Genomic DNA, 57,671 nt, shown 5'->3' on the forward strand with positions numbered 1-57,671 from the left:
ACGTGTCCTTGCGCCTTGGGGATCGCCGTGCCGATGGTCCAGGTGGTCCTCGCGCGCCGCCTGTTTGACCGTGGAGTAATGGCGACCGACGGCTCCGCCTTCGAGCGCCTGGCCGGAATCGACACCGTCGTGTTCGATAAGACAGGCACACTCACGACCGGCCAACCCAGCCTTCTCAACCTCGACGAGATATCGGAGGAACACCTTGCCATTGCCGGGTCGATGGCGCGTCTGTCGCGACACCCGATATCCATGGCATTGTCGGCAGCTCACTCGAACTCCGGTCCAGGGCTGATCGCCTTTGACGAGACGCGAGAGCTCGCCGGCTACGGCCTCGAGGCCACGATCGGCGCAGATATCTATCGACTTGGTAAGGCTGAGTGGGCGGCAGGCGCGGGTTTCACTTCGGGGGACGGGGAGCCACCGCCCATCAGTCTGTCGCGGAATGGCCAGGCGTTGGCGACGTTCACGTTCGGGGAAACACTGCGTCCCGGCGCAGCTGATCTCGTCAAATCCCTTCAGGCGAAGCGGATCGGTGTTCGGATACTGTCGGGAGACTCCGAGCCCGCCGTCGCGCGGATCGCCCACTTCCTGAACATCGAAGGATTTTCAGCCGGTCTGCTGCCCGGCGAGAAGGTGACGGCCATCGCCGACCTGCAGGTACGCGGCCATAAGGTCCTGATGGTCGGCGACGGGATAAACGACGCCGCCGCGTTGCGCGCTGCGCATGTTTCGATGGCACCGTCAACGGCAAGCGACGTCGGACGTAGCGCCGCCGACTTCGTGTTTCTGGGCGACAGTTTGTCGGTGGTCGACGAGAGCCTCGAGGCGGTGAACAAGGCTATGGGACTGGTCAGGCAGAACTTCGCGCTGGCGGTGATCTACAATATTGTCAGCCTTCCGCTTGCGCTTGCCGGATTCGTAACACCTCTCATCGCGACCGTGGCTATGTCGTCATCGTCCATTCTCGTGGTAGCAAACGCGCTCAGACTATCTGTTGGCGGGAAACAGATAGAGCAGGAGCGAATGCCTCGGCCTCACCAAGTGGTGGAGGCGCGCGCATGACAGCTCTGAGCGTGTTGGTCCCCTTGACCCTCGTGATGGGAGCGGCGGGCCTGCTGGCCTTTCTGTGGTCGATGCGGTCGAAGCAATATGAAGACCTCGATGGCGCGGCCGAAAGAATATTGTTGGACGACGATGACATTACCGATTGACGCTGAGGGAAACCGAGCGGGGTTGATTGCGTTCTAGGAATGAGACAAAGGAGCGAGCATGGCTACTGAAACGGGACAGGACACGCCTGCGGAACAACCATCTGGGACCAAAGCACATCGCATTCTGATCGTTGACCCGGCCGATGCGGTAACCGGAATGAGTATCGTCTTCGGAGTGATCGGCGCGCTGGTGGGCGCTATTGCCGCCGTGGTTGTGACGCCTGGCCTCAGCCTCGCTGTGTTGGGCTATTGCGTGCTTGCCGCCCTTGCAGGCGGTTCGGCAGGTATCGTCACAGGGGGAATGGTCGGTGCAATTCTCGCCGTTGCGAAAGGAGTTACTCCGCCGCGGGACATTGGCAGTTAGATGTCCGACAATCGGCTCATGCGAGGCCTCGCCAGCTATATCCGCCAGAACGACAGACAATTCGGGCACTGTCTTCCCCAGAGCAGTACGACGCGATACTCCTCCGCGCCGAAGCGGCGTTCGAACTCGAACTAATCCACGGTTCTGGGTCACTCTTGAAACTGCGGCGCCGTTTGTCGCTTTGCCTTTAATTCCGAGATTTTTCGCGTTGTTCGTCGACAGACGCCATTTTTTGCCCTTAAATACGAGACGCCGATCAGCTTCGTTCGACAGTATTTGATGCTGAGGCGCGACGTCGGTTCTCAATCTGGCGACCGATCCGGTTGACGGTTACGAGCAAGCGGTCGTCCTTTCGATAACTCCGGAGCAAGGCGACTGTGGCGAAGTCATCGATACCAGTGGCAAACAACGCCGCTTTGAGTAGCGGACGCTTCTGGACTACTGCAATCGCGGCGAGACAGAAGAGACGGATGTCCGGATCGAAGCTCCGCAGTGCCAAAACAGGATCTCCGCGGATATTCTTTAGTGCCATCGTAAAAGTAACGCTCCGCATTGCCCGTCGGATTTGGCGGATGCTGTTCTGCATTACCGCTTGTTCAAGCAGAATCGACCCAGTCCGCGCGCGTTGAAGCAATTTTTGAGGCAGGACGGCCTTACCCAATTTGGGTAACGTCGGCGTGAGCATCGCCCCACAGATTTGACAGTCGAATGCCCAAGCTCGCCGCCAATGCTTGAGTGCGAGGCTGCGCATCGTACAGTTCGGACAGGCTTGGAATGGAAAAAGCGCGGTCAGCGCAGCTTCGGCATCATTCAATGCCGGAAAGGTCAGGGACTGGACAAGTTGAGGAGTAACCCTCGCGGCCAAGGCGATTTTTTCGGCCGTGCCTGCTTCGAGCCCAAAATCGAGAGAAACCGCATACCGATAATCTAGGCCAACGTGCGCCAGGAGATCGACGAAATCGCAGTAGTTGGAAGTCGCAAGCCGTCTAAGCCAGCCAGAAAGCAACTCGTCTTGGATAGGCATGACGGTTTTTGGCAGCGGGCGCAGTTTAGGGGCCTTGACCTCTAACTCTTCGAAGGACCCGCAATTTGCAGCGCTTATTGATCGCTTCGCAAATTCTGCAAGTGCAATGACGAGGCCGAAGAACGAGATCTGCGTGATTCAGGGCCGAAGCCGTCGCGACAGCAAAGAACCGCCCTTAAAACTCAAAGTGGTCGCCTTGAAGGGACACGAACCTGCGACCCCTTTATCTAAACTCTAACCGTCTGAAATTACTTGCCTTCTTCCTTATTCGAATGACCGAATAACGCTTGCAACGGCCTCCGGGCTAAAGTTAGGTTACTCTCTCACATGCCGGGACAGCATGGCGGACGTGACCGTTCTTGACTGAAAGCCTAGCGCCGTGGCTTTTGGTTCATTGATTCCTGCTTCTGAAATCTTGGTAGCGACAGCTTCTGGCTTGCTTGTTCGATCAGAAATTCCGCCATGCCCTCGCCATTGAACCAGTAAATGAAATCCACGGAGTTTCTGTCCGGGCTATCATCGCTAAACGCCGTGAAGCCCTCCAGCAGCAAATCCAAGGCATCGTTGTCGCCTGTAAAATCGAACCACTCTCCTGAGTACCAATAGCTTGCAAAGCCGGTATGTAGGCACCGTTCGTGATGCGACATTCCCCAGAACGGTTTTTGCCCGATTAACGTCATGTCGGGTAGCCAGGTTTTCGCCGCCTTGAGTCGATTTGTATCCCGCTTGGACTTTCCAATTTTGTACTTGCCATGGTTCTCGACGATGTAAATATATCCAGGATCCACTCGGCTGATCTGCCAAACTGGCATTATCGTGCCGGCATCTTTGAAAATCATTTTATGGCTCCCATTCGAGCAGACGGCCCGATTCTGAATATCGGCAGGAACCGACGTTCGAATTATGGATGGAGGGCGTCATAAATCCCGCCCGATGCGAAAATATTGAGCTTATCGGCACGCGTGGAAGTGTCTCATCGAGTTTCAGAGCGCTAGCTCAAGTTCCTCCAACTGATCTCGCCACCAATAGATTGCTTCCCGCAGTAGTTGATGACCATCCATATCTAGCGTGTCATGAAAAAGACCTTTCTCATCTACCTCGACACCGAATTGATAGGCCTTCAGGAGATTGTTTCGCTCATCTTCGATGAAGTCCCAAAATATCCAGTTATGCCCTCTTTCAACTTTCCATTTCGCCCACATGTCATTGATTGCGCGTTTGTGTAAGGTCGATGTCTCCACGTCGACTTTAGCTAAGACATGTCCGATTACACGAAGCAACGTGACTTGGCTCAGCCACATCATTCTCCATTCTGGGTGTTCATCATCGCACTCTTGATGGTTAAAAGAAAAATATATCCCTAAAACCTCCCAATATGGCTCCCACGCAGCAAGTGTTGTTTTCCCTGCTTTCTTTACGAAAAGATCATCCCGACCGTTCGCAATATGCCTTTTCATAATTTTATCTCCAACGATCATGTTTTGAAAATCACCAGCTTCGACAATGCGACTTGGAAGATCTTTCAAGAAAGAAATGGTGACGCCCGCGGCAAGCCGGAAAGCTGTTGCAAATCTGACGGGTTACCACGAGATCAGCGAACGGCGGGCGTTTAAAGCCATCGACTTTTGCCGGATGACGATCCGTTACGAAAAGGCGCATCGATGACCATGACCTTCGCGAGTGAATGAAGGCGCTGGCGCATGAGCGCCATCGCTTTGGATATCGACGCCTTCATGTGCTGCCCAGGCGCGAGGGTCACCTTGTGAACCACAAGCGGCTTTTCCGGTTCTACCGCGAGAAGAAGCTGACGTGGTGGCCGTAAGCGAGCGATGGGCACACGCGCGCCGATGCTGATCCATCTTTGGCGCTCAATTTCCGGCCACCACGTGTCTACGAATGTGCCGAGCTCTCCACAAAATTCTTCTACTGCCGCTCGACTCTGCGTTGCAGTTAATCCGAGCGACCGTTAATAGGGATAGTGGAAGAGGGCCAGAGTGTTAGCTAAGATACGGTTGCTGCAGATAGGTGACATACATCTCGTCTCAAACGCGAGTAGCGAAGCTTTTCTTGACGACAAGGATACGACATTCCCTTTCAACTTGAAGAATATTATCTCCCGTAACCCCCTCAAGACGGTCTTTCGCAGGATTTATGAAATCATCGAACACGGTGATGTCGATTGCGTCTTGATCATGGGAGACCTGACGGACTACGGCAAGCTGGACGGGTATGCTGCTTGCGCGAAATATCTCGCAAGCGCCCTGCAGATCGGAAGCAAGGGGATCCACCACGACCTTCCTGTCGGTATCGTTCCGGGAAATCACGACATCGATCGCGGTCTTGCAAAGGATCCTGGTAGCAACACCAAATTTGCTCCCCTTCTCCAGGCTCTCGCTGAAGCTGGATTACCTCCCTTACCGGTCGTCAAACCCATCCCGGTCACAGTTCCCAAAGGACCGTCCCGCGCGGAAATTTTTTTGCTGAACAGCTGCTGGGGATGCGGCGAAGAAGCGTTTATACCGCCAGAATTCCGAACCCAGATTGCAGCAGCTATCGAGGCCGTCATCACCGGCCCTGACGCCGACGGTGCCATCAAGGCTTACTATGACCGCCAATTGGATACACCCGCGATTGCCGAAGACAGTATCGCAGCTGTCGTTCAAGCGCTCGAAGGGACCCCTGGATCGGCCATCGCGGTACTCGTGGCGCATCACAACCTCCTGCCGCAGCGAAGGACCCGGCTTGCGCCCTACACAGAACTGGTCAATGGTGGCGCCTTGCGCGGAGCACTCGGTGAACTCGGGCGACCGGTGGTTTATCTCCATGGACATATCCATGAAGATCCCGTGGAAGTCGTGCAACTCCCGAACGGTGCTCCTCTGGTATCCATCAGCGCCCCAGACATCCCCAAGGGATTCAATCTGGTCGACATTCTCTTTGGCGAAAACTCATTGCCGCTTGCCTGCCACGTGACGCCGTTTCGGATGGATAAATCCGGTCTCCTGAAGCGCGAAACGACGATTTCGATCTCGTTGAACAATGGTCGTCGTCGCAGCTCGGACCGCAGTACTGGGTTTGTTTTCGCAAAGATTGTCGAGGCCGGCCAGATCTATTGGCCTGAACTGAAGGCACTGGTGGAAAATGCATCATTAGATCTGTCCGATGAGCGATTGACCACGATTGTTGAAGAGCTTTTCGCCGAAAAAAGCATTGACATCGGCAACTATGATCTCGAGCAGAAGAACTGGATTCTGAGAGGGGAAATCTGAGTGGTTGTTTTAAATCCCTTCCGTCCGACAAGGTGGGAGCATGATAGCTCCGGTTCGCCCTTGATCTGGTTTACGCCGATAGCGGCACATCTATCTGCAGACAAATCGGTATACGTTTATGGAAGTCGCGGGAGTGGCAAGACAACCCTGCTGAGGAGCATATGCTGGGAAGACCTGCTCACCAATCCCTCTCTGCAGATTCAAAAAACCATTTCAGACTTCAACCATATTGGAATCTATATACGGCTGCCAGACCATGTCTCGGGATCGATGGGATACATGGGCTGGAACGAAATCTTTCCGGGATCACCCAACCCAGATTATGAATTCTTTCGTTTCTACTCACTTGCTCTCGAGCTGATCGCTGCCGAAAAGGCGCTATCGGCGACTCATCAACTGCGTGTCGAAGGGGTGATGTCACTCTCGGCCGGCGACGAGCTTTCGCTCGTCACCAATACCTGTGACGAGTTCCCACAACTGTTGACCTTCACGGAAAGATCGCCGACAACCTTCATCGATCTGGCAAGAACGCTTCGGACCCTTGTAAGGAGGATGAACGAGGCTTGTGGCCGCGGTCAGGTACCCGGCCTTTTGCCGATGTTGCCGGCTCGCGAGCCTTACGAGTTCCTGGCATTTGTCATCGAACAGCTTTCCAGGGCGGTCGAGCACGCGAAAAGTCCAGGCGGTACAAAACTTGGGTTCAAGTTCTGCCTCGACGACTGTGAAGTAATGAGTCCTCTGCAGCGGAAATCTGTCAACACGCTGGTTCGCAAAAGCCGGTTTCCGATTTCATGGGTCGTCTGTTCGGTCGGTGAAGCGATCGAAGCCGGCGACACGTTTATTGACGAGCAACCTCTCACCGATGCGGATCGGCGCGTCCTTTCCCTAGACGATCGAAGAAGCCCGGAATTTCTTGCACTATGCGAAGCGGTTGCCAGTCTGAGGGTCTACTTCTCGATCAAGGAGGACCGGAGGCCACCAATCTCCGGATCAGAAGTCGCAAACTATTTCTCTCTCAAAAGTCGCCTCGGGACCGTCGTGGTCAATGATATGATCGACACGATGATCAAGCGCTCCACAGCCCCTCTGGCAGTACAGATCAGGAAAGCTGCCGATTACCTCGACGGTCTGGGCCTGAGCCATTATGGGCTCGGAAAGACCGCGAATTCCGCGCCTCCGTACTACCAGGCCTATGTCCTTCTCCATTGGACCGGCTCAAAGGAAAACTTCACGGCAAATCCGCCCATGGATGATTTCTCGAGGCTAGAGAAGAACGCCAGAATGCTGAAATCGAGGAGCCAGCAAGCTTGGTTGCGCCGTAAGAACGTTGGAGCGATGCTTCATCTGGCAAACCGCCTTGGCTACCGAAAGCTGCCCCTCTCGGGAGTGAGCATCGTCACCGCATTGGCAGACGGCTCGATCCGAGACTTTCTCGAGATTATGGCGGAAATTTTTGATCGCTTCGCGCGGCAGACAAAGGCCCGATCGCCCGAAGATACTCTGGAGAAATTTGTACGCTCTGGCGGCAAGATCGCAAACCAGCTCCAGACCGATGCCATCTATGCGTCAAGCGACGCGTTCTATGACGGGATCGGGATATTGACGGATTCAAATGCGGAAGCAGTCCTCAGATTTGTCAACGCGCTTGGCCGACTAACACACTATCTCCAGGCGGATTTTGAAGACACCTCCGCGCTTGCAACCTCGGAACGAGGGCTGTTCTTCGTGGAGCAGGCGCGCACATATGCGGCAAACGCTGCTCAGATCGAGGCAGTCAATCAAATTATCCACCGCGCTGAACTCGCGGGATATCTTCGTGCAACGACGTCCAAGCGCACAGTGGATGAAGACGAAGAGGAGACGCCGAAGATCACGGGCTTCCGGCTCCACCGGCGTTTTGCGCCTCGATTTATGTTCTCATACCGAGGCGCCTATGAGCCTGTCAGGCTCACGGAGGATGTCCTCTTCCAGGTATGTGTTGGAGCGCTCGACACCAAAGCCGACGAATGGGCCCGGCAATATGCACGGAAAATCGGCTCGTCTGAAGCTCGGCAGCTCTCACTTAATCTGCGTCCCGAGGTGATCAACTTCGATGATTAGTGATGTTCCAGTCGGTACGCTCAGTATTTCGGAGCAGATTCTCAAGGATCAAACCCCGCTTCGCGATCGCTACGATCTGGTGCTGGCGGCTGTGAGTTGGGAAAGTCGATGCCATGCTTGTGCAAATCTACTGGCGGGTCGAGCGGACCAGACGTTGATCATACATTTCGCTTCATCCGACGGTGAGATGGAAAAGCGCAAGAAACAACATCGCGAGACGATTGAAGCATATCTGTCCGATGCCAGGTTTCTCGACCTCCACCGCTCCTCCCAATTCACCGAAAACGCTAAGGCGCTTGAGGCGGAGATCACAAAAATCGCTCGCACCAAGGGGCGGGCCTTGCGGGTCTTGATGGACATGACCTGCATACCAAAACGGTATTTGCTGTTTCTAATGGGCCTCGGATTTCGACGCGAGATGTTCTCCTCCATCGACATCGTCTATTCAGAGGCTGAAAAATACGAAATTGAGATTGCTCCTACCGATCTGTCTGGGCAGCAAAGTGCGCTGATCTCCGAGGGTGAATGGACATCTGCACAGATCCCCTACCTGGAGGCGGACAATTATGTCCCGACAAAACGCGATCTCTATATTTCCGTTGGCGCGGAACTTACACAGGCGAGCCCGATCGTCGATCGCTTCGAACCCAACAAGCTCGTGTTGTTCCACATCACGGAAGGTCAGCGCCGGCTGCCGTCTTCTGTGATTGATCGCGAAAAGCCTGCCTTGGATCAGCTCAGCGCAGTTTCAGGCGTTCGACAGGAATATTTTGGCCTGCATGAGATTGCGGGGGTTGCGACCAGCGTACTGAAAAGCCGCACCGGAAGCACGACCTGCTTTGCAATTGGGCCAAAGACCCATGCCGTAGCATTCTGCCTAGCGGCTCTCGCAGATGACCAAATCCAGGTTGTTTGCAGGACGCCATCTGCCTATGTGGTCAACGAAGTGAAAGCATCGGGTACAACATATTTCTACCGAATTCACGATCGATTTGATCCATGCTCATTTTGGGACGAATGATGACGGCGCTTGCTAGTTTCCACGCCGCAATGCGATGTGACCTGGCGGCTGCCGAGGACGACCTTTGAATGTCAATCAGCATCCAAAATTGGGTCTGACGCATTTTTGATGACGATTTCTTTCACATTGCCCCGATCAATCGTGCCTGAAGAAGATCCAGCTTGGCACGCCCATACATTTGCCTTTTAACGAGCTTCAGCTTGTTGATCTGTCCTTCGACCTGGCCGTTCGACCAAGGTTCTGTGATGGCGGCGGACACCGCTGCCTTGTCTTTTAGTATCCCGTTGGCGAAGGGGGCGAACAGACTGTCGCGCGCATCAGCGATCCATGGGTCGAGTTCTGTCCTGGCCTTCCTTCGGATCATTGTCTGGAACCGATCAATTAGATTGCGGGCTTGGATCAAGGCGGGAACGCCGGCTTCTATGGCCGCAATGGTGATGGTGTCAGCTTTACTCAGTTGATCGCGAGCAGTTGTCATCAATCGGGCAATCGTTCTGGCGGATGGCACTTTTTGAAGTTGCTGGTCGCAGATCCGCTCAGACCGCCGTCGCCTTGCGGCCCACTCGCCGACGACACGAGAACAACCACGGAAGCCTTTGCACTTTAGCTGTCGCCAGAGTTCAGCGCCGTTGTGCTGCCCAGATCTCCAGAGTTGATCTAACAGCGGCAGATGGGCCTCAAGGGAACTTTGTCTGACACGGAACACATCAGTTCTGTGACCGCGGACGATCTGGCGAACTGTGCCGCGGCTATAGCCGGTTTGTCGCACGATTTCCTTTATTGGAACGCCATCGGAGGACAGCTTGGTGATCGTCGAATTCTCGTCCTCACGCCGCAGATAGCTGTCATATTGCAGTCGTTCAGCGCAGGTGAGTAGCGCAGGATTGATCGTCGTAGCACCAATTGCGGTACGGATCGCTCGCATGGATTTGCGCACGACGTCGAGGAACGCCGCGCTGGCGTTCTCCATCAAATGCCAACGATCTGCGACCTGCATGGCATGGGGTAAAGCCTTGGCGGCAGCTTCACGATAGCCACCGCCTCGGTCGCGGGAAACAATCGCAATTTCGGGGTGCTGAGCAAGGAAGGTGGAAACTGTCGCGATCTCTCGATCGGGCAGAAGCTTTATAATCCTTCGCTTCTCAAGATCACATACGACGGTGCCATAGCGGTGATTGCGGCGGAAAGCCCAATCGTCGACGCCGACGACGCTTAGCGCGTCATCCGACGCCGCGGATCTTCTTCTCACCGCGCGGATCAGGGTGTCATTGCTGACTGGGATCATCAAGCGTTTGGCAAAGGCTGCTGCGGGCCGCCCTCCCAGAGCCAACCCGAGATGATGTACGACGGTATCAAGCCGAGCGGTCCGACGGCTGCGCTCCGGAACGACAAGCTCTCCAAACCTTTCGACGAAGATCCGGCGACGGCAGAATGTCATCTCACAGATAAAGCGCCTTGCCGATAATCGCAGTTGGACCCTGGTGCCAGCACAAGGCAAATCAGCAATTTTCCGAACGTAGCGGCTATGAACACGATCTGACATTCGGTTGCATAAAGGGCAGGAACGTCGATCGGCGGCAGCCCGCGCTGAAACAATGATAACCCCGTTGCTCTCGTCGGAACGCTCAACAATCAATCCGGCCGGGATCAGGGACGACAGACGAAACTTGGTCGCCATGGTGCTGATTCCTTTCTGATAACCGCGCCAGTTTCGACCGCGAAATCATCAAATATGAGTCAGACCCAAATTTGCACGCCGAAACACACTTTGAATGCTCGAGAAAGCAAATGGACATGGCTGAACTCTCACAAGAGCATGTGATCATAAAGAGACTTGGATCTGAACTGGCGCCGGCCTTGCAGGGCGCGAAGACTATTTTCGTTTAAACCGCCGATAAATTCTCAACGAACTTCGCTGAATGAAATCCGCTCCGCCTGCAGTGTATGTCAGGCGGGTACCTCTGTTTCAGAATCCGCCGTTTCGGCATAAGGCTCGTCGTTGAAAACATAAGGCAGGACTGCGGCCAGAAGCTTCGGCAGCTTGTTTTTTGGAAACGAGACAATTCGCTCCAGGTCGATCGTCGCCAATGTCATCTGACGAGTCGCTAATGCCACGAGAAACTCCAGGACGGCCTCCCCCTGGTTCTCGGCATGACGCTCCATCATTTTCAATACTAAGTGCCCGATCTTGGCGCTGTGATTTGCCGTCGTTGTGTGGGCGTAATTTAACTCATGCGGAAACGCTGCCCGGAGAAGTGATGCCTGAATGATGCCGTCATTGAACCGCGTAAAGTTTTCGCTCGACAACACCGTCAAGTGAAACGGCGATTGCGCAAGCTCGGGCGAACCTTTTGCTTTCGATGGCTTCCGGCGACTTTCAAGGATGCTCGCAATCGTCGCGAAAACGTCTCCTTGCTTAATGACGTCGGTTTGATAGGTGCCGTCCCAAAACGCAAAGCTCGGCCTCAGCTTAAGCGGATGTCCTGCTGTATTCGTAAGGAAGAAGTCATCTTCCATGAGATTTCGCAAAAGGATGCGAATTCTGCGTTCGATGACGCTAGTAACTTTTTTCGTGTCATAGATTTTTGGCAGGTCCGCCTTAACCTTCCTCCAGAACTTCAGCTCTTTGTCCCAAGATGAAAATTGATTCTCATGAGGTAAAGTTAATGCGTCGACGACGCAGAAAATGTGCTTGTGCTCCCTGTTATTATGCTCGAGATCCTTCAGCAAAGTTCCCTGATACTCAGCGAGGCTGTGTTTATTGACCCCTGCAAAATAAGTACGGGGCAGGTTTCTGAAAGGTGTTCGAAGATCGCGAGACGCATCCTGGAAAGACTGTCCTGAACCAAGGGTAGCCGCAACGATGACAACGCCTTTCCGCTCTCTTGTCGCAGTGCCAGCTGACTTGCTCGAAAGGATCTCCGGCCTCGGAAGTCCGAGCGCGCTGATTTCATCAGCAACAATCTCTGCAAGTCGCTCGCTGTCCTGACTTTCCGTCGGCAGTATATGGGACGTCGACGCAGGAATATTTCGCTGTACCATTTTGCTGATGGCAGCACGGTTGCCGTTAGCAAGCAAGGTATGTTGCAGGTCGACAAATAGGCCGTGCCCCGCTTGCTCTGGATGCCGCCGAAGACCGAATGCATTATTGCCGCGATATTTCTGCATTATCGCTCTGAGAGCAGGCGAGGCGGCGGCCTCGACAATGGTATAGGGCAAGACCACAGCGGCATCCGCGAGAAACTGATCTCCAACAAATGTAATCAGTCGCGACCCATCCCGGCACCATGGGCATTGCGTGGCCTCGAAGGTCTCAAGCATCAGTGGCTCAAGCCCGCGGATTGTTTCGCGCGCGTCGAACACGACTGTTCCCGATGGCTTTTTTGAGGTCGAGAATAAGGTAACGATCCGGCTTTCCGGCAGTCTCGTTTTGGCGGCCACGATCTCCGGAAGGGAGCCACTCGCGGAAGCGGAAATAAGTACTAGCTCTTTCGAAGGATCTTGGATTTGGAGCCGGTCTACCCCTTCATAAGAAAGAAAGCTCTGAATCTGAATACAGCTTATTTTATTGATGAGGCGACCCTTCAAAGCATAGGCCGCGTAGACCAATGCAGCTATCGAAGAAGAATCTACCCAAACCTTTTCGTCCACCTCACCGAGGTAGGGCAGCAAAACTAAAGCTAAGAACCCTATTTCTTCGCCTTGGATGAGAGCATTTGCAGTTCGTAGGAAGGCCCGAGAATGTTTACGCCGAGGGTGCACAAAGTGATGCCCCGGAGGTGCCTCGAGAACAGCTTCGCGAGATGTAACGAGATGGAGCGTCCCAGCGCGGACGATGCTAGAGAAATCCTCACTTTCAAGTTTCAAATTGCCCTGAAGGGTGTCGGAAGCCCCGACGGCGATTTGTCCACGGTCGTCAAAAGTCGCAAGTACGATCGCCGTGTCATCCGGCAGTCTCAAGAGAGCCTGCGTGCCTATCATGGTTGTCAAAGCGTTCTTCATTTCTGAAGCCGCATCTGCAGGCACGATGACAATAAGAGCTTCGGGATATGGATTGCCACTTATTAGGTCTCGATCGACAATCTCCATGAAGTCTTGCTGCACGAAGCCCGCAAGCGTTGTCATAAGCACGAGACAATCGGCGTGCTCCTCACGTGCCCAGTGAAAGTGGTAAAAGGCGCTCATCAGTTCCCGAGCCCGATAGGTATGAGAATGGTGAAAACAGCTCCTTCAACGCGCGCATGATGTCTCGGCGGCCCACCAGTAATGTCCATAAACTGCAGGTCGTCCGAAGTAACGTGGGGTTCCTTTTTTCCCGGCGGAAACCACTTGCATAGCGACAGTCGGCCAGTTCTTAGCCGCATGAAACCACCAGCAGATTTTAAGGCGAGCATTACACGCGGTAGACCCCAGCCATGCGCTGGATTGGGTATCGAGGTGCGACTCGTCAGAAAACATTCGTGTACTAGCTCATATTCTCGCTCAATCGACATATCGGGAGGAATGAGCGAGCGAAATGACCGCGCGGCCAGACCCGGCCCGCTATCAAACACTGAAACTTCTAGGAACTCGACCCGCGGACGGGCGGCCTCGCGCTCCATGCTTTCAATGTAAGCCTTCAGCGCTGGCAATCCGGCCGCGAAGGATTCGTGCGGGATATCGACGGGTCTCAGAGCGAATACAATCCCGCGGGCAGAGCGCCTATAAAGCGCTCCTTCTAAATCCGTCCTTGCGTGAAGATGTGTATTCGAAAACAACTCTCTAAAGAGACTTGCCAGTAACCCGACGTCAATGTCCTCCACTCGAAGTCTGTTTCTCTGTATAAGACGGTCCAGCGCCTGCCTCACGAGTCCTGTAAAATCACCCAAAACCTCCTCGGTCTTCGAGTGGTAAAGAAACGGATTAGGTCCAGCTCGTTCGAGATGGTCGATGGAGACGAGTGGAAGAGATTGGCCGTGGATTATCTCGTCAAATCTACCGGTGTACAGTTCTTTTAGGCGCTTGTTTACAAGATGAAGCATAGCAACGCTAACGTCGCGAGTTCCGTCTCGGCCAATGATTTGATCAGCAAAGGACGCCGCAATCAGTCCATAGGTTCTGTCCAGCAGCGTCTTTGCCGCGAGCTCAGGCTCGACGTCGTTGTTAAGGTACAAAGTTGCCTTTGCTTCGTTCCGACGCGACCAAGTTATCGCCAGCTGCGCACCGCTGACCGAACCACCGGCCCGCGCTTCAAACGCCCATTTGTTTGGGACAGTCAAACCACTTCTGCGCTCATTGATAAGGTTGAGCGCTGACTCAACCTTATCGTACATTGCCGTTTGAGCTAGACGATCGCGAGGTTCTGCACTAGGAGCCATAGCGGAAAGACTACCGTTTCGCGAGGATTGACGTGAACTCGTCCCATTCACGTTTCGACATGGCGGTATCGCCGTGTTCGACTTTCTCTCCGGACAGCATCCGCCGCAACGCCTTGACACCCTCACCTGAGAACGTTGCTGCGTCCAGGCGGTGTTCGCGGAATGCTTCATATGTCAGCGGAACCCACTTGCGGAGTATTTCCAAAATGACGTCAGCATAAACCCTAATTTCATACTGAGCGTGGGCGTCAGCACGCAGCCTGAGGAAATTCATAAGATTGTGAAGGTCGGTCTTCCAGTACCATTGGGTGTAGAAATTCAACGAAAGGTTCATCCGCGCCAGTTCTCGTGCGAGCCCCTGTCTATCCTCGTCAATCGGAGCTCCGGTTTCGTCGTGATTCAACATATCGAGATAGTGGTCGTACGACCGCTGCGAGTCTTCTTTGAGTATGTCGAGGATACGCGAAGCTTCAGCCGGGCCAACAATGTTCCCGCGGCCCTGCCTATTCTGCACCGATTGTGCAGCTAGTTGCTCCGGGGCGGGAATGTAGAATTCTCGATCGAGTATCGAATAGCGTGCAGAGTATTCATTGACATTCGCCATCCTGTGCCGGATCCACTGTCGAGCGACAAAGATCGGCATTTTTACGTGAAGCTTGATCTCAGCCATTTCAAACGGCGTGGTGTGCCAGTGCCGCAGCAGATAATTGATGAGGCCACGGTCTTCACTGACCTGTCGGGTGCCCCTACCATATGACACACGTGCCGCTTGCACCACGGCGGAATCGTCACCCATATAGTCGACCACCCGAACAAATCCGTGATCAAGCACGGGCATGGCTTCGTAAAGTATTTCTTCCAAGCCAGGGGAAACAATCCTTCGGGTGGGGGCAGATACCTCACGCGACTGTTGGATTTGGAGCTTTTGTTCGTCTGAAAGTGCGCTCATGAATATCCTCGCGTGCTTAGATGCCGAGAAACTTTCTTGTCTCTTCACCAGGCTGAACCCTAACTGCTTTTAAAGGTTCGGTGCAAACAAATGGTTGAAGGAGCGGATATTGAAGCCGCTGCATTGTGTGTCCACGGGTCTACTGTTGGTGAGAAACACACGCGCCAGACGTTTACAAAATCCCCCATGCGCGAAACCTCCCCCTGCCCGTCATCTCGCGTAAGCCGAGCTCCGCAACGATCCGCCGCGCCGCCTGCGGCGTCACATCGATCGTCTTCGCCACCATTTTTGCCGACACCAACGGTTTGGCCATCACCAACTCAACCAGCTCCGGCAGTTTTGAAGATGTCCGGCGCCCTTCCAGCTTTCGCTCGAACAGTGTCCGGGCCAACGCCAGCCGGTCATGTTCTTTCAATCCGATCTCGGCGGCCGCGATCAGTCCGTGGGCGATGGCCAGCATCCGGGTTTCCCGGTCGCGATGCCGACGACGATCGACTGGAATGGATTTCAGGCCGGTATTGATGGCGGCGAGATGGGCACCGGTGGTAACGCCGGTCTGGCGCAATATCGACGCGGCCAGCGGCCGGCCAAGCCAGGGCGCATGCTGAAGGACGGACAGTTCGTTCCAGGCGTCGAGGGCGATGATGGCCTGCAGCACCGCCGGCAAGTCTTGCGTTTGTCGCAACACGCTTCGCCATTCTTCCAGCCGGGCGTCCTCGTCCCAGTCGAGATCATAGATCAGCGGATCTTTTTCCGCCGCGCCGCCACGGCCAGGCCGTGTTGCATTCTCGATCGCCGCTTCCGATCGGGCCAGCACCGCATCGATAGCGACATAATCGATGCCGCGGAGATGTTCGATGTCGTCGGCGTCTTCCCCCTCGCCTTCCGGATCGTTCGCGACCGCGCGCCGGATGGCATCGGCGGGCGTCGCCTCGTCAGCGTCGACCGACGTGATCTCCGAGGTTTTTCGCAGTGTCCGAAGTCCGTCGGCCGATAGGGCCCAGCCAGGCAACTGGCCAGCAATGCGCCGACGCGTGCGCAGGACGTCGCGGGCGATGGTCAGCTCGTGGGTGGGTGTGCGAATATCTCTGACATGGTCGTGGAGGACGAGGTCTTCGAGATGGACGAGTTCGCCGTCGATCCACAGCGAGGCGCAGGCATCGGTGAACTGGGCGCGCTCGAGGAAGCCCGCTCCGACCGGCGAGCGGGCGATGCGCTCGTCCAGACGCGTCAGAGCGACGCCGGCGTCGAAAGCCGGCCGTATCAGGGCAGTCATGCTGATTTTTGCGAGATCGTAAGCCATTGAAAACATGGTAAATGATTTCTTATACGAACGCTATTGTAAAGTTATGGTTCGTCACATGGTATGATTGCTGGTTGACGCTCTAACCATCGATAAGTACTGGTTATCGATGGTAGATTGATTTCGAGGCGCAAATCAGAGAGAATCGGGGCAAAACACGGCCTTGGCGGCCGTCGAAACCGTCCTTTTGGAGCGTCCGTGGCCAAACCCAAGGCATCATTGACCGCCGTCGAGCGCCGTGCCGAAGAACTCGACACCATTGCCGCCGTGCTGCCGCTCGAGCGCCGCGACGAACTCGCCGAACTGCTCACCGACCAGGATGTCGAGACGCTGCGCCATCTCGTCAACCAGGGCATGGGCGACAACACGCTGCGGGCATTAACCTCGGATCTGACCTATCTCGAAGCCTGGGGGTTGGCGGCGACCGGACGCTCCCTGCCCTGGCCCGCGCCCGAGGCGCTGCTTTTGAAATTTGTCGCCCATCACCTCTGGGACCCAGAGCGCCGCGAGACCGATGCGGATCACGGCATGCCGGCGGAGGTCGACGAAAACCTTCGGAGCCAGGGGTTTCTCAAATCCGTCGGCCCGCACGCGCCAGCAACGGTGCGGCGGCGACTGGCGAACTGGTCGACACTAACAAAGTGGCGCGGGCTTGATGGTGATTTCGCCTCCCCTGCCCTCAAATCAGCCATTCGGCTGGCGATCCGAGCCGCGCCAAGACAACGTCTTCGCAAGAGCGCCAAGGCGGTCACCGGCGATGTGCTGGCCAGACTGCTGGCGACCTGCGCGACCGACAGTCTGCGCGATCTCCGGGACCGGGCGATCCTGATGGTCGCCTTTGCCTCCGGCGGCCGGCGGCGCAGCGAGATCGCCGGGCTGCGCCGCGAACGGTTGACCGTCGAGCCGCCCATTCCGGTCGAAGGCGGGAGCCCCCTCCCCTCTCTCGCCATCCATCTCGGCCGCACCAAGACGACCTCCGGCGAGCAGGACGACGTGGTCTATCTGACCGGCCGGCCGGTGGATGCGCTGAATGCCTGGATGGTGGCCGCGAAGATCGAGAGCGGCAGCGTGTTTCGGGCGATCGGGCGATGGGGGACTGTGTCGCGACGGGCGATCGATCCGCAGTCGGTCAATGCGATCATCAAGCAGCGGGTGGAACTGGCTGGATTGGAGCCGGGGGAATTTTCCGCGCACGGGCTACGATCTGGATATCTGACGGAAGCGGCGAACCGTGGCATCCCCCTGCCCGAGGCGATGGAGCAGTCTCGCCACCGGTCGGTGCAGCAGGCATCAAGCTACTACAATAATGCTACGCGTCGAAGCGGACGGGCTGCCCGTATGCTTTAATTGCGGAAGGAGGAGGATTTTCTTAAACCCGAGCAGCTGCATTGGACTGCAACCCCACAGCGGCCGTTTTTCCGCCCTAGCTGGTGGCAATGATTCTCGTCAGTGAACTCGCTTGGATGCTAATTTGAGTCGCCAAATGGGTTATCGCCACCGCAAAATGTATCCCTTGCGCCTATTGCTTCGAAGATTCCGGTGTACGGGTGAAAACGGCATCCGGAGATACAGCCTCGATAACATCTTGTTGTTACACAATAATGTTTAGATCTCTTTGCACGAGCGACGGTCGGCATTAAGGTTTTGTTAACCCTAAATAGCTTGCCAGCCTGTTAGAATCGATGCTTATTGCAAGCAGCGGAGTGATTAGGAAATTCCGCTCAGAAGCGCTATTTCAAGAAATCAGGTCCGGGGAATGCCCAAAATCGCTGCAAAATTACCGCCAAAAGATGAAGACCTGATGGGGTTAATTGAGCGCCATTCTCGTTCCTTGTCGGCGCAACTGCAAGAGCATCAGCTCGCGACCTTTCCCCCTACGGCGGAAAAGGGCATCCGCACGTTTCAGCCAGCGGAGGCAGCAAAGCTGGTCGGCGTGAAAGAAGTATATCTGCGCCAGCTCGCAAACGAGCTCGAAGGTCTCCAAGTCAGCACCAGTCCGACCGGGCGCCGGTCGTATTCCGTTGAGGACATGCACAAGATCCGCAAGCACCTCGACCAGGTGGGCCGTGGCAATCGCCGTTATCTTCCACACCGCCGCGACGATGAAGCGTTGCAGGTTATCTCGGTCATGAATTTCAAGGGCGGGTCCGGCAAAACCACGACTGCCGCTCATCTGGCCCAGTATCTCGCGCTTCGCGGCTACCGGGTGCTCGCTATCGATCTTGACCCGCAGGCGAGTCTGTCCACACTCTTTGGCAACCAGCCAGAAACCGATGTCGGCGTAAACGAGACGCTTTATGGTGCGATTCGATACGACGGCGCTCGCCCAATGGCCGAGATTGTTCGCGCGACCTACATTCCTGATCTTCATCTGATCCCCGGCAACCTCGAACTTATGGAGTTCGAACACGATACGCCGCGGGCGCTGATGAAGCGGAAGATCGGCGATACCATGTTCTTCCACCGGATCAGCGAGGTGCTTGACCAGGTGGCACCCAATTACGACGTTGTGGTGATCGACTGCCCGCCACAACTAGGCTACCTCACCCTCTCCGCCCTGACCGCAGCCACCTCGGTTCTGATCACCGTGCATCCGCAGATGCTCGACGTCATGTCGATGAATCAGTTTCTGTCGATGACATCCGATCTGCTCCGGGAGATCTCATCGCACGGTGCGCGCTTCGACTATAACTGGATGCGCTATCTCGTGACGCGGTTCGAGCCGAGTGATGGGCCACAGAACCAGATGGTCGGGTATCTCAGGGCGATTTTCGGAGAGAATGTTCTAAACTTCCCGATGCTGAAGACAACGGCCGTTTCCGACGCCGGTCTTACTAACCAGACCCTTTTCGAGGTGGAGAGAGGCCAATTCACCCGGGCCACTTATGATCGCGCGCTTGAAGCGATGAACAACGTCAACGACGAGATCGAGTCGCTGATCAAGAAAGCATGGGGAAGAAAGTCATGAGCAGGAAGGACATCCTCCGCACCCCCAAGCCAACCGCCGCTGTCGCGGCGCCGGTTGAAAGACCGATTAAGAGCCGAAGCATTCTTCCACTCATGGGCTCCCCACCATCGGAAGGAGCGACACCGGCATCATCGCGTCTCACTAGCCAGGTTGGCGGTGCTTTCGCAGAAGGTAAGGCGAGGTTTGAGCGCGCCGAAGAAATCGAAAAACGCCTGGCTGAGGGCCAAACCATCATCGAACTCGATACGGATACGGTCGATCCATCTTTCGTTCAAGACCGCATGCCCGGTGATATTGCCGGTCTTGTTGAAGCGATCCGCGAACAAGGCCAGCAGATCCCTATTCTGGTGCGCCCTCACCCCGAGGCACCGGGGCGCTATCAAGTCGCATTTGGGCACCGTCGTTTGCGCGCAGTCTCGGAACTCAACCTGCCGGTCAAGGCGGTTGTCAGGGAACTTACAGACGAGCAGCTCGTAATTGCCCAAGGTCAGGAGAACAATGAACGCCAGGACCTGACATTCATAGAAAAGGCGCGGTTCGCCTCCCGGCTGACCGAGCAATTTTCACGAGATGTCGTGATGGCAGCGTTGTCTGTCTACAAAAGCGATCTCTCGAACATGCTGTCGGTGGTGACCCGCATCCCCACGGAAATTGTCGACGCAATCGGCTCGGCGCCCGGGATTGGCTTGAAAAGTTGGGTGGCTCTCGCCGAGCTTCTCACGCGCGACGATGACCTTGAACAGGCTTCGACTTTCCTGCGATCGGCCGAGGCGAAAGCCCTGCCCTCGCCCGACCGGTTCAAGTCGCTCGTCGCCAGCCTCAAACCTACACCAACCAAGCGCGGACTACCGGATCTCCTGACAACGCCCACGGGGCTACGTTTGGCCCAGGTAACGAAGAGCAAAACCAAGTTGGACCTGTCGATCGATCGGCGCGAGATGCCAGATTTCGCCGCCTTCGTCTTGGAGCGCTTGCCAGCGCTCTTCGAGGAGCATCGCTCCAGGAACAGCGCTCAAGACCATTTGAACAACGGAGATTAGCGGAAAAAGAAAAAGGCCCCCAAAACGTCGCCGTCGTGGAAACCTCTTTCAGATCTAAGCAACCTGAGAATCGCACTTCCACGGATATTCGTCAAGAGTCTTTGGCACCGATTTGGTGAGCCGATTTCTTTTGCCTTTTTGAAAGGTGAAAGACGATGCAAACAGGAAGTGTGACGACGCCCTTCGGGCGGCGGTCGATGACGCTTGCCCTCGTGAAGCGACAAGTCGCTGCAAGAGAGATCAAGGCGGGAAAATCTGTCGAAAAATGGAAGGTCTTTCGGGACGCTTCTGAGGCCAGGGAAGCGCTCGGCCTGCAGTCGAGCAGCCTTGCTGTGCTTGACGCGCTGCTGAGTTTCTACCCGGAGAACGAATTGCGCCAGGAAGCACAGTTGGTGGTGTTTCCGTCGAACGCACAATTGATCCTGCGTGCCCATGGCATGGCTGGAGCAACACTTCGCCGTCACCTTGCATTGCTGGTGGAATCCGGGTTGATCGTTCGGAAGGACAGCGCGAACGGCAAACGCTTCGCGCGTAAGAATAATGCTGGGGAAATCGAGAAGGCCTTCGGTTTTGATCTCTCGCCAATGCTCGCCCGATCCGAAGAACTGGCTCTCATCGCTCAGAAGGTCGTTGCCGCGCGGTCCGCTTTCAGGAAAGCCAAGGAGAACCTGACGATCTGCCGCCGTGACGTTCGCAAGCTAATTTCGGCAGCAATGGAGGAGGGAGCTGAGGGCGATTGGCCAGCCGTTGAATCAATATATGTCAAACTCGTTGCCCGCATCCCCCGTTCCCCGACCATGAACGACGTAGCTGGGATTCTGGATGAAATGGAGCTTCTTCGCGACGAGATCATCAATCAGTTGGACAATCAGCAGAATTCACAATTTAATAGCACCAATGACGCTCAATTTGAGCAGCACATACAGAATTCAAATCCCGAATCCATCTCTGAACTTGAACCTAGCTCTGAAAAAGAGCAGGGCGCGAAGCCGAGCAAGCCCGACAAGCGAACGATCGAGCCGCTGAAGGCTTTCCCTCTTGGTGTGGTGCTGAAGGCCTGCCAACAGATTGCTGACTATGGGCCGGGCGGGGCGGTCGGAAGCTGGCGCGACCTCATGTCAGCCGCGGTGGTGGTGAGATCGATGCTGGGGATCAGCCCAACAGCTTACCAAGATGCGTGCCAGGTCATGGGGCCGGAAAACGCCGCGGTGGCGGTCGGCTGCATACTTGAGCGCGCAAATCTGATCAATACCCCAGGTGGGTACTTACGGGATCTGACGCGGCGCGCTGAGCGCGGTGAGTTTTCTCTCGGTCCTGTGATAATGGCGCTGCTCCGCAACAATGGGGGCGGCCTCCTTCGAGCCGTGTAATTGGCCGTTAGTTGCGACTAACCGCGCTAAGCGGCTCAAATGATAGGTGTTTCCGGATTGCTTGGCGTTTCCGTCGCCGTTCCGGGATTCCGCGGTCTGGCAAAGTTCGTTGTACTGCAATACCGGCGTCGCGATATTGGAGCCCGGAAGACGGAATGTATAGTGCTGGGATGCAGAGTAGCGGGTGCAGATGCGTGGGTAAATTTGACCCTACCAGCGTCTCAAATACAAACTGGTCGGAGTTTCAGTTCACAGATGATCGGGTGCAAGACAGGTGCATGCGTCGGTTCGCTCGAATTGCTCGACAGGCATCGCTGACGGGATGCTCATAGTCGTTAGTCGTGACTAACCGCCTCAAGCTACTGAAATCATACCTTTTTCGAAGGTATTGACCAACGGTCTTTGTTGCCGCCAGTTTCTTCGAGTTCAGCAGCGCGCCGGCAACGAGTTCCTGGGCTTTCGAGAGATCCTTGGACCCCCGGCTGCTGCGTACTCCTGAGTTGCGTCGGATACCGGCTCAAGATCATCGGGTTTATAACGCGATGATGCTGCGTGTTCACGAACGCATCGCAGGACCGGCTAGCGGGCGCGGATCGACCCTACGCGCCGCCAGTGGGTCGTTCCTCACGGTCTTGAGAACGCATGATCTAAGCTGCTCGCCCGGCGAGACAGGGGGAAGAAGAGTGGCGAGTGCCGTGCGGCGAAACCCCAAGCTTCAATCTCGGCTGACCCCCGTTTGCCAGGCGGCCTAAGCCTTCGAAAAATGTCCGCCATGGCTTTCGCCATTTAACTTGGCGAAGCGCGGCGTCGCCCGTGCCCAACCAGCGGATGCCATCAACTGGCCAGAAGAAGCGACCGTAGGGTGGTTCTTCGAGCGAGGAGCGCCATTGCCGGGACGGCTCTGTGTGGCTTGAACTTGCGACGGCCCGTTGAGATAACGGCCCAGAGTAAAGTGACGTCGAAATCGCATTGTGTCCTCCGGCGAAATGCCGGTTGTAGATTTCGACCAGCCGCCTCGCACTTTCGATAGACCGTAGGTGCTGAAGCAGCGATTTAGAGAGCTGTGTCTCTTCATTTCCCCGGAAGCCAAGCGCCTTCTTGATATCCCTAAGAAACCGCTTTCGGGCCGGATCGTCGACCGGATGGACATAGGGCAGGAGAATCCAATCGCCCCTGCGCCATGAGTCACCTGTAATGGCTTGCCACTCCAGTTGGAGATACGAACCGGATGCAGCCACAAACGCCCCGCTTTGCGTCTGTCGTGCTGTCGGATCCGCAGGAGTGAGCTTTTCAGCGATCGGCCCGTGTGGCGCACGCATGTAGGTCGCCAGTCTGTTTGCCGAAAAGCCTTTGGACGGAGCGTCATCAAGTCGTATTCGGCGTCCAGCGGACGGAGCGTCAATCGGACTGTCGGGTTCTGCGCCACGGGCCGGAGGGATATCGTCGGGCCTGCCCGGCTGAAGGAAGATGACTCGCTCCGCGCCTCTCCCGAGCCACCAGTCTACAGGGTTCTCAAAGTAGTCGAGTGAAGATCGGAAGGCCGCACCGAGCTCGAAATCGGAGAGAATAAAAAGTAGGCGCTCTACGACGTCCAGATAGGGAAGAATGACCGTCTTCGCTGGCGCCATTGCCTGCAGACGATCGATGCCGTTGATGTGGTCGGCATGAAGATGTGAAACAAAAAGCACGTCCGTCTTTCCGTCGGATGCCGCACGGTAGAGCGACAGTTCACTGTTGAAGGCGTCGCTTCGTTCCGAGCCGCAATCATAGACATAGGAAAAGCTTGTGACGGGGCGCTCATTGGCCGAGCGTACGCCGGGCGGCCCCTCGACCGTCGAAATCAAGCCGGAGTGAAAACCGCCATGGCCGACCGGGTGCTGGGTACGTGTGATTTTTGCGTGTTGCATCTACGTCCGGATTTTCAGGGGTAAGGGTCCTCGTTGGAAGTCGAGGATCTCTCGTTCGAGAATTGGGGCGGCGTTCGACTTCGGCTCAAGACATGGTGGATGACGTGTGTTGCATTTTTCCGCGGCCGAGGAGGCTCGCGCGGATCTGCTCTGATTTTGTCGCGCCCGGCGTCGGGGAAGGGGAGGGTGAAGAGGGCTCTGAGTTTCGCTCACCGCCGGCTGCCTTTTGCTTCAGCCTAAGAAAGCAGTTCTGAGCCGTCATGCGATCACCCTCACTCAGAGCTTCCAGCGGCCTACCGTCCAGATCATGGCGAACGGAATCGGGCTGGGCGCTTGCGAAATAATAACGCTTCGAGTGGACAAAGGCAGCAACCGCGCGGCGCAACGTCGTCATGCCAACACCAGGTTTCAGGAGCGGGCGAATTTCCTCAAAGAGCCCGATAGCAAACGGTCGGATAAGATCACCCGGCCTTGCCGGTAAGATCCTGACCGGACGAGCAAGCAACGCGTTTATAGCGTCTGCTTTCTGGATGTCGATCTGCGAAGCTACGATCGGGCCGCGGCTGACTGTCCAATTTTTTGCCATACGTTTCGACCCATCTTCTCTTCCCTGCAAGGCTGGGACCTGCGTCGTCTACGCTATTCTTGTTGCAGAAGTGCATATTGTGGAAGTCGATCTCAAGGCCCCAACGGTGCTCCATCCTTCTATTTGGTACAAAACAGTCTGGGCAGGGACGCTATATACATACTCGCCTGCGCGAGTGGCGCCCTCTGGCAGAATCCTCTATATTGCAAACATGAGCGACGAACAGACCATATCGAACTCCACCAAGTCGGCCGTTGAAAAGGTCCTCCGTGATCGGCTTGGCCAGGCAGGGTTTTCTGGCGCCGACATTCGGGCCGATCGAGACAGCGATGGCGATCCGATCCTGCTGGTCGACGTGAAGTATGCTTATTCGGACAAGCCGATCAATTCGAAACTCACTTACGGTCTTTCCACCGAGGTGCGAAAAGCTTTGAGCGCCCTTGGCGAGACGCGGTTTCCGCATATTCGGCATCATTTCGACGAACAGCAGAAGATCGCAAGCTAAGTGTCGAATGATTTAATCGCCACCGCTCGGCGGCTTGCCAAGGCTAGCCCAAAGCGTCCACGCCAGTCCGACCTCAAACGTGGTGTCAGTACAGCTTACTATGCGCTGTTTCATGCGCTGGCTCGCGATTGTGCCGATCTTCTGGTGGGGACAGGCGATACGCGCAGTGAGCCGGCATGGACGCAAGTCTATCGGACTCTCGAGCATGGTGTCGCGAAGAATTCCTGCAAAGCGGCGGCAAGCCGCGGCTTTCCGGGTAGTATCGTCTCATTCGCCGATACGTTTGTCATCCTGCAGGAAGAACGTCACCGCGCCGATTACGACCCGCTTGCGCGTTATGTCCGGGCCGAGGTCCTCGTTCTGATCGACAACTGTGAGCAGGCAATCAGAGATCTTGCATCGGCGCCGCGATCGGATCGCAAGGCGTTCGCGGTATGGGTTCTGCTCCAGAAAAAAAGATAAGGCCCTCTCCTAGAGTTAGCCGCAGAACAAATCAAGAACACAAATAGCTTTGAACATGAGCTCTGTGTGCAACGCTCAAGCCTGGCTGCCCCAGTCGTCACCCGAAGGGCCCAATCCCTGGCCCAGTATTGCCGGCTCCTAGGCGCAGGGGAAGGGTCGCCTGCCGAAGAGATGGTGGGACATGGTGGGAAGGCGATAGAGGGAGAGGAGGGAAGGGGATTTGTGGCGGGATAGGAGGCTGGAGAGAGGTTCCGGCCGGTCCGCCATGGAGAAACCGACATGGCCCAGGCAATCCAGAAGATCACCCTCAGTGCAGCCCGGGATATTCCCTTCAACAAGCTGGTTCTCAGCCAGCAGAACGTCCGCAAGATCAAGGCTGGTGTCTCGATCGAGGACCTTGCGGAAGACATCGCCCATCGCGGGCTGCTCACCAGCCTCAACGTTCGTCCCGAACTCGACGGCGACGGCAACGAGACCGGAATTTATCGCATTCCGGCTGGCGGGCGCCGTTATCGCGCCCTCGAGCGCCTGGTCGCGCAGAAGCGGTTGGCCAAAACCGCCGGCGTTCCCTGCCTCGTCAGCAAAGGCGAGACCCTCGAGGTCGAGGACTCGCTCGCCGAAAACGTCCAGCGCGTATCCTTGCATCCGCTCGATCAGTTCCGCGCCTTCCAGACCCTGCGCGAGCAGGGGCTCGGCGAGGAAGAGATCGCCGCGCGCTTCTTCCTTTCGGTCGCGACCGTCAGGCAGCGCTTGCGGCTGGCCACCGTCTCACCACGGCTTCTCGACTTCTATGCCGAAGACGAGATGACGCTCGAACAGATCATGGCGTTCTCGATCACCAACGACCACGTTCGCCAGGAGCAGGTCTGGGACACGATCTCGCGTTCGCATAGCCGAGAGCCCTATTACATCCGCCGGCTCCTGACCGAAACCGCAATTCGTGCCAGCGACCGCCGCGCCGTTTATGTCGGTATCGAAGCCTACGAGGCCGCAGGCGGTGTCACGATGCGGGACCTGTTCGACCAGGATCAGGGTGGCTGGCTGCAGGATCCGGCGCTGCTTGAGCAGCTCGTGATGGAAAAGCTGAAGGCTGACGCCGAGGCAATCCAGGTGAGCGAAGGCTGGAAATGGGTCGAAGCCGCGTTTGATTTCCCGTACGGCCACACCTCCGGCCTCCGCCGCTTCTACGGCGAGCAGGCCGAAATGACTGAAGATGAACTGGCACGCTATGACGCCACCCGCGCCGAATACGACAAGCTCGACGCAGAGTATGCGGATGCGAACGAGTACTCGGAAGCGTCCGAACAGAAGCTGGAGGAACTCGGCAGCGGGCTCGACCGGCTCAACGACCGTCCGTACGTGTTCGATCCACAGGAGGTCGCCCGCGGCGGTGTCTTCGTGTCGCTCGGCGCCAGCGGCGAGCTCAAGATCGAGCGAGGCTTCGTGCGGCCGGAGGATGAACCGAAGGCCGAGATCGATCCCTCGGCTGATCACGGCGAAGGTCGTACCGACGACGGCGGCGATCTACCAGTATCCGCCGGCGCCGGCAGTGAAGGCACTGAACCGGACGAAGAGGACGAAACGATCAAGCCGCTTCCCGACCGCCTGGTTCTCGATCTGACTGCGGCGCGCACTGTGGCGCTGCGCAACGCGCTGGCGAACGATCCTGTCATCGCCTTTGTCGCCGTCCTGCATGCCTTTGTTCTAAAGACCTTCTACGTCTACGGTTCGGATTCATGCCTGGAGGTGACGCTGCAGAGCGCCCGCTTCAGCCAGACGCCCGGTCTCGGCGAAACGGTCTGGGCGAAGGAGATCGATCAAAGGCAGGAAGGCTGGGGCCAGGATTTGCCCAAGGATCCGAACGATCTCTGGGATTTCCTGATCAAGCTCGATGAGGTCAGCCGGCAGGCCCTGTTTGCGCATTGCGCCTCGCTTTCGGTCAACACGGTGATCGAACCCTGGAACAAGCGGACCCGGGCGATCGCCCACGCCGAGCAACTGGCTCGCTCGATTGGTTTCGACATGGTGGAAGCCGGTTGGACGTCGACCGCCGACAACTATCTCGGCCGTGTCACAAAAGCGCACATCCTGCAGGCGGTTCGTGAGGCAAAGGGGGACCAAGCAGCGGAGCTGATCGGCCATCTCAAGAAAGCCGACATGGCCCGCGAGGCCGAGCGGCTGATGACAGGCTACGGCTGGTTGCCTGAGCCCCTTCGCATGACGATCGGGGAAGGCACGATCGAAAGCGATGCTGTCGCAGATAGTGCCGTCCAGCCCGATGAGGTTGAGCCTGTATTCGAAGCTTCGGACCTGCCGGCCTTCCTGCTCGACGAGCCGGAAACGTCGAGCGATGGCGACGGCGATACGGAAAGTGGGATCGATGGCGAGCATCTCGCCGCCGCCGAATAGGTTCACGAGCGTCACATCAGCCTGACCCGATCGCATTTGCGGTTGGGTCTTCTTTCCCAACAGCCCGGCCATCGCGCCGGGCTTTTCCGTTTCAGGAGGCACCTATGCCTGACTTCACCATCGAAACCACCTATCACCTGCCGGTGTTCCGGCGTCGCACCTATGAAGCTGGCACGCTGGACGAGGCGTGCCGTGCTGCCATCGAGGATGACAGTTGGGATATCGCCGAGAAGGACTTCGATTCCTCGGGAGCAATTCATATCACCGGCATCTGGGACGGCGCACATACGGCCTATGCGGGTCCGCCGATCCAGATCCCCCAGCAATTCGATGAACCTGTCCAGCGCCGGGCGCGTCATTTCGAGATCCTGCTCGGGCTGCTGAAGATCCTGTTCGATGACATCAGTGCTGCCCGGCAACCGTCGCCCGATTGGCTCGCCCGATCTGCCTGGGCGATTGCCCGCGGAGAAGCCATTCTCGCCGGAGACCCGGATCCTGAAGAGCCGGTCGACCCACCTAGGACCGGTCATGTGCTCGCTCGGCTGCAGGACGATCAGGTCCGCCATGCGGTGGCCGCCGTGCTGGAGGTCGACCGAAGTTTCGACCCTCTCACCCCGGAGGCGGTCACTGATGACGACATCCACGCGGCGTGCATCACCGCAGTTACGGCATTCGACGTCTCGGACGTCGTTGGCAGCGCCGAATTCCAGGCCGCGCTCTTGGCAATCCGGTCGGCACGCCGCCGACTGGCTTCCGATTGATCCTTCCTCTTCCTCAAACATCACTCAACCTCGCCCGGCCGCCGTGCCGGGTTTCTGCTTTTAAGGAGATAGCTTATGACCACTCTCACTTCCAACAACCCGTCCGCCCGTTCCGCCTTCAAGGTCGATATCTCCCGCGGCGAGCGGATCGGCCGCGTTTCGTCGGAATGGTTTTCCCGTCCCGACGATGAACGCTTCCTGTCGCTGAGCGATCTCTACGACACCGTCCGGTCCCGAGCGGAGCGCGCCCATGCCCGAACGATCGAAAGCGCTGCGATCCGCGTCGAGGCAACGCGCGACAATGCGGAGCGGCTTGAGCTTGTTGTCCCAGGTCAGCGCCAAGCGATCGCACCGACCCACTGGAGCTACGGGCAGCTTTGCAGCCTGGTTGGCGCTCCGGCCACCTATATGCGGCAATTGCCCGCGCCGCTTGCTGCCATCAACCTGCAGCACGGTCTGCTCAACCATCGTGCCGAACTCGTCAAGACGCTTGAGATGGATGACGGTCGGCTGGAACTAAGGGCCGTGACCGGACCGGAATACGGTCGCATCTGGGATCACGAACTGGTCTCGTCGGTCATGAAGATCGCCGGTAATGGGACCGGCGACACGATGTGGAAAGTGCCGGGCGTCCTCGATTGGGCGACGATGACCCACAATCCCTTCGTCGACATCACCAAGGACACGACCACCCTTTACGCCAGCGACCGGGACGTTTTCCTGTTCCTGGTCGACGACACCCATCCGATCGAAGCCGGACGGCTGCCGAACGGTGAGCCCGACCTCTATTTCCGCGGCTTCTACGCCTGGAACTCGGAGGTTGGATCGAAGACGCTCGGTATCGCCTCCTTCTATCTGCGGGCGGTTTGCGCAAACAGAAATCTCTGGGGCACGGAGAATTTCGAGGAGATCACCATCCGCCATTCGAAGTTCGCCGCCCAGCGCTTTGCGCATGAGGCAGCGCCTGCGTTGACCAGCTTCGCCAATTCCTCACCGGCACCATTCATCGCCGGCATCAAGGCGGCACGGGAGCGGGTCGTCGCGCGCAAGGATGACGATCGCGAGACCTTCCTGCGTCGGCGGGGCTTCTCGAAGGGCGAGACCGGCAAGGTGATCGAGATGGTCCTGTCGGAGGAGGGGCGGCCGCCGGAGTCGGTCTTCGACTTCGTGCAGGGCATCACCGCGCTGGCGCGCACCAAGACCAATCAGGACACGCGTCTCGAACTCGAAGGCAAAGCGAAGAAGCTGCTGGAGAGTGCCTCCTGACGCGCCTCGAGACAGATCAAACTAGCCTCAACATCAACATCAACATCACCATCAGCCCGGCCCCGTGTCGGGCATTTCCGTTCATGGAGCACTGCAATGGCTCTCCCCGATTACGCACGCTTGAATTTCGATACGCTGCTTCGCGCCGCGTCCGACGGCAATCTCGCTCTCATGGAATGCCTTGATGCCGCGACCCGCGAGCCGCGTTACGTGCTTTGCGCCGTCGGCCGCAGTGAGGGCGAATACGCCTTCACGCCGTTTGGCCATCTTGCCGACGGCAATCCTTACGATGCCTATCTACCGCCCGATCCCGACGATCCGACTGGCTTCCTTGTAAGCCCGACGACCTAGACACTGACAATAGCCGGCGGTTTAAGCCGGCGATCCCCGATCCTGCCCTGGCTGCCCGATTTCGTTCCTCCGACCTTCGGCAGGACGCTGGGCTCCCCTGTTCTTTCCTCACTCTTGGAGCATCCTTCGATGAATATCATCTCGCATTCCCAGATCGTCTCCACCTCTCCACGTCCTGATATCAAAACGCGCACTGAAGCACTTATGGATGCTGGCGGTCAGATCACGCCGTTTCTGGAGCAAGGTAAAGTCCTCACCACAGCTGACCTGCGGCAAATTATGACCGAGGTTTTCGGCGGCAGCGACGCCGAGGGCGTCTGGCTCTGGAAGGAGGCCTATGAGGCGGCTGAGATCGCCCAGGTGCTGTTTCTGCGCAAATTCCGCGCGATCGTGTCCCGCACCCATTCGCCTCAATCGACGCTCGCGATGCTGACGAAAGTGGCAAACCTCATGCCGACCCATACACGCCGATCCGAGGAGAGCCAGGCACTACAGCAATTCTCGACGCCGATCCCGCTTGCCTACGTCGCAGCTCGTGCTGCCGGCATCATAGCCGCTGACGTGGTTCTCGAACCGTCGGCTGGAACCGGCCTGATGGCGATCTTTGCAGAACTCGCGAGTGCACGCCTGGCGCTCAACGAATACGCGGTGGTCCGGCACTCGCTGCTGGCGCGGCTCTTCGCCGGCGTTTCGGCCTCTCGACACGATGCCGCGCATATCGACGATTACCTCGACCGATCTATTCGGCCGACCGTGGTGCTGATGAACCCGCCTTTCTCAGCCGGCGTTCACGTGCAAGGTCGGGTGGCTGATGCTGCCTGGCGGCATCTGGCCTCCGCGTTCGCGCGGCTTGCTCCCGGTGGGCGGCTAGTCGCGATCACTGGCGCGAGCTTTTCTCCCGACGATCCCGCATGGCGGGACGCTTTCGTGCGGCTGCAGGAGAAGGGCACGGTGCTGTTCACCGCAGGGGTCGACGGTGGCATCTATGCCCGTCATGGAACGACGATGGAAACCCGGCTGATCGTGATCGACAAGATCCCAGCTGACGATACGTTGAAGCTGGTGACGTCGAAGGGTACAGCGCGCGATCTTGAAACACTGCTCACCTGGATCACCGGCCTTCCGCCCCGCGCGCCCGCGGCGGCGTCGAACTCCATCGGTGCGCTCTCCAACAGTAGCCTGCGATCGGAGACGATGCGTCCAGCAGCGGTTGCCGCACCGTTGCATCGTCCTGCGGTCGGCGGGCAGGCGAAGCCTTCACCGATGGCCCGCCCTGCACCCGTCGATGACGAGATCATCGAACTCTCCTACGAGCTGCGGGACGCTCAGCCGAAGGATGAATCAAACGCTGCTGACGGCATCTACGAGACCTACCGGCTGCAGTCGATCCACATTCTAGACGCAAAACCTCATCCTGACACGCTGGTGGAATCGGTTGCGATGGCCTCGGTCGCACCGCCGAAGCCGAACTATCGCCCGCACCTGCCGAAGCGCATCGTCACCAGTGGCGATCTCTCCGACGCCCAGCTCGAAAGTGTCATCTATGCCGGCGAAGCCCATTCCGGTTACCTCGCTGGCCACTGGAGCGTCGATGCCTCCTTCGACAATCTCAAGGCTGTGGCGCCCGACGCGGAGGATGCCGTTCGCTTTCGCCGGGGATGGTTTCTCGGCGATGGCACGGGCGCGGGAAAAGGCCGCCAGGCTGCCGGCGTCATTCTCGACAACTGGTTCAAGGGCCGCCGTCGCCACGTCTGGATTTCGAAGTCCGACAAGCTGATCGAGGACGCGCAGCGTGACTGGAGTGCGCTCGGGCAGGAAAAGCTGCTGGTGACCCCGCTGTCGCGCTTCCGCCAGGGCAAGGCGATCAAGCTGGAGGAGGGCGTCCTCTTCACGACCTTTGCGACGTTGCGCAGCGATGAGCGCGAGGGCAAGCGATCGCGGGTTCAGCAGATCGTCGACTGGCTCGGGAGTGATTTTGACGGCGTCATCGTCTTCGACGAAGGCCACGCCATGGCTAACGCTGCCGGCGGCAAGTCCGAGCGCGGCGACAAGGCGGCGTCGCAGCAGGGCAGGGCAGGCCTTCGTCTGCAGCGCGCACTGCCGGATGCCCGCGTCGTTTACGTTTCGGCGACCGGCGCATCGGAAGTCGAATCCCTTGCCTATGCCGAGCGCCTCGGTCTCTGGGGCAGCAGCGACTTTCCCTTTCCCACACGCTCCGAGTTCATTGCCGCGATCGAAGACGGCGGCGTCGCCGCCATGGAGGTTCTCGCAAGAGACCTGAAGGCGATGGGCCTCTACGCCTCCCGTTCGCTCTCCTTCGAAGGCGTGGAATACGAGATCCTCGAGCACGAGTTGACCGAGGAACAGGTTCGCATCTACGACTCCTATGCTGAGGCCTTCCAGGTCATCCACAATCACCTCGACGCCGCGATGGAGGCATCCGGTATAACCGGCAAATCCGGGACATTGAACAAAAACGCTAAGGCGGCCGCACGCTCGGCCTTCGAAAGCTCGAAGCAGCGCTTCTTCAATCATCTTCTGACGTCGATGAAGACGCCGGCCCTTCTCAAAGCGACCGCTTCAGATCTGAAAGAGGGTCACGCTGCGATCGTCCAGCTCGTCTCGACGGGCGCGGCTTTGACCGAGCGCCGGCTGGCACAGATCCCGACCGAGGAATGGGGCGATCTGCAGGTCGACGTGACGCCGCGGGAATATGTCATCGACTATTTGATGCACTCCTTCCCGGTGCAGCTCTTCGAGGAATTCTCCGACGCCGAGGGCAATCTCAGCTCGCGGCCGGTTCATGACGCGGACGGGAACCCTGTCATCTGCCGGGAGGCCGAACGGCGTCGCGACGAACTGGTCGAAACCTTAGGTAGCCTGCCGGCGATCCCGACGGCCCTCGACCAGATCGTTCAGCATTTCGGCACCAGTAAGGTCGCCGAGATCACCGGCCGCTCGCGCCGCATCGTCCGCCGTGAGGACAGCACGTCCATCGCCCGCTATGCGGTGCAGAGCCGGCCGGGCAGCGCCAATCTCGACGAGGCCCGCGCCTTCATGGACGACGACAAAGACATTCTCGTCTTCAGCGACGCCGGCGGGACCGGCAGATCCTACCACTCGGATCTCGCCGCCAAAAATCAGCGCCTGCGTCTTCACAATCTTCTGGAGGCAGGTTGGCGCGCCGACGTGGCGATCCAGGGGCTCGGGCGCAGCCATCGCACCAATCAGAAGCAGCCGCCCCGGTTCCGGATGATCGCCACCAACGTCAAGGCCGAACGGCGCTTCCTCTCGACCATCGCCCGGCGTCTCGACACGCTCGGCGCCATCACCCGTGGCCAGCGTCAGACCGGCGGACAGGGGATGTTTCGCAGCGAGGACAATCTCGAATCCCAATATGCCCGCGACGCGCTGCGGCAATTCTATGGATTGCTGCATGCCGGTAGGATCGAAGGCTGCTCGCTGGAAACGTTCGAAAGCATCACCGGCCTGTCGCTGACATCAGAGGAGGGCGGATTGAAGGATGAGTTGCCGCCGATCCAGACCTTCCTCAATCGCATGCTGGCACTGACCATCGCCATGCAGAACGTGCTGTTCGGGGCCTTCGAGCAGCTGCTGGCCGCCCGCATCGAAGGGGCTATTGCCGCCGGGATCTATGACAAGGGCTTGGAGACGATCACGGCCGACAGCATGACAATCGCCGAGCGGCGGCTGATCTATACGCATCCGGTCACCGGCGCGCAGTCGCACCTCTTGACCATGAAGCGCAGGGATCGCAACCCACCGATGCAGCTCAAGGACGTTCAGAGTCTTGTAAGGCAGGATCCGCGCGCGAAGCTGATGATTAACGGCAAGTCGGGGCGGCCGGCGGTGATGGTGCCGACCCGTTCGATCATGCTGGTCGATGGCTCGGTCCAGCCGCGCGTGTCGCTGATCCGGCCGATGGACGAGCTCCAGTTCGAGACCCGCCAGCTTGAAGAGACGTCCTGGGAGGAAGCCGACGAACAGGCCTTCGCCCTTGCCTGGAATACCGAGGTCGCCGCCGTGCCGGAATTCTCGACGTCGGTAATGCATATCGTCAGCGGACTGCTCCTGCCGATCTGGAAACTGCTGCCGCAGGATTTCTGCCGCATTCGTCGTCTGCAGACGGATGACGGCGAGCAGATCGTCGGCCGCGTCATCGCGCCCGACCGGCTGGCCGGCCTTTGCCGCAACTTCGGGATCGATCAGACGCAAGTATTGAGCGGCGACGAAGTCTGGACGGCGCTGGTCGACGGATCGTCGATCGTCGGCCTTGCCGGTGACATGACGCTCCGCCGCGTCCGCGTCATGAACGAGTACCGAGTCGAACTAACCGGCTTTACCGACGGCATGCGCGACTGGCTGCGGTCGATCGGTCTGTTCTCGGAGATGATCAGTTGGAAGCTGCGCTTCTTCGTGCCGGTGACAGATGGAGGCACGGAGATCCTGTCGAAGCTGATGCAGCGTCATCGCCTCGTCGATGTCGCGCGCCGGTCCTGATGGAGGCCTGCCCATGCTGTCCGCCTCCGATCTGGCGGGCCGTCTCGCGCAAGACGCGGAGGCGGTCTGCCGTCACTATCTTTCCGCCGGCCGCCGCGCCGGCAACTACTGGCTCGTCGGCAATGTCGCCAACAACAAGGGCCGGTCGCTCTACGTGCATCTGGCCGGCCCGCGCGCTGGCCGGTGGACGGATGCGGCGACCGGTCAGTTCGGTGACCTGCTCGATCTCGTCCGCGAGACCTGTGGCCTCGTGGACTTCCGGGACGTTGCCGAGGAGGCGCGTCATTTTCTGAGCCTGCCCCAGCCCGAACCGGTGTCGGACCTCAGGGGCGACGTAAGTGACGCCTCTCCGGTCGAGCGGCCGGCGACAGAGCGGGCACGACGGCTGTTTCGAATGACGCAGCCGTTGGCGGGTACGCTCGCCGACATCTATCTGCGCGAACGCGGCATTCTGCGGGCGTTCACCCATGGTGCGCTCCGTTTCCATCCGTCCTGCTATTATCGCGATCTCATCACTGCTCGGACGACCAGCTTTCCGGCTCTCATTTCGGCAGTGACCGATGCGGCCGGAGCCATCACCGGCGTGCACCGCAGCTGGCTCGATCCCGATGGCGTCGGCAAGGCCAAGGTGGACGATCCGCGCCGTGCTCTCGGTGGGTTGCTCGGTAATGGCGTCCGTTTCTGCTATCCAGTTACCGATCCTGTACCGGTCCTGGCAGCGGGCGAGGGCATCGAGACCATGCTGTCCCTCTCACATGTGATGCCCGGCATGCCGATGGTCGCGGCACTCACGGCCAATCACCTCGCGGGCTTCCACTTCCCGCCCGGATGCCGGCGTATCTATATCGCGGCCGACGCGGATGCCGCAGGCCGGCATGGGGTCGAGGGGTTGAGCCGACGGGCGCAGGCGCACGGGATCCTGCCGTTGGTGCTGTCGCCGGAACTCGGCGACTTCAACGATGATCTTCGCTGGTTGGGGGCGGACCGGCTGACCGCAAGCCTCAAGGCTCAACTCACTCCGGAAGATGCGGTGGCCTTCCTGACCGCCTGAAGCTGGCCGCAAAGGCTGGGGGAGGGGCCGGCGACGGCATCGGCGAAGGGCGGTCCATTGGTCTTATTCCGGATTGGCGCGCGCCCGCGGGCCTGCCGAGAGGCGACCCTTACCACGCGGGCCTCCGGCCTTCAGCGGGTCAGTCGGGTTTCTTCCCCTGCCGGTCCGCAGGCGCGGCCCGTCATTCCTCGCGGATCAAGAAACCCTCTTGTCCCCGCCCGGCGCTTCGCTGGGCCGCTGCGCTTCACTCGCGGTTCCGGCCTCGGCCCGCGTGACCGGGTTCGCCGTCAGGCCGCGAGAGGCGCGGCCCACCGAACGGAGACCACCATGGACCTGATCCTTCACCCCGACGACGGCGTCGAGCCCCACCACGCTTCCTCCCCGACCGACCGCTTCATCTACGAGATGCAGGTCTACGGCTATCGCCCCTTCCAGGACGAGCCCGACCCGCGGCCATTGCCGGAGGAACCGCAGGTCCAGTCATCGATCACCACGATCTTCGACGCCCTCGCCGAAATGCTCGGCAACACCCGCCTGGAGCCCGATCTCGAAGACCTGTTCTGGTCGATCCCTAATCTCTTCCATCGCGCCGGCGAGCGCATCCAGCGTGAGCTCGACCGCAACGAGGAAGCGCAGCGCACCGGCCAGCGTGAGCAGGACGGCTCGGAGGTGAAGAGTGTCGAGCTCGAACGCCTCATTGCCGAGGGCATCACGCTCTTGGAACGCAGGAATAGCTTCGAGTTCATGCGCGACTATGCCGCCGACCTGTTCGAGGCGCAATCCGGATCGTCCTGGCGGCCGCGCACCGGCTCGAAGGTCAACCACATCAACATGACGGCGGCGATGATCGACAGCCGGGACTTCCTCTCCGCTCGACGCCGCGCCGAGACCGAGGTGCTGATCCCCGCCGGCACCAAGATCGCGTTCTCTGGCGGCATGGACTATAACGACCATGAGCGGATTTGGGCCAAGCTCGATCAGGCGCATGCGAAGTATCCTGACATGGTATTGCTGCACGGCGGCTCGCCGAAAGGCGCCGAACGGATTGCTGCATGCTGGGCTGAAGCCCGCAAGGTGACGCAGATCACCTTTAAGCCGAATTGGACGAAACACGCCAAGGCCGCACCGTTTCGGCGCAATGACGATATGCTGTCGGTCATGCCCGCCGGATTGATCGTCTTTCCCGGAAACGGCATCACAGGCAATCTCGCCGACAAGGCACGCCGGCTCGGCATTCCGGTCTGGCAGGCTTCAGGAGACGGCGCGTGAGCGCCGTCTTCCCGGATACATGGAAAAGATGGAAAACATGGGAAAATGGATTATATGGGAATCGAAGTGGAGATCTTTGCGATGAAGCAGTTCACGACAGGCGACCTCAACAAGCAGATCGGCGACGTTACCGATGCGGCAAGCCGCGAGCCGGTTGTTCTGACTCGCCACAAGAAGCCTCGCTTCGTGCTGATGAGCTACGATCACTATGAGCGCATGCGCACCGGCGGGGACCCGCGCCGCGCCTTTCATATCTCGGAAATGCCCGCCGAGCATGCGGAACTGTTCGACGAGGCGCTCGATCGGCTGGCGCATGGCGAAGGCTACGACGATGAGCCGTGAATTCCGACCCGGCGAGGTCATCTCCTATCCCTACCTCTGGGCCTGGCAGCAGCAACGCGGTGAGACCGAAGGCCGCAAGCAGCGTCCCGTCTGCGTCGTCGTCGCCATCCGCAATGCCGCCGATGGATACCCATCTGGCGCTTCTCGCCATCACCACCCAACCGCCGCAAATGGGTCGCGCCTCATTGGAGATCCCGGACATCGAGCCCGGTCAGGATATCCTCGGCCGCTTCAGCAAGTCCTTCATGGTGAAGATCGCCAGACTGTTTGCCGAGGCGCGCGGCCGAACCGGCCGGGTCAACCGCCCCGACTGAGACTTGCCGCATCCCCGCCGCCCTCCGAAGCGACATCTCTTGAAATCACGTCCGTCACGTGGTCCTGCTCCGCAGAACTGCAGTCGCGTCAGGAGAGGCCTGCGGTTCGAGCGTGATGCCGACCGAAGCCGTCTCTGACGGTGAGGATGGGATCGGGACGGTGCTGATCTCTCGCGTCGCGTCCGACTAGTTGACGGCCAGCGTCCGTTGACCCGAACACCACCGACGCATGTCACGCGTGCGGTACTCGGCGGGGCCACATCCGGCAACCAAGGCGAGGTCTCCTGCCGACGTCGCAATCAAGGACCATTCCCGTTCTCTATGTCGCCTTTCTAAGGGACCGGCCGCGATCAGCGTCAACCCCGCAAGGGGGTTTCCCTTCGCTACGCTGCGGTGACGCCTGCGGCGCAGCCCCTTCTTCGGGCGCCATCGGGAATGGTCCCGATGCAACGAAGGAGACAATCCCATGGCTACCACGATCGCAACCCTCACCGAAAAGACCGACGGCACTCTCGAAGGCGTCTTCGCCACCATCCGGGTCAACGCGCCGATCGCCCTCGTCCCGAACACCAACAAGGCGAGCGAAGAAGCCCCGGACTACCGCATCATCCACCGTAAGACCGGCTTTGAGATCGGCGCAGGCTGGAACCGCGTCTCCCGCCAGACCGGCGAAGAATACATCTCCACGAAGCTCGAAGCGCCCGAGATCGGCGTGATCTTCGGCAACGTCGCCCCAGCGCCCGGCGGCGAGCCCGGCAAGAAGGTCATCCTCTGGAACAGCCCGGCCTGAACCGGACCGCCGGCCCCGAAATCGGGGCCGGCCTCCCCATTCCAAAGGAGGCCGCCATGAGCCGCTACACAATTGCCGTCACCAGGACCGCACTCCGCCACGCCGACCCGAATGCCATTATCGGCTATGACCGCCCGCTTCAGACGTTCTTCCTCCAGGCATTTCCGGATGCCAGTGGCGAGGATCTCGAACTCTGGCTTGGCACGGACTTCCGGGAGTTCGAAACACTGTCACAACTGCGGTCCGCAGCAATCGCACGCGGTTTTGACTTCATACCCTTGGCATCCGGCATTCTTCACAAGCTGCTGGAAGACCATGCCCGCGAAGCGCATCACGCGGTCAGCGACACGATCATCCAGGATCTTCTCAACGGAACATCCGCCCTCTGACGCAAACCCAAAACGAAAATAGCCCGGCACGGCGCCGGGCTATTTTTTTGCTTGGCTGAGAAGATCACTTGTTCAGCGCATCCTTCAATGCCTTGGCCGGGGTAAAGGCTAACTTTTTGGCCGCGGCAACCTTGATTGTCGCGCCGGTCGACGGGTTGCGTGCCTCGCGCTCGGGTGTCGACTTCACCTTGAACTTGCCGAAGCCGGGGAGGGACGTCTCGTTGCCGGCAACGGCTGCCTCGGTGATCGATGCAATCACCGCTTCGACGATCGCCTTTCCCTGGGCCTTGGTGAGGCTGTGTTGGCCGGCGATCTTGTCGGCGATTTCATTGGTTGTGGTCATTTTCTTCTCCGCATCAACGTTAATGCGAGAATCCCTGACAGGGGATCAAAGCGCTGTCATCGACGCACCGCGTCAAGATCAACGATTTGCCCATTTTTCCACAACTACCAAGGACTTTGAGCCATCACCGTGGGTCTGCATGGTGGATCCGCAAGCGGGCATCGAGCCCGCTTGCGGATCTCTGGTGCCATACCTGAGGGAATGTCTGCTCAGTTCGGCCGAGGATGCCATGGCGGCATGAAGGCCTCAAGGACGAGCGGTCCCCCCAAATTTCAGGCCCGGACCTGCGGCCCGAACCAGAAATTCGGCTCCCCCACTCGCCGGCTCCGCCGGTCGCTCTGCGATCCTTGACCCCTCCATCCCGCCATGACCGGAGCGCTTGTCTTTCACAAACGTCAAGGAGACGACGACAATGACAAACGAACTGGATCGGACCATCGTGGAACTGCAGGCCGAGTTGCGGAACGCGCACCCGGACGAACGTCGTCAGATCGAGGCGGAGCTCGAGCTGGCACTGGCCGAGCGCGAGGTCCTGGCGGCAGAAGAGGAAGGCCGCCTCAGCGCCGAGCCACCCTTTTGAGGGTGGCTTTCGCCATGTCGCCTGGACCGACGCGCCGGATCGACCGGCGCTTCAGGCCCGAAGCATCGCTTCGCCATCGGCACGTGCCAGATCCTGCGGTGTTTCCTAAGGAAACGGCGAAAGCGGTCGGACACCACCACTCCTGTTTCGATCCCATGCCAATCGACATGAGGATGCATCCGCCCCACGGCACTCCCTTCGCTATCGATCACCCGACGCATCTTGCCGTATATGCGGTTTCGGCCTGTATCCGCGCGACCGCCTCTTTCGCAAAAGCTGAAGGAAGAGCCTGACTGCCTCTTCCTCCCGCGTGAAATGATGTTCCCGCCTTTGACCTCTGGCGCCGATACGACCCCACCGGCGGATGAGACAGGCCTCGCCGAACAGGTTGGGCTCGATCGACATGGCATAGTAGCGGGCCATGTTTTTCGAAGCGTCGGTGCGTTCGACATAGAGCTGGTAGCGTTGCGCAATCATCACACGGAGAATCGGGTAAGGCCGACTTGGCGTCCAACGACATATTTGAATCGGTCGGTCTCGATTGATTCATGCTGATGATGGGTTGCCAGCCGATGATCCGGGCGAGCCGCCTGCGGCGGACGGTGCTATTCGCTCTCGCTCACGGAGCCCGCAAGCGGTCTCCGCCCTTCGGGTCACGCCCCTCTCGCGCCTGCTGCTCCGGCGGCGCGAAGTCTCCGCGATGGTGGACGAGGATAGACTGCATGGCCGGCTGGACGCCGGATACGGACACGGCGCCTGGCGGCGCCGTGGTCTATCTCTCTCTCTGACGTCCCATTGTGCACCCGCCACTCCGGCGTCAAGGACTGCGCGGCCCCTCCAATTTTCAGTCGCCGTCCCTTCGGGCCATCACCAGAAAATCGGTTCCTCCGCTTGCCGCCGCTGGCGGTCGCGTCCGCGATCCCTGACCCCTCGCGGCTACGGTGCGGCCTCCTTTCGTCAGAGACGGAAAGGAGACACTACAATGTCCAATGACTGGTACTACGTCCATCAGCTCGCAGTGCTTGCGGGCTTCAGGCTCACCGTCCTCGCAAATCGCTTGGGTTGCGAAGATGAATTCCTATTGGAACTGCATGACAAGCTGAGCGAGGGACTGGCATGTGCAATTGCGCGGGTGCAATCCATCACGGCACTGGAGCGCCAGCTTGCCAACGAGCCGGACGAGGGAGGCCTCGCCGCTTTCCAGCTTCACGGCGAAGAGGAATGGCTTGCCCGTTTCCGGATCACGCTGCTTGATCATCTCGAAATCGACGTCGACACTCACGAGTACCGTGTGAACGGCGGCGACTGGCACTATGCGCTCGCGGCCGATTGCGACGGCATCGAGATCAGTTATCCGAGCCTTGTCGCCCTCACCGACGCCGAGTTGGGCACGCTCGCCCCGATCATGCGCGCCATCCGCAGCGAGGCGGGCATTGGTATCAGCATCGCCCGTGTCATCTACGGTTGATGCGCCGGCGAGGGGCGGCTACGGCCGTCTCTCGCCTTTTCTGCTGGCTTGACCGCTCGCGGGCGTCGAGCCTGCGCGCGGTCTTGAGGGGAGGGACTTGCCGCCTCTCCCCTCAACTCCTCTCTCCCTGTGGTGCGGGTTGAGACCCGCCCGGCCCGTCGGGCCGGTAGGCGGACGCTGCCGCGACTTCCCCAAACAAGACGGAGAGGACGAGTACCTTGCGCTGCGCCCTCCTGCTTCGGGCATCCGCTCCAGGTGCGCGTCCACTCCTGCGGTGCGCTCGCCGTCTCATCGTTCGCATGTCGTCGAGGCCGTTCCCTCCGGTCACGGTCCTCTCGACTGCTCACGACGACGGCTTGCTTCAGCATCTCTCAAGAAATCTGTCCGGCCCACTGTGCTGTTCCTCCGGCGCGGATCACAGGCAATGAGCCCGTGATCGCTGTTGCTTTGTCTGGCGACTCGCAACAGCATCGGCGCCTCGGGCACGGTGGGCCAGACAGATTTCTTGAGAGATGGCAGGATAGGCTAACGGTATACCATTAGCCGTTTTCGCCCGAGGGGCGATTGCCGAGAGGCGTGATCAGTGCCGGAATCTGTCACCGCTTATTCGCAGGCGTAGGGTCTGCCCGGACATGGACTTGGTCCTGGTAGAGTTCGTTCGGCGGCAGAAAGAGGCACCTCCTCACGGCGCCACCTTGAATCGTTAGTCGGTGAATCGGCGGGCGGGCAATTCCCCCGTTTCGCCAATCGGTAGAAGAGAGATCCGGCGTTCTCGCGTTTCGGCGGTTGGGCTGGTCGGTGGAGCAGCGAATAGGTTCGTCCGCGATTGTGCGGCTGGGATAATGGGCGATGGGGTGCTTCGCCAACTCCGCGCATCGGCGAACCGGCGATGGCGTTTATTACTCATCGACGATTTCGGCGAATAGGTGGTTGAGCAAAGCGGCGTTTTGCGGATTGCGCGTATGAGCCGGTAGATGATTTCGCGAATCCGCGGTTCGGCGATTGCGCTGATGAGCGATCTTGCGAATGATGTCTCGGCTACTTTTAGCGGGGAGGCTCTTACCTGCCATTTGCCAACGTAAGCCGCCAGTTCATCGGGCATTTCGTTGGGAACCGTCTGCTTGAGAAATTGCAGGAAAGCTGCCAGGCGTGCGCTGAGCAGTCGTCGCGACGGATAGATCGCCGACAGTGCGAACTCAGATCATCAGCAGGTGCGGGTTCAAGACCTCGTTTGTGCGTGGCTGCGGGTGAGGCAAACGACCTTACGGCGAGCCTCGGTCTTCAACACGAGTCTTTCAGATGGTATGCCGCCCGATCAGAGGAGTCCCTGTCCGAGCGATGGAGGTTGATGATCCGAGCGGCATCTTTGAGGCTTATCCCGTGCTTCTTGGCGAAGTAGTCGACGTCATACGGATCGGAAATCTTCTTGCGTGTCTCCTGCTCGATTTGTTGACGTCGCTGCATAGAATCTCCTGAACTGATTGAGGGAAGGGTTCATGCAACGATGGCTGCTTCGTCGTTGTTTGACGATAGTGAATGCTATTCAGCAATCATCTTGGAGGCAGTTCCTGGCTGGCTGTGGCAGCGAAGACTCTGCCGCGTCAGCGGGAGGGACCGCTTCATCGGGTTTTGGTGCTTCCATTGATGTGGGCGGCGCCCCTTGCTCAATATAACCCTCATGCGTCGGATGTTGCGGCAGGTCGTCTCCGCAGCATTTGAAGCCCTCAGGCGGCCTCATCTGGTTGATAAAATATTATACTGGAGTATAAGTATAGCTCGCTGCGCGAGGGGTAAGGTCGGAGATCAGAACACCACCTGCGCGCCCTCTACGCTGTTAACAACCGGGTCTGCATCTGACACACAATCGATCCCTACTGACGAAGGAATGGTACAAAGTTCCGATATCCATCGATTGCCCGGGCTGCGGCGCACAGACCCGGTCCGCCGGCATTGTCGTCGGACCATCGAGCCTCGTCAACGCTGCCGACAGCTCTGAGAACGATGTTCTGAAGCGGCCATGGACACCGCTTGATGCCTTCGCATTCGTCGAGTCGCTCGGTGGTCGAACGAAGAATGTCGAGCAGTTCATTGTCAACCGCTTTCACAACGCGTTCAAATTCAGGAACGATCACTTGCTGGCGATCTGCCAGCACTGCGGGGAGAGTCTTTCACCTGCCGCTACCCGCTCTGTCGCCATGAACGGCTTTGTCCGCCTTGGGCAGAGACGTCTGCTGATCAACGAACGGATGCTGCTCTTCGCATCGCACGTTGTTTTGACGGAATTCCATGGCGGCACGTCAATCGAGGAAAGCGGCCTGCCGCATCCAGATTACGCGCTCATGCTGATCTGCGATGCGGAAAGCACAGGCGGCGAAACCGGTACCGTCGAACTGTGGCACAGCATCGCGCGTAATGACTACGCCATCACTGTGAAAGGTCACGAAGGTCGGGAGATTTGCCGTGACACCCTCCATGATGACCTCGCCGTCGTAGTGGCCACTGTTTCCAATCTCGGACTGGTCCTGACGCAGCTCCATCTGGCACAGCCATCATCACCCTACTGCCGGCTTGCCCGTGATCTCTTCCTCGAAACCCTTGCCCATGCCGGATATCGGCAGGAAAATTAGAAAGCAACACGATGCGGATTTCCAAAACGCGATCGGGATCTTTGGCTATATTGATCCTGTTGTCCGGATGTGGCGACCTGACACACCCAACGCGACCGCTGCCCCCAGTCCCATTTGCTTACCTCAGCCTCACCGCTTGCAGAGCCTATGCCAGCAATATCGTCGAGTGCCAGCTTGAGTATGGTACACGGTTTGGACGCCAACGCCTCGGTCCTGTCCAGCAGACGGGTCTTAATATCAGTCGCGGTGACAGCCGCTATCAGGTCGCGTCCTGCTATCCGGTCTCGAGGATCCAGAGGGAATTGCCCAATTTCGTCTGCCGAATCTATGAGCCTCGATCAGGAACGGATGTCAGTCCGGTGTTGATCAAAGGAGGCACTGCGGTGCGCTTAGCGCGTGTTCTGGGCGATCGCGAACAGATCCAATATCGCTGGATGCCAGATAAATGGTCGCGGCTAGACGACTGAATTTGCTCAGGAAAAGAGCGCCCCGCCATCGCTATCGCTGCCGATAATTATACCGGAGTGAAATTTTAAGGTTGATTTCCGTAACGGAATGCAGTTCAAAATCTTATACCGCAGTATAATTATGAACTGGTTCGGCCATGAAACGAATCCCACTTCCGCCTGTGAAAACACCGCAAAAGGCATGGTCGCGAAGCACGCTGTGGGTTGCTGGAATGTCGACAATTCTGCTCACCGGTTTCGCTTCCAACTCCGGCGACAGCGGTCTGCCCTTCTATTCAGGAACGCCTGCTCACGCTGTTGGGCCTGGCGGTATCACGACTGAGAAGGTGGGGAGAGTGGCAGCCCGGTTGAACCCAATCGCCGGGTCAAGTCTGGCCGCTGCAGCCAAGCAGCCGCCACAGCCGACAATCGATTGGGTCAGCTTCAGCCAGCGCTTTGACGCGCCGAACGATGAACGTCCGATTGGTGCCAGTGCTCTCCCATTGGAAAAGGTTGAAGAGTTTGATAACCGGCGTGCGGGTTTACCAGGAGAAGCGGCTGATACTGCGAATGCACGGCGCGATCGCACCGTGCATTCGCCAATCGGCGTCTTCTCTTTCGACCAGAGGCCAGCCACACCGGTCATTGATCCGGCGGCCGAACCAAACTCGGATGCCAAACAGTCGTTGGCGCCGCCTCGAGCTGATCTGCTTTCCGGCATTCCCGAAGAATATGCAAAACTGGCAGTGACGATCGCCGCTGCGGAAGAGGTTGACCCGAACTGGGTGCTCTCGATCATGCGGGCCGAAAATGCGAGCTACGATCCACGCCTCGTCAGTCCTGCCGGTGCCGTCGGTTTGATGCAGGTGATGCCGCGGATCGGCGCAGCCTTTGGTGCGAATGATCTCACCGATCCCGAACAGAATATCCGCGCCGGCACTCGATTCCTCCGTGTTCTCATCGACAAGTATCGCAATCCTGTGCTTGTCGCCTCTGCTTATAATGCCGGTGAGCCTCGTGTCGATCTTCGCCACTCCTTGCCGCTGATCCGGGAAACCGCGGACTATGTCACGCGTGTCGTCGGGTTCTACGTTGGCGCGGTGGCGACCGCTACGGGCATGCATGGCGGCCTGTTAGTTCCGTCGGAATCCGGCTCGAAGCGCCGGGCAGGAACTGCCGACCGCGCGAAGTCGCCGATGCTTGTTTTTTCTGTTGCAGATCCGCTCACAGCGGCGAACCGCTCCCCCCAGGAAGACGGACCGACCCACGTTGGCGGTCCGGTTAAAATCGTCAAGGAAGAGGTGCATTGATGAATGTAATCGCAATGGCAGTCCTTTATGCCGGCGTCGCCTGGCGTTCGAGGGCAAAACGCAAGTGGGTCGGCAATGCCGCGATGGTGTTGGCGACCAGCCTGATCCTGCTTGTCAGCCAGTTCGAACCAGCGGCGGCGCAGAACCTTGATGCGCTGCAAAATGCCGCTGACCGGCTGGTGCAGTTCTTTACCGGCCCCTTCGGCCGCTCGGTCGGAGCGATCGCCTTCATCGGCATGTTTCTGGCCGCAGCCTTCGGATACTGGTCCTGGGGCGCCCTTCTTCGGGTCGGGGGAAGCCTTGCCGGCATGTTTGCTGCCGCCGAACTGGTCGACTTCCTCGCTGGCAGTGGATCGTAATCATGGCGGCATTCAGCGGCAACACCGACGGCGGGGACGACTACATCGAATGCCATCCGGTCATCCTCGCTCTGACACGGCCGCCGACGGTCATGGGGATCCCTTACACATACTTTCTGGCGGAATGCTTCATCTCGCTGATGGTGTTCATGATCTTAGGCTCGATCCTTTGGTTCCCGGTCTCCTTCGTGATCCTTCACAGCATTCTCTATGTGCTGACGGTGAAGCTCGACCTGTGGTTTTTCGAGATCGTTGGACGCCTCAGCATGTGCGGCGTCAATCCTCTGGGTCGAAGGCTCGGCGGTGGCATCAGGACCTATGGGGCGTGATCGATGGGCACCATGGCGAGATCGTTGAAAGGGAGCTTGTCGAAAGGTTGGGAGATATTCGCCGACCGCAGCATATCGACACACGTCCCGTTCTATGTGCCGATCGAAAACGGCATTATCAGACTGAAGAACGACTGCCTGGTCACCACAGTGCAATTGACCGGCTTTTCCTTCGAGACCGCCGATATCGAGACGATCAACATGCTGCAGCGGCAGCGGAACGCCGCTTTCCGCGCGATTTCGTCGATCGGCAATTTTGCTCTCTACACCCATGTCATCAGGCGCAAGGTAGCGCCGTCGCTGCCATCGGCGTTCGCCGATCCCTTCATGCGGCGTCTCGATGACGTCTATCAGTCGAGCATCTCCAGGAACGAGATGTTCGTCAACGACACCTATGTGTCCCTTGTTGTACGGCCCTTGTTCAAGAAGGGTTCGGCGCTCTCCCGTGTCATGGGCATCGGCGGCGATGTCGTGCGCAGGGAGCAGTTTCGTGCGATGCGCGACAAGCTTGTCGAAGCAACAAGGGCACTGGAAAAATCGCTTGCCGCCTACGGTCCGAAAGTCTTGCGAGACGTGCGGCGCGCCGAGGTCGATCTTGGCGACGGAAAAACGATCTACCGGACCATCTCCGACGACACGATGCTTGAGGAAGGCACGCGAACAATCTGGTTCTCGGAGCAATGCGAGTTCTTCTACACGCTGCTGAACGGCGGCCGTGTCCGGCCGATCCGTCTCGGCAACATACCGATCGACGAGATGCTGCCGGCGCGGCGCACGTCGATCGGCAACCGGATCATCCATCTCCAAGGCGAAACATCAGGCGATGATCGCTATGCCGCGATGGTATCGCTGAAGGAATATCCGCCCGAGACCGGCGCCGGCATGCTCGACTACATCCTCAAGCTGCCCTTCGAGATGGTGCTGACCCAGTCGATGTCGTTCATCGACGACATGGCTGCGCGCAGCCGCATCGAAAGGCTCGATCGGCAGATGTCGAAGGCCGACGAGGGCGGCTCCAGCGTGCAGGCCAATCTCGACATCGCCCGCGACGAGCTTGCGCGCAAACGCGTTGCCTTCACCGAGCATCACCTCACCATCATGCCGGTCGCAAGGACGACGGCTCAACTCGACGATGCGGTGGCGCTGATCGGAAACGAGCTTGGGGCGCTTGGCGCCTCCTATGTTCGCGAAGATCTGAACGCCGAGCCGGCTTACTGGGCGCAACTGCCTGGCAACCAGGCCTATATTGCGCGGCGCGCGCTCATCTCGACGCTCAATTGCGCGGGCTTGAGTAGTTTTCACGCCTATCCCTATGGCAAGCCGGACGGAAACCACTGGGGACCGGCGATCACCATTTTTGAGACGACCTCCGGCACGCCGTTCTTTTTCAACTTCCACCAGGGAGACGTCGGGCACACGACGGTGTTCGGACCGACGGGTTCAGGCAAGACCGTTATCATGGCTTTCTTGATTCTGCAGGCCTACCGCGTCAGCCCGCGACTGAAGACGATCGTCTTCGACAAGGATCGTGGTCTCGACATCATGGTTCGTGCGGCAGGCGGGCGATACATGACACTCGAACCCGGCGAACCGGCGGGCTGGAATCCCTTGCTTCTCGACGACACCGAGGAGAACCGCGTTTTCCTGTACCGGCTTTTGAGCTTCATGCTGAAGCCATCGAAGGAAGGCGAGAGCCTGACGCCACAGGAAGAAGCGATCATCCGTAGCGCGATCAAATCCGTCCTTAAGACGAAGGACAAGTCGTATCGTCGTCTATCCTCGCTGCGGGCGCTGCTCGCTGGAAGCGAGAGGACCGAAGGCAGTCTGATCGCACGACTCGACAAATGGATCGATCGCGGCCCCTATGCCTGGCTCTTCGACAATGCCGATGACAATTTGGATATTTCGAGGCCGATGATCGGCTTCGACATGACATCGATCCTCGACGATCCGACGGTGCGTACCGCGGCCCTCCTCTACATGTTCCATCGGTTGGACGAGGTTTATGACGGGAAGGCGCCGATCATCAACCTGATGGACGAAGCCTGGAAGCTGCTCGACGACGACGAGTTCAAGCGCACCATGAAGGACTACTTCAAGACCATCCGGAAACGGAACGGTCTGGTGATATTTGGCACGCAGTCGGCCGACGACGTCGTGCAGTCCAGCGTCAGCCGCACGATCATCGAGCAAACGTCGACCAATATCTTCTTTGCCAATCCGAAGGCCGACGAGCACTCCTACATGGAGAATTTCGGACTCTCGAGGGCCGAATTCGAATGGGTCAAGAACGGCGACCCGAGCTCGCGTTTCATGCTGATCAAGCAGGCGAAGAGCAGCGTGATCGCGCGTGTCGACATGTCCCACATGCCGGAATTCATCAAGGTCTTGTCCGGCCGGGAGGAGACCGTTCGCGAGGTCGAGATGCTGCTCGACGAATACGGAGACGATCCGAAGAACTGGCTGTCGAGATTTTGCGACTGGGAGGGAAAAGCGTCCGATGACCAACGCAAGACTTCCTGAGCTGGCGACGGCCGCCGTGCTGGCGCTGGCGACAGTGGTAGCCCCCGCCGCCACCCGCGCCCAGGTTCCGGTCATCGACAATGCCCGCCAGAAGATCCAGCAGGCGACCTTGAACTGGTACCAGGGCTATCAGGCAGATACCCGGAAACTGAAAGGCGCCTCGGGCGGAACGACGGACAGCGTGGCGCCCGGCCAAGGCTCCGGCGCACCCGCCGATTGCTCGGCAGGTGGCATGAGTGGCGATACCGCACCGGCGGCATCATCGCAGCGGACGCCGAGTCAGCAGGAAGTCGCCCGCATGGTCGAGGACGAGGCGATCCGCCAGGGCGTCGATCCGAATTTCGCGCTCGCCATCGCCGAACAGGAATCGCGTTTCCGACAGTCCGCGCGCTCGGCGGTCGGCGCCACCGGTGTCATGCAGCTGATGCCAGGAACCGCAGCTCAGCTGGGCGTCAATCCCTACGATACGCGCGATAATATCCGCGGGGGCGTCAAATACATCAAGCAACTCCAGGGAATGTTCGGCAGTCGCTACGACCTGATCTCCGCCGGCTACAATGCCGGGCCATATCGCCAGTCGCTGCAGAATGGTCAGATCCCGAACATTCCTGAAACCCAGGATTATGTCAAAAAGGTCTCCGCCTACTACGGCCGCAACAAGGCGCAGAATGGCGACCGAACCCCACCAGCTGGCGACAACACCGAGCCCGAAAGCGCGAGCTACGGGAACGGTTGCGGTGAGCAGCTGAAAAAGGCTGTCGATCGCAACACGCAGGCGCAGGTCGAGCGCGGATCGGTCTGGAATGATCTGCTTGGGAAATCGATTGAAGCGAACCAGCAATATCTGCAGCGCCTGCAGGCCGGGCTGCAATCGTCATCGGCGAACTTGCGCGGCTCCGGTGGCGGCAATTCCAAAGATTTCGACGGCTCGCTCGTCATGGCGCAAATCCAATGCCCTTCGACGATCGTCGACACCGGCAGCACCCGCTGCTTTGCCGTGCCGTCGAGTGCCACGACCGAGCAGATCCAGCGCTGGCTCGATGACCTGCAGGAACAGGCACGCGCCAATGGCACCATCGCGACCTTTTCGGCGATGCAGGATCCCGTATTGGGCCTGGTGACGGTCGTCGATGCCAGACCGACAGCAAACTGAACGGACAAGAGAGGTTAGGCACATGAAGACATTTGTCATCGCGGCAGCCCTTGGCATCGTTGCCGTCTCGCATGCTTACGCGCAGGTCCCGGTCAAGGATTCGGAAAACATCTCGCTTAGTGAGGACATCAAGAAACTGTCGTCTGAGATCCAGCAGGACACCTCGGTCGTCAAGGACAACACGACGAAGACCTTGCAGGCGATCACCGGCGATCGCAGTCAAGATGCCAGCCAGTTTGCCAAGCTTGCGACCGGCAATGGCTTCAGCATGGGGCAAGCGCCGGATTTCGGGAGGATCCTGTCGGGAAACCAAGCCGTGTTCGGCGGCATCAGCGGTGAGTTTCAGAATACGGCCGCCAAACTTATCAACGGCCTCAACTTGGTGAAGATGGTGGTCGATACCGTCAAGGGTGGAGAGCTCTCCGGCGCCAACCAGGCCTATTCGCAAGGGGTCAATGCCTTGACGACGATGACGGCGCTGACGGATGCGATGAACAGCGCCACCAAGGATCGGCAGAACTCGTTCATGCAGGCAACCGAGAAGATCGGCACGGCTCAGGATCTGAAGGGTGCGCTCGAACAAAACACCCAGATGGTGCTGCAGGGCAATCAGACCGCCAATGAGGCCGTTGGTTCCCTCAACAACCAGGTCATGCTTTTAAACCAGCAGTACAAGGCGGCGCTCGCCACCTCGTCGCAGAACCTCAAGACCTTCGCACCCCTTCCCGACAGCGTGATGCGTGATGGGGGCGGGGAGCAGCAGGGGGCCTCGGTTCGAGATCAGTTGAAGGCGTTCCAGGAGCAGGAGCAGTGAGGCTGACCCTCATCCTGGCATTTTGTTGCGCGGCCCTCACTGGCTGCGGCGGCAAATACGAACAACTGGCGAAATGCTCGGCCGACGAAAACCCGGTGCCGGCGCTCGGCTACGATAGAGCGCCGCAACCAGCGCGGCCGGAACAGGCGCTGGCGAGAGCCGTCACGGATGATTGCGGCCCGATGCGGCCTGTCAATTAGGATGCGACATGGATCCAGTCAGCTACGCGATCAATTTCTATGGCGATGCGCTCAGATATTTCGACAAGATCAACGAAGCCTCCCTTGAACGGGCCTGGGGCCTGTTTGCTCAACACAGCAATCTTGTCTCAGCCATCCTGGCGATCTTCCTGATCCTCTACTTCCTCTGGGGCGCACTCGGACTGTCTGCTGTCTCCCTCCAGGATATGGCGGTGACAGGTTTCAAGATCGCGCTGGCTTACGCCTTGGTCATGTCCTGGGCTACCTTCTACGACAATATCGGCCAGTTCGTGCTGTCGACGCCACAGGATCTCGGTTCGGCTATTTCCTCGGCAATGGGCGGCCAGTCGGCCGGTTCCGATCTGGCCCAGCAGGTCGCCAGCATGGCACGCAAGGTCTACGACTTCGCCATGCAGCTTTTCAATTCTTACGAGTCGGGATGGCTGCCGAATGTTACTGGCGCCGTGGTCGTGTTCATTGTGCTGGTGTTCGGTCTGCTGCCGATGCTGCTCATCCTCACCGGCGTCACGCTGTTTGCCAAGATGATCACCGCCGTCATGCTGGCGATCGGGCCGATCGCGATCCTCTGCTACTTCTTCGGCACCACGCGATTTGTCTTCGACGCGTGGGTGAGGGGCGTCGCCTACGGCATGTTCATGCTGCTCTTCACCTACATCATGGCCGGCCTGTCCTTCGGTTTTCTAATCGGCATGATGGACACCATCAACGGTGACATGGCGACCAAGGAAAATGCGCTGGCGATCGTGCTCGCCATGGTGCTTTACCTGGCGCTGATCTCCTATTTCATTTTTCAGGTGCCGGATTTCGCCAGAACCTTTTCCTACGGGACGGCAATTTCGGGCGTGCCGGGTGGAGGCGGTGTCGATACCGGTTACAGCGCCGCGCGCAGAACACTCGCATCCAGCAATTCGAGGGCCGGGCAGGCGGGAGCCGTCGCGCTTGGCATGCTGGCTGGACCGAGAGGCGCCGTGACGGCGGCAGCACTTGCCGGCCGCGGTAGTGTGGCAGGTGTCGGCGCGCTTGGCCGGATGCTGACCAATCGCCGCCGCAACAGCGAGTGAACGAGACACCGTTATTCGAGGGCAACACTTGGCATTGTTCAGAAGACAGACAACACCTGCGCCGACCGATCATGTCCCCGGGCCGCAGGAAATCTATGACCGGCACTTGTCCTGGGGCGAAAAGAACCGTTCGCTTCGGACCTTGATCGGTCTGATCCTGCTTGTGTTCGCGGTGGCCGGCTGGGCTATCGCCGGGATACTCTCATTTTCGGTGGCACAACTCTTCCCGCTTGTCCGCACCGAGGTCGTACCCCTGATCGTGGACAAGAACACCGGCTACATGGAGACGGTGACGACGCTCGACAAGGATCGGTCGAGCGTCTCGGAAATCCAGGCCGTTCGCGCCTCCTTCGTCGGCAACTACGTCATCCGCCGCGAGACCTACGACCCCCGCTATCTCTCGGATAACTTCGACATGATCGCGCTCTGGTCGGAACCGAACTCGGACGCCTTCAAGGAGTATGAGGCGTGGATGAACCCAAGCAATCCACGAGGGCCCGTGAAGACGCTTGGTGCCACCGGCGACATCCAGCCGGAAATCCTCTCGGTCAATCCTCTCAATGCCTCGACCATGGCGGTCCGATTTGAGACGCGGGAGCGCCAGCGCGGTGGCGACGTCGTCAATCGTTGGTCTGCCACGGTGCGCTACCGGCAGATCAATCTTCCCGCCAGCAACCGGGTTCGTCTGTACAATCCGCTGGGCTTTGTCGTCACCGAATACGCGAGGGTTCCGGAAACCATGCCGTCGGGGCCCGCCCAATGATGAAATGGATGGCGGCGCTCTCATTCTTACTGCTGCTGGGAACCACGGTCGGTCATGCCGAACTGGTTGCACGTCCGGGAAGGCTCGATCCTCGGGTGCGCTCGCTACCCTATTCGGCTGAACAGGTTTTCCTGGTGACCGGCACCTACGGGATGGTGACGACGATCCTCTTCGGCACGGACGAAGAGATCACCCAGGTCGTTGCCGGCGACACTGTCTCCTGGCAGATCCTCACCTCGGCCGACCGGCGTTCCCTGACCTTGAAGCCAATGGAAAAGGACGCTTCGACCAATCTCTCCGTTGTGACCACCAGGCGGACCTACTCCTTTGATCTGCGGGTCAACGACAGCAAGGCGATCCAGAACCAGACCTTCAAGCTGCAGTTCACCTATCCCGAAGATGCCGGGCTGAAGGGGACTGCCGAGCTTTGGAAACAGGCGCAGGATGCTGCGCGCAATCCGAACCTCAAGAACATCCGTCGCGACAAGGTCAACTACGACTATGGCTTCAAGGGAAGCGATGCGGCAAAGCCGCTCTGGGTGTTTGACGACGGATTGAAGACCTTCATGAAATTCACCGGCGACATTCCGGCGATCTTCATCGTCGACCGGAAACGCCGCGAGAGCCTCGTGAACTACCGCCGCGAGGCCGATTACATCGTCATCGATACCGTCTCGCGGCAGTGGTCGCTGCGCTATGGCACCGAGGACGAGACCTGCCTGTTCAATCTGCGAACTGTTCCCGCCGATATTCCGGCGCCGATCGAAGGTGCGGTTGCGCCGAAGCGGATCGGTGCCGGCGGTCCCCCGCAACAAGCTCAACACTAGGAAAGCGCGCCATGTCGGATCCAAATTATCATTCGCTCGACACCGACAGCGCCATTGGCGGTCCGGTCCGGAGGAGCAGCGTTGGTCTCATGCGGCCGATCGCGGTTATCGCGGCCATCGCCGGCGTCGGCGTCGTCCTTTATTTTCTGCTTGCCGGCGGCGAGCAGCAGCCGGCGATCGACACGACGCCGCGCGAGGAGTTCCGTCCGGTCCAGACACCCAGGAACGAAGGGTTCAGAACGCCGGCCCCGCCTCCTTTGCCGACGGTCGTCGTTCCGGAAGCGCCGCCGCCACCCCCTCCGCCGCCGCCAGCGCCCGTCGTTCCGGCGGCTGCTCCCGTTTTGCCACCGGCCGAGGTCGACTGCACCAGAGGCAAGAACCCGGACAATCCCCGCTGCATCGAGCTCGCACGGCAAGCCAAGCTGCTGGAGCGTGTTCGCTCTTCCGCCATGGTCTTCGATCAATCGGATCAGAGGAACGGCGCGGCACGGGCCTCAACCGACGTCACGGGTGCGGGACTGTTCGGCGCCAGTGGTTCGTCCGGGGCGCAAACGGCAGCAGCGTCAAACGGCGGCGGCGCGGTCGACAATGATCGTGCTTTCCTGAAGGCGATGGGCGGGCAGGGTGTGGACGTTTCAGTCGCAACCGAGAACCGCCGCACGGACGCCTGGATCCCGCAGGGCACGATGATCCGCGGCACGCTGGAGACGGCGATCAATTCAGACCTCGCCGGCATGGTGAAGGGGATTGTACGGGAAGACGTCTATTCGTTCGACGGCCGGCGCATCCTCATACCGGCAGGCTCGTCCCTAATCGGCGATTATAAATCCGGGGTCGAGCGGGGGCAGGAGCGGATCCTGATTGTCTGGACACGGATGATCCGCGGAGACGGCGTTTCGGTGCAGCTCGGCTCCTATGGCACCGATCGGCTTGGGCGCTCGGGCATGACGGGTGTCGTCGACCGCAAGTATTGGGAACGGTTCGGGCCGCCGGCGATGATGACGTTGATTGGTGGCGCCACTCAGTACATCGCCCAGCTCGGCCAGAAGCAGGACCGCAATATCACGATCGTCAACACGGATGGAACGGTGACCAGCATTCCTCAGGATAATGGAAGCACGTCACAGGATCGTGCCCGCGAAATTGCTGCCGAGACGATTGCGTCCGGCATCCAGCAGCTGGCGTCAGGAGCTTTCCAGGACAGCCGCAACATCCGGCCGACGATCCACATTCCTCAGGGCTCCGACATCAATGTCTTCGTCACACGCGACCTCGACTTCGCCGGGCTTTATCCGGATCCGGTCCGCGAAGAGTTTGAGAGACTGCGCAGAAGGAAGCTTGGCAAATGAACGCGCGCCCGTCGATTTCTGCTGAGCAGCATTTTCTGTCTGAGGCCATCGAGCCGATCCGACCGTTTCTCGACGATCCCGGCGTGGTTGAGATTTCCTGCCAGCGCAGCAATGAGATCTGGCTCGAGCGTATCGGCCAGCTCAGCATGATGAGGCAGCAAGTCGACGGCCTCGACCAGGAATCAATCCGCCATATGGCATCGCGCGCCGCCTCGTTCACCAAGCAGACGGTCAACGCTGAACATCCGCTCCTATCGGCGACGCTCGTCAATGGCGAGCGCGTGCAGTTCGTGCTGAACCCGACTTCCGCGACGGGCCACGCCTTCTCCATCCGCAAGCAATTCATCCGCCGGTTCGATTTGAACGACTATGAGAAGGCTGGCGCGTTCCGCTTCACCAAGGTGACGGGAGACGACTATATCGACGACGTCGATATCGAGCTGTCGCGGCTGCTGCGGGCCGGCAAGGTTCGCGCCTTCCTGGAGCTCGCGGCAATCAATCACCGCAGCATGCTGATTTCGGGCGGCACCTCCACCGGCAAGACGACGTTTCTGAATACGATGCTCACCGCCATTCCGAACCATGAGCGGTTCATCCTCATGCAGGACACGGCTGAGCTGGAGCCGCTACAGGAAAACGTCGTCTCGCTGCTGGTCTCGAAGGGTGGCCAGGGCGAGGCAAGGGTGACGATGGGCGATCTGCTGGCCACGGCGCTCCGTCTCAGACCGGATCGGATCTTCATGGGCGAGCTGCGCGGCGACGAGGCCTTCGACTTCCTGAATGCGATCAATACCGGGCATCCCGGTTCAATGTCGACGATCCATGCAAACTCGCCGCACCACGCCTTCAACCGGCTGTCGACGCTGGTACTCAACAGCAATGTGCGCATGGAGCGCGACGACATCATTCGATACATCCGCTCGATCATCCCGATCGTGGTCCAGTTGAAGAAGAGTGATGCCGCCGGCGGCCGCGGCGTCAGCGAGATCTACTTTGCCGACGAGGTGGACGAAAATGGCAAGCGTATCCACGCACACCGAGACTGACCGCCCGAAATGGACGGGCCTGCAGCGGGCATCATTGTTCACCTTGCCGATCGCACTGCTCGGAATCGTTCTCCTGTGGCTCGCCTTCTTCACGCTGATCTACGACGCCTACATCACCTCGTTCGGATCTTCGTCCTACTTCGACTATGTCGCACAAGCGCGCTGGATCGACGCCGTGCGCTATACCTGGTCTATCATCCATGTCCGCAACACGGTCGGACTTTCGCTGCTGGCCTTCGTGGTTGCCTTGCCGTTCCTGTTTTTCTTGGCTTGCCTCTGGATGCTGAAAGGCGGCAGGGCGTTGTCGCGCAAGATCCTCTACCTGCTGCATGTCCGGTCGATGTTCAGTCTGATCGCCCATACGGCTCTCATCTTCGCCGCCGCCTATGCCGGCGTCATCGTCTACGGCGTGGCCTTTTATCTCGTTGCCACAAAGGCCGGTGAGCATGCCGAGATTGCCAGCTACTACGGCAATCATCTGGCCGCGATGTATCAGGCTCCTTTCGGCGCAATCGATGCAGCCGGCGCCTATCAAAAACCCTCCCGGCAGACGGTGCTCGCCGCGCTCGCCGGTCTCGCTGCCGCCGGTGCCATCGTCGGATTTCCGATCGGCGCGGCAATTCAGAAACGCCAGCGGATGATCATGGGAAAGGCACGCCTCGCCACCTTGAAGGACGCAGCCGATTTTCGGCTGCGCGACAAGCACGGCATCGTTCTCGGACTGAAGCAGGGATTGCTGCTGCGCAACGACGGCGATCAGCACGTCATGGTCATCGGTTCGCCGGGACAGGGCAAATCGCGCGGCTTCGTCATCCCGACGATGATGAGTTTTCAGGGATCGCAGGTCGTCCTCGACATGAGCGGCGAGCTCTTCGAGGAGACCTCCGGTTATCTCAAGGACAAGGGGCACGAGGTCTTCCTGCTCGCTCCGGGCTCGAAGTTCACCGACGGCTACAATCCCCTCGACCTGATCAGTGACGAGCCGAACCAGCGGATCACCGACCTGCAGAAGCTTACGCAAATGCTTCTGCCGGAACGTCTGCGATCGGATTCCTCCGACTTCTGGGAGGAAAGCGCCAGGATCCTGTTGACGGCCATGCTCGGCTTCGTGCTCGAATGCCCCGACACCCGCAAGTCGCTCAGCGAGCTCTATCGCATTCTCAATTCGATGTCGGACGAGCGCAAGGCGATCATCCAGCTATTGGAAAACTATGAGCCGGTTCTCTCCGACCAGACCCGGATGCAGCTCACCAAATTCGCCGGGCGCCATGAAAAGCTCGGGGAGGGGATCGCCGCGGAGATCGTCGCCAAGCTCAATTTCCTGCAGAACCCGCTGGTGGAAGCGCTGACCTCGATCACCACGATCCCGATCGGCACCATCAGAAAGCGGAAGATGGTGATCTACATCCAGGCCGACTGGAACGCCATGCAGATCTATGAGCGGCTGATCTCGATGTTCATCCAGCAGATGGCCGACAAGCTCGTGCAGATGGGACCGTTGCGCAACCGTGAGCATGAAGTGCTGATGATGCTCGACGAATTCGGCAATG

Annotated in this window: 51 protein-coding genes and 3 pseudogenes (2 of these 54 cut by a window edge); 40 read left to right on the forward strand and 14 right to left on the reverse strand. The window is 58.9% G+C overall.

What is annotated here, in order from left to right; translation table 11 throughout:
• The 3 genes in view from A7X77_RS10140 to A7X77_RS10150 are tightly spaced (at most 58 nt apart) and all read left to right on the forward strand, a layout consistent with a single transcriptional unit that may run on beyond the window.
• Positions 1 to 1,065, forward strand: the 3' portion of a protein-coding gene (locus A7X77_RS10140; RefSeq protein ID WP_064682823.1) for a heavy metal translocating P-type ATPase. 1,209 nt of this gene lie to the left of the window's left edge; only the last 1,065 of its 2,274 coding nucleotides appear in the window; its start codon lies beyond the left edge, outside the window; its stop codon occupies positions 1,063 to 1,065.
• A complete protein-coding gene (ccoS, locus tag A7X77_RS10145; protein WP_064682824.1) occupies positions 1,062 to 1,214 on the forward strand; it encodes a cbb3-type cytochrome oxidase assembly protein CcoS in 153 nt (50 codons plus the stop codon). The genes A7X77_RS10140 and ccoS overlap by 4 nt, the downstream gene beginning before the upstream one ends.
• A gap of 58 nt (positions 1,215 to 1,272) precedes the next feature.
• Positions 1,273 to 1,578: a hypothetical protein gene (locus A7X77_RS10150; protein WP_064682825.1), complete on the forward strand. Its 306-nt coding sequence runs from the start codon at positions 1,273 to 1,275 to the stop codon at positions 1,576 to 1,578.
• A gap of 256 nt (positions 1,579 to 1,834) precedes the next feature.
• Here the strand turns inward: A7X77_RS10150 and A7X77_RS10155 are convergent, their stop codons facing one another.
• The 3 genes from A7X77_RS10155 to A7X77_RS10165 form a co-directional block, all read right to left on the reverse strand.
• Positions 1,835 to 2,602: a hypothetical protein gene (locus A7X77_RS10155; RefSeq protein WP_064682826.1), complete on the reverse strand. Its 768-nt coding sequence runs from the start codon at positions 2,600 to 2,602 to the stop codon at positions 1,835 to 1,837.
• A gap of 371 nt (positions 2,603 to 2,973) precedes the next feature.
• Positions 2,974 to 3,441 (reverse strand): GIY-YIG nuclease family protein, encoded by a 468-nt coding sequence (locus A7X77_RS10160; RefSeq protein WP_064682827.1) that lies wholly within the window; start codon positions 3,439 to 3,441, stop codon positions 2,974 to 2,976.
• A gap of 144 nt (positions 3,442 to 3,585) precedes the next feature.
• Complete coding sequence (locus A7X77_RS10165) at positions 3,586 to 4,128, reverse strand: hypothetical protein (protein WP_197486827.1); 543 nt, start codon at positions 4,126 to 4,128, stop codon at positions 3,586 to 3,588.
• Between the two features lies 1 nt (position 4,129).
• Between A7X77_RS10165 and A7X77_RS33010 the strand changes: the two are divergent.
• The 4 genes and pseudogenes from A7X77_RS33010 to A7X77_RS10185 form a co-directional block, all read left to right on the forward strand.
• Positions 4,130 to 4,458 (forward strand): annotated as a pseudogene (locus tag A7X77_RS33010) (IS3 family transposase); the annotation flags it as partial.
• A gap of 138 nt (positions 4,459 to 4,596) precedes the next feature.
• On the forward strand, positions 4,597 to 5,871 hold the full coding sequence (locus A7X77_RS10175) for a metallophosphoesterase family protein (protein WP_064682829.1): 1,275 nt from the start codon (positions 4,597 to 4,599) through the stop codon (positions 5,869 to 5,871).
• On the forward strand, positions 5,872 to 7,971 hold the full coding sequence (locus A7X77_RS10180; RefSeq protein WP_425348650.1) for a hypothetical protein: 2,100 nt from the start codon (positions 5,872 to 5,874) through the stop codon (positions 7,969 to 7,971).
• Positions 7,964 to 8,992, forward strand: coding sequence for a hypothetical protein (locus tag A7X77_RS10185; protein ID WP_064682831.1), 1,029 nt, complete (start codon positions 7,964 to 7,966; stop codon positions 8,990 to 8,992). The genes A7X77_RS10180 and A7X77_RS10185 overlap by 8 nt, the downstream gene beginning before the upstream one ends.
• A 121-nt stretch (positions 8,993 to 9,113) precedes the next feature.
• Here the strand turns inward: A7X77_RS10185 and A7X77_RS10190 are convergent, their stop codons facing one another.
• The 5 genes from A7X77_RS10190 to A7X77_RS10210 all read right to left on the reverse strand — a co-directional run bounded on the left by A7X77_RS10190 (position 9,114) and on the right by A7X77_RS10210 (position 16,610).
• The gene (locus tag A7X77_RS10190; protein WP_064682832.1) at positions 9,114 to 10,670 is read right to left on the reverse strand and encodes an ISL3 family transposase; all 1,557 of its coding nucleotides are present in this window, start codon (positions 10,668 to 10,670) and stop codon (positions 9,114 to 9,116) included.
• 269 nt (positions 10,671 to 10,939) lie between these two features.
• Positions 10,940 to 13,177: a hypothetical protein gene (locus A7X77_RS10195; RefSeq protein ID WP_064682833.1), complete on the reverse strand. Its 2,238-nt coding sequence runs from the start codon at positions 13,175 to 13,177 to the stop codon at positions 10,940 to 10,942.
• Positions 13,177 to 14,304, reverse strand: coding sequence for a hypothetical protein (locus tag A7X77_RS10200; protein WP_245293722.1), 1,128 nt, complete (start codon positions 14,302 to 14,304; stop codon positions 13,177 to 13,179). Before A7X77_RS10200 ends, A7X77_RS10195 begins: the two co-directional genes overlap by 1 nt.
• A 55-nt stretch (positions 14,305 to 14,359) precedes the next feature.
• Complete coding sequence (thyX, locus tag A7X77_RS10205; protein ID WP_064682835.1) at positions 14,360 to 15,298, reverse strand: FAD-dependent thymidylate synthase; 939 nt, start codon at positions 15,296 to 15,298, stop codon at positions 14,360 to 14,362.
• A 172-nt stretch (positions 15,299 to 15,470) separates the two neighbouring features.
• Positions 15,471 to 16,610 carry an RHE_PE00001 family protein gene (locus A7X77_RS10210; RefSeq protein ID WP_064682836.1) on the reverse strand — a complete coding sequence of 380 codons (1,140 nt, stop codon included), beginning with the start codon at positions 16,608 to 16,610 and terminating at the stop codon, positions 15,471 to 15,473.
• A gap of 189 nt (positions 16,611 to 16,799) precedes the next feature.
• Between A7X77_RS10210 and A7X77_RS10215 the strand changes: the two genes are divergently transcribed.
• From A7X77_RS10215 to repC, 4 genes are all read left to right on the forward strand, one after another.
• A complete protein-coding gene (locus A7X77_RS10215) occupies positions 16,800 to 17,948 on the forward strand; it encodes a site-specific integrase (RefSeq protein ID WP_064682837.1) in 1,149 nt (382 codons plus the stop codon).
• A gap of 409 nt (positions 17,949 to 18,357) precedes the next feature.
• Complete coding sequence (repA, locus tag A7X77_RS10220; RefSeq protein ID WP_064682838.1) at positions 18,358 to 19,569, forward strand: plasmid partitioning protein RepA; 1,212 nt, start codon at positions 18,358 to 18,360, stop codon at positions 19,567 to 19,569.
• Positions 19,566 to 20,609 carry a plasmid partitioning protein RepB gene (gene repB, locus A7X77_RS10225; protein ID WP_064682839.1) on the forward strand — a complete coding sequence of 348 codons (1,044 nt, stop codon included), beginning with the start codon at positions 19,566 to 19,568 and terminating at the stop codon, positions 20,607 to 20,609. The genes repA and repB overlap by 4 nt, the downstream gene beginning before the upstream one ends.
• A gap of 155 nt (positions 20,610 to 20,764) precedes the next feature.
• Complete coding sequence (gene repC, locus A7X77_RS10230) at positions 20,765 to 21,979, forward strand: plasmid replication protein RepC (protein WP_064682840.1); 1,215 nt, start codon at positions 20,765 to 20,767, stop codon at positions 21,977 to 21,979.
• A gap of 647 nt (positions 21,980 to 22,626) precedes the next feature.
• Here the strand turns inward: repC and A7X77_RS10235 are convergent.
• Positions 22,627 to 23,886, reverse strand: a complete 1,260-nt coding sequence (locus tag A7X77_RS10235; protein ID WP_064682841.1) for a hypothetical protein — start codon at positions 23,884 to 23,886, stop codon at positions 22,627 to 22,629.
• Between the two features lie 85 nt (positions 23,887 to 23,971).
• On the reverse strand, positions 23,972 to 24,472 hold the full coding sequence (locus A7X77_RS10240) for a ProQ/FINO family protein (RefSeq protein WP_064682842.1): 501 nt from the start codon (positions 24,470 to 24,472) through the stop codon (positions 23,972 to 23,974).
• A 79-nt stretch (positions 24,473 to 24,551) separates the two neighbouring features.
• On the opposite strand from A7X77_RS10240, the gene A7X77_RS10245 reads away from it, so the two are divergent.
• The 13 genes and pseudogenes from A7X77_RS10245 to A7X77_RS10305 all read left to right on the forward strand — a co-directional run bounded on the left by A7X77_RS10245 (position 24,552) and on the right by A7X77_RS10305 (position 38,902).
• Entirely contained in the window at positions 24,552 to 24,977 is a 426-nt protein-coding gene (locus A7X77_RS10245; RefSeq protein WP_245293723.1) for a hypothetical protein, read from the forward strand.
• Positions 24,978 to 25,439 carry a hypothetical protein gene (locus A7X77_RS10250; RefSeq protein ID WP_064682844.1) on the forward strand — a complete coding sequence of 154 codons (462 nt, stop codon included), beginning with the start codon at positions 24,978 to 24,980 and terminating at the stop codon, positions 25,437 to 25,439.
• A gap of 279 nt (positions 25,440 to 25,718) precedes the next feature.
• A complete protein-coding gene (locus A7X77_RS10255) occupies positions 25,719 to 27,848 on the forward strand; it encodes a ParB/RepB/Spo0J family partition protein (RefSeq protein ID WP_064682845.1) in 2,130 nt (709 codons plus the stop codon).
• Positions 27,849 to 27,952: 104 nt separating this feature from the next.
• Positions 27,953 to 28,609 carry a hypothetical protein gene (locus tag A7X77_RS10260; protein WP_064682846.1) on the forward strand — a complete coding sequence of 219 codons (657 nt, stop codon included), beginning with the start codon at positions 27,953 to 27,955 and terminating at the stop codon, positions 28,607 to 28,609.
• Positions 28,610 to 28,684: 75 nt separating this feature from the next.
• On the forward strand, positions 28,685 to 29,875 hold the full coding sequence (locus A7X77_RS10265) for a hypothetical protein (protein WP_064682847.1): 1,191 nt from the start codon (positions 28,685 to 28,687) through the stop codon (positions 29,873 to 29,875).
• A gap of 96 nt (positions 29,876 to 29,971) precedes the next feature.
• Positions 29,972 to 30,226 carry a DUF6117 family protein gene (locus tag A7X77_RS10270; RefSeq protein WP_064682848.1) on the forward strand — a complete coding sequence of 85 codons (255 nt, stop codon included), beginning with the start codon at positions 29,972 to 29,974 and terminating at the stop codon, positions 30,224 to 30,226.
• A gap of 129 nt (positions 30,227 to 30,355) precedes the next feature.
• A complete protein-coding gene (locus A7X77_RS10275; protein WP_064682849.1) occupies positions 30,356 to 34,747 on the forward strand; it encodes a strawberry notch family protein in 4,392 nt (1,463 codons plus the stop codon).
• A 13-nt stretch (positions 34,748 to 34,760) separates the two neighbouring features.
• Positions 34,761 to 35,798, forward strand: a complete 1,038-nt coding sequence (locus A7X77_RS10280) for a DUF7146 domain-containing protein (protein ID WP_064682850.1) — start codon at positions 34,761 to 34,763, stop codon at positions 35,796 to 35,798.
• A 327-nt stretch (positions 35,799 to 36,125) separates the two neighbouring features.
• Positions 36,126 to 37,067, forward strand: a complete 942-nt coding sequence (locus tag A7X77_RS10285) for a DUF2493 domain-containing protein (protein ID WP_064682851.1) — start codon at positions 36,126 to 36,128, stop codon at positions 37,065 to 37,067.
• 81 nt (positions 37,068 to 37,148) lie between these two features.
• Complete coding sequence (locus tag A7X77_RS10290) at positions 37,149 to 37,409, forward strand: type II toxin-antitoxin system Phd/YefM family antitoxin (protein WP_027690650.1); 261 nt, start codon at positions 37,149 to 37,151, stop codon at positions 37,407 to 37,409.
• A pseudogene (locus A7X77_RS10295) lies at positions 37,399 to 37,723 on the forward strand (hypothetical protein). Before A7X77_RS10290 ends, A7X77_RS10295 begins: the two are co-directional and overlap by 11 nt.
• Positions 37,724 to 38,189: 466 nt before the next feature.
• Positions 38,190 to 38,513 (forward strand): DUF736 domain-containing protein, encoded by a 324-nt coding sequence (locus A7X77_RS10300; protein ID WP_027690648.1) that lies wholly within the window; start codon positions 38,190 to 38,192, stop codon positions 38,511 to 38,513.
• Positions 38,514 to 38,569: 56 nt separating this feature from the next.
• Positions 38,570 to 38,902, forward strand: a complete 333-nt coding sequence (locus tag A7X77_RS10305) for a hypothetical protein (protein WP_064682852.1) — start codon at positions 38,570 to 38,572, stop codon at positions 38,900 to 38,902.
• 64 nt (positions 38,903 to 38,966) lie between these two features.
• Here the strand turns inward: A7X77_RS10305 and A7X77_RS10310 are convergent, their stop codons facing one another.
• The gene (locus tag A7X77_RS10310; protein ID WP_064682853.1) at positions 38,967 to 39,245 is read right to left on the reverse strand and encodes an HU family DNA-binding protein; all 279 of its coding nucleotides are present in this window, start codon (positions 39,243 to 39,245) and stop codon (positions 38,967 to 38,969) included.
• 412 nt (positions 39,246 to 39,657) lie between these two features.
• Between A7X77_RS10310 and A7X77_RS33455 the strand changes: the two genes are divergently transcribed.
• Entirely contained in the window at positions 39,658 to 39,825 is a 168-nt protein-coding gene (locus A7X77_RS33455; RefSeq protein WP_167378986.1) for a hypothetical protein, read from the forward strand.
• A 201-nt stretch (positions 39,826 to 40,026) separates the two neighbouring features.
• Here A7X77_RS33455 and A7X77_RS10315 read toward each other — a convergent pair whose 3' ends face one another.
• On the reverse strand, positions 40,027 to 40,302 hold the full coding sequence (locus A7X77_RS10315; RefSeq protein ID WP_064682854.1) for a WGR domain-containing protein: 276 nt from the start codon (positions 40,300 to 40,302) through the stop codon (positions 40,027 to 40,029).
• Between the two features lie 505 nt (positions 40,303 to 40,807).
• On the opposite strand from A7X77_RS10315, the gene A7X77_RS10320 reads away from it, so the two are divergent.
• A complete protein-coding gene (locus A7X77_RS10320) occupies positions 40,808 to 41,293 on the forward strand; it encodes a hypothetical protein (protein ID WP_064682855.1) in 486 nt (161 codons plus the stop codon).
• 1,069 nt (positions 41,294 to 42,362) lie between these two features.
• Here A7X77_RS10320 and A7X77_RS33855 read toward each other — a convergent pair.
• Both A7X77_RS33855 and A7X77_RS10325 read right to left on the reverse strand, forming a co-directional pair.
• Positions 42,363 to 42,476 (reverse strand): annotated as a pseudogene (locus tag A7X77_RS33855) (LysR family transcriptional regulator); the annotation flags it as partial.
• A gap of 98 nt (positions 42,477 to 42,574) precedes the next feature.
• The gene (locus tag A7X77_RS10325) at positions 42,575 to 42,757 is read right to left on the reverse strand and encodes a hypothetical protein (protein WP_029875109.1); all 183 of its coding nucleotides are present in this window, start codon (positions 42,755 to 42,757) and stop codon (positions 42,575 to 42,577) included.
• Between the two features lie 668 nt (positions 42,758 to 43,425).
• Between A7X77_RS10325 and A7X77_RS33860 the strand changes: the two genes are divergently transcribed.
• From A7X77_RS33860 to A7X77_RS10395, 14 genes are all read left to right on the forward strand, one after another.
• Positions 43,426 to 43,920: a hypothetical protein gene (locus A7X77_RS33860; RefSeq protein ID WP_245293724.1), complete on the forward strand. Its 495-nt coding sequence runs from the start codon at positions 43,426 to 43,428 to the stop codon at positions 43,918 to 43,920.
• 679 nt (positions 43,921 to 44,599) lie between these two features.
• A complete protein-coding gene (locus A7X77_RS10335; protein ID WP_064682857.1) occupies positions 44,600 to 45,676 on the forward strand; it encodes a lytic transglycosylase domain-containing protein in 1,077 nt (358 codons plus the stop codon).
• Positions 45,676 to 46,035, forward strand: a complete 360-nt coding sequence (locus A7X77_RS10340) for a TrbC/VirB2 family protein (RefSeq protein WP_064682858.1) — start codon at positions 45,676 to 45,678, stop codon at positions 46,033 to 46,035. Before A7X77_RS10335 ends, A7X77_RS10340 begins: the two co-directional genes overlap by 1 nt.
• Positions 46,036 to 46,037: 2 nt before the next feature.
• Positions 46,038 to 46,364, forward strand: coding sequence for a VirB3 family type IV secretion system protein (locus tag A7X77_RS10345; RefSeq protein ID WP_026154667.1), 327 nt, complete (start codon positions 46,038 to 46,040; stop codon positions 46,362 to 46,364).
• Positions 46,365 to 46,367: 3 nt separating this feature from the next.
• Positions 46,368 to 48,887 (forward strand): VirB4 family type IV secretion/conjugal transfer ATPase, encoded by a 2,520-nt coding sequence (locus tag A7X77_RS10350; protein ID WP_064682859.1) that lies wholly within the window; start codon positions 46,368 to 46,370, stop codon positions 48,885 to 48,887.
• Complete coding sequence (locus A7X77_RS10355) at positions 48,865 to 50,040, forward strand: lytic transglycosylase domain-containing protein (RefSeq protein ID WP_064682860.1); 1,176 nt, start codon at positions 48,865 to 48,867, stop codon at positions 50,038 to 50,040. Before A7X77_RS10350 ends, A7X77_RS10355 begins: the two co-directional genes overlap by 23 nt.
• Positions 50,041 to 50,062: 22 nt before the next feature.
• The gene (locus A7X77_RS10360) at positions 50,063 to 50,854 is read left to right on the forward strand and encodes a hypothetical protein (RefSeq protein ID WP_033182407.1); all 792 of its coding nucleotides are present in this window, start codon (positions 50,063 to 50,065) and stop codon (positions 50,852 to 50,854) included.
• Positions 50,851 to 51,054: a hypothetical protein gene (locus A7X77_RS10365; protein WP_029875116.1), complete on the forward strand. Its 204-nt coding sequence runs from the start codon at positions 50,851 to 50,853 to the stop codon at positions 51,052 to 51,054. The genes A7X77_RS10360 and A7X77_RS10365 overlap by 4 nt, the downstream gene beginning before the upstream one ends.
• 8 nt (positions 51,055 to 51,062) lie before the next feature.
• A complete protein-coding gene (locus A7X77_RS10370; RefSeq protein ID WP_029875117.1) occupies positions 51,063 to 52,136 on the forward strand; it encodes a type IV secretion system protein in 1,074 nt (357 codons plus the stop codon).
• A gap of 28 nt (positions 52,137 to 52,164) precedes the next feature.
• A complete protein-coding gene (locus A7X77_RS10375) occupies positions 52,165 to 52,899 on the forward strand; it encodes a virB8 family protein (RefSeq protein WP_029875118.1) in 735 nt (244 codons plus the stop codon).
• Positions 52,900 to 52,907: 8 nt separating this feature from the next.
• Positions 52,908 to 53,726 (forward strand): TrbG/VirB9 family P-type conjugative transfer protein, encoded by an 819-nt coding sequence (locus tag A7X77_RS10380; RefSeq protein ID WP_225525179.1) that lies wholly within the window; start codon positions 52,908 to 52,910, stop codon positions 53,724 to 53,726.
• An 11-nt stretch (positions 53,727 to 53,737) separates the two neighbouring features.
• Positions 53,738 to 55,075 (forward strand): type IV secretion system protein VirB10, encoded by a 1,338-nt coding sequence (gene virB10 / locus A7X77_RS10385; RefSeq protein WP_064682861.1) that lies wholly within the window; start codon positions 53,738 to 53,740, stop codon positions 55,073 to 55,075.
• A complete protein-coding gene (virB11, locus tag A7X77_RS10390) occupies positions 55,072 to 56,121 on the forward strand; it encodes a P-type DNA transfer ATPase VirB11 (protein WP_029875121.1) in 1,050 nt (349 codons plus the stop codon). The genes virB10 and virB11 overlap by 4 nt, the downstream gene beginning before the upstream one ends.
• Positions 56,090 to 57,671: the 5' portion of a type IV secretory system conjugative DNA transfer family protein gene (locus tag A7X77_RS10395; protein WP_064682862.1), read on the forward strand. 1,142 nt of this gene lie beyond the right edge of the window; the window shows 1,582 of its 2,724 coding nt (coding positions 1-1,582); its start codon is at positions 56,090 to 56,092; its stop codon lies beyond the right edge, outside the window. The genes virB11 and A7X77_RS10395 overlap by 32 nt, the downstream gene beginning before the upstream one ends.

It is taken from the genome of Rhizobium bangladeshense, assembly GCF_001662075.1.
In the GTDB taxonomy this organism is placed as follows: Bacteria; Pseudomonadota; Alphaproteobacteria; order Rhizobiales; family Rhizobiaceae; genus Rhizobium; species Rhizobium bangladeshense_B.

Excerpts from the sequence above, each read along its gene's own strand:
- repA (WP_064682838.1), top strand. The coding sequence starts at position 18,358 with ATGCCCAAAATCGCTGCAAAATTACCGCCAAAAGATGAAGACCTGATG.
- A7X77_RS10340 (WP_064682858.1), top strand. The coding sequence starts at position 45,676 with ATGAATGTAATCGCAATGGCAGTCCTTTATGCCGGCGTCGCCTGGCGT.
- A7X77_RS10235 (WP_064682841.1), bottom strand. The coding sequence starts at position 23,886 with ATGCAACACGCAAAAATCACACGTACCCAGCACCCGGTCGGCCATGGC.
- A7X77_RS33455 (WP_167378986.1), top strand. The coding sequence starts at position 39,658 with ATGACAAACGAACTGGATCGGACCATCGTGGAACTGCAGGCCGAGTTG.
- A7X77_RS10370 (WP_029875117.1), top strand. The coding sequence starts at position 51,063 with ATGGATCCAGTCAGCTACGCGATCAATTTCTATGGCGATGCGCTCAGA.
- repB (WP_064682839.1), top strand. The coding sequence starts at position 19,566 with ATGAGCAGGAAGGACATCCTCCGCACCCCCAAGCCAACCGCCGCTGTC.
- A7X77_RS10355 (WP_064682860.1), top strand. The coding sequence starts at position 48,865 with ATGACCAACGCAAGACTTCCTGAGCTGGCGACGGCCGCCGTGCTGGCG.
- A7X77_RS10315 (WP_064682854.1), bottom strand. The coding sequence starts at position 40,302 with ATGATTGCGCAACGCTACCAGCTCTATGTCGAACGCACCGACGCTTCG.
- A7X77_RS10335 (WP_064682857.1), top strand. The coding sequence starts at position 44,600 with ATGTCGACAATTCTGCTCACCGGTTTCGCTTCCAACTCCGGCGACAGC.
- A7X77_RS10275 (WP_064682849.1), top strand. The coding sequence starts at position 30,356 with ATGAATATCATCTCGCATTCCCAGATCGTCTCCACCTCTCCACGTCCT.
- virB10 (WP_064682861.1), top strand. The coding sequence starts at position 53,738 with ATGTCGGATCCAAATTATCATTCGCTCGACACCGACAGCGCCATTGGC.
- virB11 (WP_029875121.1), top strand. The coding sequence starts at position 55,072 with ATGAACGCGCGCCCGTCGATTTCTGCTGAGCAGCATTTTCTGTCTGAG.
- A7X77_RS10310 (WP_064682853.1), bottom strand. The coding sequence starts at position 39,245 with ATGACCACAACCAATGAAATCGCCGACAAGATCGCCGGCCAACACAGC.
- A7X77_RS10325 (WP_029875109.1), bottom strand. The coding sequence starts at position 42,757 with ATGCAGCGACGTCAACAAATCGAGCAGGAGACACGCAAGAAGATTTCC.
- A7X77_RS10290 (WP_027690650.1), top strand. The coding sequence starts at position 37,149 with ATGAAGCAGTTCACGACAGGCGACCTCAACAAGCAGATCGGCGACGTT.
- A7X77_RS10200 (WP_245293722.1), bottom strand. The coding sequence starts at position 14,304 with ATGTACGATAAGGTTGAGTCAGCGCTCAACCTTATCAATGAGCGCAGA.
- A7X77_RS10380 (WP_225525179.1), top strand. The coding sequence starts at position 52,908 with ATGGCGGCGCTCTCATTCTTACTGCTGCTGGGAACCACGGTCGGTCAT.
- A7X77_RS10150 (WP_064682825.1), top strand. The coding sequence starts at position 1,273 with ATGGCTACTGAAACGGGACAGGACACGCCTGCGGAACAACCATCTGGG.
- A7X77_RS10305 (WP_064682852.1), top strand. The coding sequence starts at position 38,570 with ATGAGCCGCTACACAATTGCCGTCACCAGGACCGCACTCCGCCACGCC.
- A7X77_RS10240 (WP_064682842.1), bottom strand. The coding sequence starts at position 24,472 with ATGGCAAAAAATTGGACAGTCAGCCGCGGCCCGATCGTAGCTTCGCAG.
- A7X77_RS10320 (WP_064682855.1), top strand. The coding sequence starts at position 40,808 with ATGTCCAATGACTGGTACTACGTCCATCAGCTCGCAGTGCTTGCGGGC.
- A7X77_RS10190 (WP_064682832.1), bottom strand. The coding sequence starts at position 10,670 with ATGGCGACCAAGTTTCGTCTGTCGTCCCTGATCCCGGCCGGATTGATT.
- A7X77_RS10160 (WP_064682827.1), bottom strand. The coding sequence starts at position 3,441 with ATGATTTTCAAAGATGCCGGCACGATAATGCCAGTTTGGCAGATCAGC.
- A7X77_RS10360 (WP_033182407.1), top strand. The coding sequence starts at position 50,063 with ATGAAGACATTTGTCATCGCGGCAGCCCTTGGCATCGTTGCCGTCTCG.
- A7X77_RS10260 (WP_064682846.1), top strand. The coding sequence starts at position 27,953 with ATGCCTGACTTCACCATCGAAACCACCTATCACCTGCCGGTGTTCCGG.
- A7X77_RS10185 (WP_064682831.1), top strand. The coding sequence starts at position 7,964 with ATGATTAGTGATGTTCCAGTCGGTACGCTCAGTATTTCGGAGCAGATT.
- A7X77_RS10195 (WP_064682833.1), bottom strand. The coding sequence starts at position 13,177 with ATGAGCGCCTTTTACCACTTTCACTGGGCACGTGAGGAGCACGCCGAT.
- A7X77_RS10350 (WP_064682859.1), top strand. The coding sequence starts at position 46,368 with ATGGGCACCATGGCGAGATCGTTGAAAGGGAGCTTGTCGAAAGGTTGG.
- A7X77_RS10270 (WP_064682848.1), top strand. The coding sequence starts at position 29,972 with ATGGCTCTCCCCGATTACGCACGCTTGAATTTCGATACGCTGCTTCGC.
- A7X77_RS10265 (WP_064682847.1), top strand. The coding sequence starts at position 28,685 with ATGACCACTCTCACTTCCAACAACCCGTCCGCCCGTTCCGCCTTCAAG.
- thyX (WP_064682835.1), bottom strand. The coding sequence starts at position 15,298 with ATGAGCGCACTTTCAGACGAACAAAAGCTCCAAATCCAACAGTCGCGT.
- A7X77_RS10285 (WP_064682851.1), top strand. The coding sequence starts at position 36,126 with ATGGACCTGATCCTTCACCCCGACGACGGCGTCGAGCCCCACCACGCT.
- A7X77_RS10345 (WP_026154667.1), top strand. The coding sequence starts at position 46,038 with ATGGCGGCATTCAGCGGCAACACCGACGGCGGGGACGACTACATCGAA.
- ccoS (WP_064682824.1), top strand. The coding sequence starts at position 1,062 with ATGACAGCTCTGAGCGTGTTGGTCCCCTTGACCCTCGTGATGGGAGCG.
- A7X77_RS10210 (WP_064682836.1), bottom strand. The coding sequence starts at position 16,610 with ATGTTTTCAATGGCTTACGATCTCGCAAAAATCAGCATGACTGCCCTG.
- A7X77_RS10300 (WP_027690648.1), top strand. The coding sequence starts at position 38,190 with ATGGCTACCACGATCGCAACCCTCACCGAAAAGACCGACGGCACTCTC.
- A7X77_RS10155 (WP_064682826.1), bottom strand. The coding sequence starts at position 2,602 with ATGCCTATCCAAGACGAGTTGCTTTCTGGCTGGCTTAGACGGCTTGCG.
- repC (WP_064682840.1), top strand. The coding sequence starts at position 20,765 with ATGCAAACAGGAAGTGTGACGACGCCCTTCGGGCGGCGGTCGATGACG.
- A7X77_RS10280 (WP_064682850.1), top strand. The coding sequence starts at position 34,761 with ATGCTGTCCGCCTCCGATCTGGCGGGCCGTCTCGCGCAAGACGCGGAG.
- A7X77_RS10255 (WP_064682845.1), top strand. The coding sequence starts at position 25,719 with ATGGCCCAGGCAATCCAGAAGATCACCCTCAGTGCAGCCCGGGATATT.